Annotated in this window: 37 protein-coding genes (1 of these 37 running past the window's edge); 32 read left to right on the top strand and 5 right to left on the bottom strand. The window is 43.1% G+C overall.

Annotated features, from left to right (window positions below):
- The 19 genes from H8716_RS10125 to H8716_RS10215 form a co-directional block, all read left to right on the top strand.
- A protein-coding gene (locus tag H8716_RS10125) for a double-cubane-cluster-containing anaerobic reductase (RefSeq protein ID WP_249308628.1) crosses the window boundary here: on the top strand, window positions 1-442 show its end. It extends 707 nt beyond the left edge of the window; only the last 442 of its 1149 coding nucleotides appear in the window; its start codon lies off the left edge, out of view; it ends in the stop codon at window positions 440-442.
- 40 nt (window positions 443-482) lie between these two features.
- On the top strand, window positions 483-1109 hold the full coding sequence (yedF, locus tag H8716_RS10130) for a sulfurtransferase-like selenium metabolism protein YedF (RefSeq protein ID WP_249308629.1): 627 nt from the start codon (window positions 483-485) through the stop codon (window positions 1107-1109).
- Window positions 1106-2239, top strand: a complete 1134-nt coding sequence (locus H8716_RS10135) for an aminotransferase class V-fold PLP-dependent enzyme (RefSeq protein ID WP_249308630.1) — start codon at window positions 1106-1108, stop codon at window positions 2237-2239. Before yedF ends, H8716_RS10135 begins: the two co-directional genes overlap by 4 nt.
- 4 nt (window positions 2240-2243) lie before the next feature.
- On the top strand, window positions 2244-2480 hold the full coding sequence (locus H8716_RS10140) for a DUF3343 domain-containing protein (RefSeq protein ID WP_249308631.1): 237 nt from the start codon (window positions 2244-2246) through the stop codon (window positions 2478-2480).
- 97 nt (window positions 2481-2577) lie between these two features.
- On the top strand, window positions 2578-5283 hold the full coding sequence (gene fdhF, locus H8716_RS10145; RefSeq protein WP_249308632.1) for a formate dehydrogenase subunit alpha: 2706 nt from the start codon (window positions 2578-2580) through the stop codon (window positions 5281-5283).
- A gap of 223 nt (window positions 5284-5506) precedes the next feature.
- On the top strand, window positions 5507-6532 hold the full coding sequence (locus tag H8716_RS10150; protein ID WP_249308633.1) for a molybdopterin-binding protein: 1026 nt from the start codon (window positions 5507-5509) through the stop codon (window positions 6530-6532).
- A 2-nt stretch (window positions 6533-6534) separates the two neighbouring features.
- Window positions 6535-7740 carry a molybdopterin molybdotransferase MoeA gene (locus H8716_RS10155; protein WP_249308634.1) on the top strand — a complete coding sequence of 402 codons (1206 nt, stop codon included), beginning with the start codon at window positions 6535-6537 and terminating at the stop codon, window positions 7738-7740.
- A gap of 72 nt (window positions 7741-7812) precedes the next feature.
- Window positions 7813-8349 (top strand): molybdopterin-guanine dinucleotide biosynthesis protein B, encoded by a 537-nt coding sequence (gene mobB, locus H8716_RS10160; protein ID WP_249308635.1) that lies wholly within the window; start codon window positions 7813-7815, stop codon window positions 8347-8349.
- A gap of 95 nt (window positions 8350-8444) precedes the next feature.
- Window positions 8445-9413, top strand: coding sequence for a LysR family transcriptional regulator (locus H8716_RS10165; protein ID WP_249308637.1), 969 nt, complete (start codon window positions 8445-8447; stop codon window positions 9411-9413).
- Between the two features lie 115 nt (window positions 9414-9528).
- Entirely contained in the window at window positions 9529-10407 is an 879-nt protein-coding gene (gene modA / locus H8716_RS10170; protein ID WP_330606561.1) for a molybdate ABC transporter substrate-binding protein, read from the top strand.
- A gap of 24 nt (window positions 10408-10431) precedes the next feature.
- Window positions 10432-11109: a molybdate ABC transporter permease subunit gene (gene modB, locus H8716_RS10175; RefSeq protein ID WP_249308639.1), complete on the top strand. Its 678-nt coding sequence runs from the start codon at window positions 10432-10434 to the stop codon at window positions 11107-11109.
- 11 nt (window positions 11110-11120) lie between these two features.
- Window positions 11121-12185, top strand: a complete 1065-nt coding sequence (locus H8716_RS10180; protein WP_249308642.1) for a sulfate/molybdate ABC transporter ATP-binding protein — start codon at window positions 11121-11123, stop codon at window positions 12183-12185.
- Between the two features lie 121 nt (window positions 12186-12306).
- Complete coding sequence (locus H8716_RS10185) at window positions 12307-14175, top strand: sensor histidine kinase (RefSeq protein ID WP_249308644.1); 1869 nt, start codon at window positions 12307-12309, stop codon at window positions 14173-14175.
- Complete coding sequence (locus tag H8716_RS10190) at window positions 14172-15689, top strand: response regulator transcription factor (RefSeq protein WP_249308646.1); 1518 nt, start codon at window positions 14172-14174, stop codon at window positions 15687-15689. The genes H8716_RS10185 and H8716_RS10190 overlap by 4 nt, the downstream gene beginning before the upstream one ends.
- Window positions 15686-16927 (top strand): ABC transporter substrate-binding protein, encoded by a 1242-nt coding sequence (locus H8716_RS10195; protein ID WP_249308648.1) that lies wholly within the window; start codon window positions 15686-15688, stop codon window positions 16925-16927. Before H8716_RS10190 ends, H8716_RS10195 begins: the two co-directional genes overlap by 4 nt.
- A 111-nt stretch (window positions 16928-17038) precedes the next feature.
- A complete protein-coding gene (locus H8716_RS10200; protein ID WP_249308650.1) occupies window positions 17039-18391 on the top strand; it encodes an extracellular solute-binding protein in 1353 nt (450 codons plus the stop codon).
- 63 nt (window positions 18392-18454) lie between these two features.
- On the top strand, window positions 18455-19342 hold the full coding sequence (locus H8716_RS10205; protein ID WP_249308651.1) for a carbohydrate ABC transporter permease: 888 nt from the start codon (window positions 18455-18457) through the stop codon (window positions 19340-19342).
- Between the two features lie 16 nt (window positions 19343-19358).
- Window positions 19359-20180 (top strand): carbohydrate ABC transporter permease, encoded by an 822-nt coding sequence (locus tag H8716_RS10210; RefSeq protein WP_249308653.1) that lies wholly within the window; start codon window positions 19359-19361, stop codon window positions 20178-20180.
- 8 nt (window positions 20181-20188) lie between these two features.
- Window positions 20189-23341, top strand: a complete 3153-nt coding sequence (locus tag H8716_RS10215) for an alpha-mannosidase (protein ID WP_249308655.1) — start codon at window positions 20189-20191, stop codon at window positions 23339-23341.
- Window positions 23342-23399: 58 nt separating this feature from the next.
- Here the strand turns inward: H8716_RS10215 and H8716_RS10220 are convergent, their stop codons facing one another.
- From H8716_RS10220 to fdhD, 3 genes are all read right to left on the bottom strand, one after another.
- Window positions 23400-23609, bottom strand: coding sequence for a PTS ascorbate transporter subunit IIC (locus H8716_RS10220; protein ID WP_117447483.1), 210 nt, complete (start codon window positions 23607-23609; stop codon window positions 23400-23402).
- Window positions 23609-24652: an SPFH domain-containing protein gene (locus tag H8716_RS10225; RefSeq protein ID WP_249308656.1), complete on the bottom strand. Its 1044-nt coding sequence runs from the start codon at window positions 24650-24652 to the stop codon at window positions 23609-23611. The genes H8716_RS10220 and H8716_RS10225 overlap by 1 nt, the downstream gene beginning before the upstream one ends.
- A gap of 130 nt (window positions 24653-24782) precedes the next feature.
- Window positions 24783-25613, bottom strand: coding sequence for a formate dehydrogenase accessory sulfurtransferase FdhD (gene fdhD / locus H8716_RS10230; RefSeq protein ID WP_249308659.1), 831 nt, complete (start codon window positions 25611-25613; stop codon window positions 24783-24785).
- A 122-nt stretch (window positions 25614-25735) separates the two neighbouring features.
- Between fdhD and H8716_RS10235 the strand changes: the two genes are divergently transcribed.
- The 10 genes from H8716_RS10235 to H8716_RS10280 all read left to right on the top strand — a co-directional run bounded on the left by H8716_RS10235 (window position 25736) and on the right by H8716_RS10280 (window position 35312).
- Window positions 25736-26191 carry an MOSC domain-containing protein gene (locus H8716_RS10235; RefSeq protein WP_249308661.1) on the top strand — a complete coding sequence of 152 codons (456 nt, stop codon included), beginning with the start codon at window positions 25736-25738 and terminating at the stop codon, window positions 26189-26191.
- Window positions 26181-26666, top strand: a complete 486-nt coding sequence (gene moaC / locus H8716_RS10240) for a cyclic pyranopterin monophosphate synthase MoaC (RefSeq protein WP_249308664.1) — start codon at window positions 26181-26183, stop codon at window positions 26664-26666. The genes H8716_RS10235 and moaC overlap by 11 nt, the downstream gene beginning before the upstream one ends.
- Window position 26667: 1 nt before the next feature.
- Window positions 26668-27642, top strand: coding sequence for a GTP 3',8-cyclase MoaA (gene moaA, locus H8716_RS10245; protein ID WP_249308666.1), 975 nt, complete (start codon window positions 26668-26670; stop codon window positions 27640-27642).
- A 3-nt stretch (window positions 27643-27645) separates the two neighbouring features.
- Window positions 27646-28134 carry a MogA/MoaB family molybdenum cofactor biosynthesis protein gene (locus H8716_RS10250; RefSeq protein WP_249308668.1) on the top strand — a complete coding sequence of 163 codons (489 nt, stop codon included), beginning with the start codon at window positions 27646-27648 and terminating at the stop codon, window positions 28132-28134.
- Window positions 28121-28768, top strand: coding sequence for a molybdenum cofactor guanylyltransferase (mobA, locus tag H8716_RS10255; RefSeq protein WP_249308670.1), 648 nt, complete (start codon window positions 28121-28123; stop codon window positions 28766-28768). The genes H8716_RS10250 and mobA overlap by 14 nt, the downstream gene beginning before the upstream one ends.
- Window positions 28769-29199: 431 nt before the next feature.
- Entirely contained in the window at window positions 29200-30141 is a 942-nt protein-coding gene (locus tag H8716_RS10260) for an ABC transporter permease (RefSeq protein WP_249308671.1), read from the top strand.
- A 2-nt stretch (window positions 30142-30143) separates the two neighbouring features.
- The gene (locus tag H8716_RS10265) at window positions 30144-31499 is read left to right on the top strand and encodes an ABC transporter permease (RefSeq protein WP_249308672.1); all 1356 of its coding nucleotides are present in this window, start codon (window positions 30144-30146) and stop codon (window positions 31497-31499) included.
- A gap of 13 nt (window positions 31500-31512) precedes the next feature.
- Window positions 31513-32550 (top strand): ABC transporter ATP-binding protein, encoded by a 1038-nt coding sequence (locus tag H8716_RS10270; protein ID WP_249308673.1) that lies wholly within the window; start codon window positions 31513-31515, stop codon window positions 32548-32550.
- The gene (locus tag H8716_RS10275; protein ID WP_249308674.1) at window positions 32543-33577 is read left to right on the top strand and encodes an ABC transporter ATP-binding protein; all 1035 of its coding nucleotides are present in this window, start codon (window positions 32543-32545) and stop codon (window positions 33575-33577) included. Before H8716_RS10270 ends, H8716_RS10275 begins: the two co-directional genes overlap by 8 nt.
- Before the next feature lie 64 nt (window positions 33578-33641).
- Entirely contained in the window at window positions 33642-35312 is a 1671-nt protein-coding gene (locus H8716_RS10280) for a peptide ABC transporter substrate-binding protein (protein ID WP_249308675.1), read from the top strand.
- Window positions 35313-35386: 74 nt separating this feature from the next.
- On the opposite strand, the gene H8716_RS10285 is transcribed toward H8716_RS10280, so the two are convergent.
- Window positions 35387-36424: a M42 family metallopeptidase gene (locus H8716_RS10285; RefSeq protein ID WP_249308678.1), complete on the bottom strand. Its 1038-nt coding sequence runs from the start codon at window positions 36422-36424 to the stop codon at window positions 35387-35389.
- Between the two features lie 356 nt (window positions 36425-36780).
- On the opposite strand from H8716_RS10285, the gene H8716_RS10290 reads away from it, so the two are divergent.
- Entirely contained in the window at window positions 36781-37416 is a 636-nt protein-coding gene (locus tag H8716_RS10290; protein WP_249308680.1) for a DUF3786 domain-containing protein, read from the top strand.
- On the opposite strand, the gene H8716_RS10295 is transcribed toward H8716_RS10290, so the two are convergent.
- Entirely contained in the window at window positions 37409-37963 is a 555-nt protein-coding gene (locus H8716_RS10295) for a TetR/AcrR family transcriptional regulator (protein ID WP_249308683.1), read from the bottom strand. The two genes, H8716_RS10290 and H8716_RS10295, sit on opposite strands and share 8 nt — an antisense overlap.
- 124 nt (window positions 37964-38087) lie before the next feature.
- Between H8716_RS10295 and H8716_RS10300 the strand changes: the two genes are divergently transcribed.
- Both H8716_RS10300 and H8716_RS10305 read left to right on the top strand, forming a co-directional pair.
- Entirely contained in the window at window positions 38088-39512 is a 1425-nt protein-coding gene (locus H8716_RS10300) for a radical SAM protein (RefSeq protein WP_249308685.1), read from the top strand.
- 122 nt (window positions 39513-39634) lie between these two features.
- Window positions 39635-40978 (top strand): cysteine peptidase family C39 domain-containing protein, encoded by a 1344-nt coding sequence (locus tag H8716_RS10305; protein WP_249308688.1) that lies wholly within the window; start codon window positions 39635-39637, stop codon window positions 40976-40978.
- Window positions 40979-41103: the final 125 nt, after the last annotated feature.

Here is a 41103-nt window from a genome sequence, read left to right on the forward strand (position 1 = left end):
GAAGAAGCCACGAATCCTGGTAACCGGTTCTCCGTCCGGTGGAGCTGCACTGAAGGTTATCCGTGCCATTGAAGAAAATGGTGGTGTAGTAGTTTGTTTTGAAAACTGTACCGGTATGAAGCCGCTGGCAGAAGTAGATGAAGAAAATCCAGATGTGTACGATGCACTTTCCAGAAAATATTTAAGTATCGGATGTTCCTGTATGTCTCCGAATAAAGCAAGAATGGAACTTCTGGAGAAACTGATCAAAGATTTTAAGGTAGATGCAGTGGTAGATCTGGTACTGCAGGCCTGTCATACCTACAATGTAGAGACAGCCATGGTGAAGAAGCTGGTAAAAGATAAGATGGGAATTCCATATACCGTTGTTGAAACAGATTATTCCCAGGCAGATGTGGGACAGATTCAGACAAGAATGTCAGCATTTATTGAAATGCTATAAGTAATAGTCAGATTTCGAAATAAAAGGAGATGCAAGTATTATGGTAACAATTAACGCAATGGGTGATACCTGCCCGATCCCGGTCATCAAGACACAGAATGCCATTAAGGCACTGACAAAAGCAGAAGAAGTAGAGGTACTGGTAGACAATGAAGTGGCAGTACAGAATCTGACGAAACTGGCAGGAAGCCTTGGCTGTGAAGTGAAATCTGAGAAAAAAGCAGAAAAAGAATACCGTGTTGTGATCACAGTAACAGAAGATAAGTTACAGGGACAGGCAGATGAGAAGAAAGAAGAAACAGCAGAAGCGGCCTGCGTTCCAGATGCCAGAGATAACACAGTGGTTGTGATTTCATCTGACAAAATGGGTGAGGGAGAAGAAGAACTGGGTAAAGTCCTGATCAAAGGTTATATCTATGCACTGACTCAGCTGGAGACACTGCCAAAGACCATTTTATTCTATAACAAGGGTGCTTATTTGACCTGTGAAGGATCTGCATCACTGGAAGATCTGAAGTCTCTGGAAGCGCAGGGCGTGGAGATATTTACCTGTGGAACCTGCCTGAATTACTACGGACTGTCTGAGAAGCTTCAGGTAGGAAGTGTTACGAACATGTATGTAATCGCAGATACTATGGCAAAAGCCAGTAAGGTAGTGAAACCATGATTTATCTGGATAATGCAGCCACTACACTGCATAAGCCGGAAGGAGTGGCAGAGGCCATGACTATGGCGTTGACTTCCATGGGCAACTCTGGAAGGGGCGCCCATGAAGCTACTTTGGATGCATCCAGAATGATCTATGGTACCAGAGAAAAGCTGGCAGAGCTGTTTCATATTCCAGATCCCATGCGGATTGCCTTTACCTGTAATGCCACAGAAAGCCTGAACATAGCTATACAGGGAATATTGAATCCGGGAGATCATGTAATAACCAGTGTGTGTGAACATAATTCCGTACTGCGGCCGGTATATCGGATGGCAAAACAGGGAGTGACCTACAGTTTGCTTACGGCAGACGAAAAAGGCGTGATGCAGTATGATCAGCTTCCAAAGCTTTTAAAAAAAGAGACTAAGGTGATTGCTGTGACGCACGCATCCAATTTGACCGGTAATGTGACTGATTTGAAAAAAATATCGGATTTTGCAAAGGAAAATGGATTGCTTCTGATTGTGGATGCATCCCAGACAGCCGGATGCATTCCGATTGATGTACAGGATATGGGGATTGATGTTCTCTGTTTCACCGGACATAAGGGTCTGATGGGACCACAGGGAACCGGTGGTATCTATGTACGGGAAGGATTAAGAATTGCATCTCTGAAAGTAGGGGGAAGTGGTGTGAAGAGTTTTGATAAGGAGCATCCGGATACCATGCCGACGGCACTGGAAGCCGGAACCCTAAACGGACCGGGAATTGCAGGTCTTGGAGCTTCTCTATCCTGGATATTGAAGCAAGGCGTAGAGCAGATCCATGAAAAGGAATTATCGCTGGCCAGGCGCTTCTTAAAAGGCATCGCAGAGATCCCGGACATTACAGTATATGGAGATACAGATGCACAGATGCGAACAGCCATTGTATCCCTGAATCTGGGAGACGTGGATTCCGCAGAAGTCAGCGACTGGCTCTGGGAAGATTATGGAATTGCAGTACGTGCAGGTGCTCATTGTGCTCCCCTGATGCATCAGACTCTTGGCACAGAGCAGCAGGGTGCGGTACGGTTCAGCTTTTCCTGTTTTAATACAGAAGAAGAAGTGGACGCAGCAATTCAGGCATTAAAGGAATTACAGGAATAAATTTATGAGAACAAAGAAACTACAACTGGTGATTACATTTTCCAATACACCAGAAGCAATCAAAATGGAAAAATATTGTCAGGAGCATCAGCTTCCGGGAAGGCTAATTCCCATTCCATCTCAGATTACCGCAGGCTGCGGGTTGGCCTGGAAGACGGAACCGGATAGGAAAGAGCAGTTCGTGGAACAGCTGAAGCAGGCGGGACTGTCCTGGGAACAGATGCAGGTAATTGAGTTATAACTGCTGGCCAGAAAGAAAATGACCGCAGTAATGGGGAGGAAGAGATCTTTCTCGGATATAAAATAAAAAACGAAACAAAGTTTGGAAGGAGGATATTATGGTTCATGTAATGATTGACGGCATTCCGGTGGAAGTGGAAAAGGGGACGACCGTTCTTCATGCGGCAAAAAAAGCAGGAATTGAGATCCCAACTCTGTGTTATATTGAGGATCTGATTCCGGACGGATCTTGCCGTCTGTGCGTGGTAGAAGTAAAAAATAATGGCAGAACCAAGATCGACACATCCTGTACCCTGCAGGTATCAGAAGGGGATGAGATCTTTACCAGATCAGAAAAGGTAAGACAGTCCAGAAAACAGACACTGGATCTGCTGTTATCCGATCACAATGTACACTGCTTCTCCTGCGAAGCAAACGGAGACTGCAAACTGCAGGAATATGCATTTGAGTATGGTTTGGAGACCACCAGCTATGAAGGACAGAAGAGTGGTGGCGAGGTAGATGATACGAATAAATTCTTTACCTATGACCCAAGTCTTTGTATTCTGTGCCACAGATGCGTGAATACCTGTAATTATATTGTAGGACGCGGTGCCATTGAGACAATGGAACGTGGATTCCAGTCAGTAATCGGCAATGGAGAAGGTCAGTGGAAAGATGGTATCTGTGAATCCTGCGGTAACTGTGTACAGGCCTGTCCAACCGGTGCGCTGTCCATGAAGCGCAGAAAGAAATACCGTACATATCAGGTAGAAAAAAAGGTACTGACCACCTGTCCACATTGTGCAACCGGATGTCAGTATTACCTTCTGGTAAAAGATGGCAAGATTGTGGATACAGAAGCTTATAATGGACCATCCAACAAAGGTCTGCTTTGTGTAAAGGGACGAAGCGGAAGCTTTGACTTTGTACATCATCCATCCAGAATCACAGATCCATTGATTAAGAATAAAGAAACCGGTGAATTTGAGAAAGCTACCTGGGATGAAGCACTGGATCTGGTTGCATCTAAATTCATGGAGATTAAGAAAAAATACGGCAGTGAATCACTGGCAGGTTTTGCATGTTCCAGATCACCAAACGAAGATATCTACATGGTTCAGAAGATGGTTCGAACCTGTTTCGGCACAAATAATACCGATAACTGTGCCCGTGTATGTCACTCTGCATCGGTAGCAGGTCTGGCTATGACACTGGGATCCGGTGCCATGACCAATCCAATCGAAGATATCACAAAGAAACCAGATGTGATCATGCTGGTAGGTTCCAATCCGGAAGAAGCACATCCGGTAGTGGGCATGCAGATTCGTCAGGCGGTACAGCGTGGATGTAAGCTGATCGTGGTGGATCCGCGTGATATTGGCCTTGCAAAACATGCAGATATCCATCTGAAGTTAAAACCAGGTACCAACGTTGCATTTGCAAATGGTATCATGAATGTGATCATTTCCGAAGGGCTGCAGGATGAAAAGTTCATTGCAGAGAGAACGGAAGGATACGAGAAGATCAAAGAGATCGTAAAAGATTATACACCTGAAAAAGTAGCAGAGATCTGCCATATTGATGCAGAAGATCTGAAGAAAGCAGCTATCATGTATGCGAAAGCAGATATGGCTCCGATTATTTACTGTCTGGGTGTTACGGAACATTCCACCGGTACGGAAGGTGTTATGTCCATGTCAAATATAGCTCTTCTGGTTGGTAAACTGGGTAGAGAAGGTTGTGGTGTCAATCCACTTCGTGGCCAGAACAATGTACAGGGTGCCTGTGATATGGGTGCATCACCGACAGATTTCCCTGGATATCAGAAAGTAGCCAATCCAGAAGTAATTGCCAAATTTGAAAAAGCATGGAATACGAAGTTGAATCCAAATCCAGGACTGCATGCTACGGATGTATTCCCGGCAGCAATCAGGGGAGATGTGAAAGGTCTTTATATTTACGGTGAAGACCCGATTGTTACTGATCCGGATACCCATCATATCATCAAGGCACTGGAGAGCCTGGACTTCTTTGTTATTCAGGAACTGTTTATGACAGAGACTGCCCAGTATGCAGATGTGATTCTTCCGGGTGTCAGCTATGCAGAAAAAGAAGGTACCTTTACGAATACCGAGCGTCGCGTACAGCGTGTGCGCAAGGCAGTAACGATTCCTGGAAATGCAAGACTGGATACGGATATCATCATTGATCTGATGAATCGTATGGGATATCCACAGCCGCATCTTACATCTGCTCAGATTATGGATGAAATTGCATCTGTGACACCATCCTTTGGAGGCATCAGCCATGCACGTCTGGATAGTGAAGAAGTAGGTGGAAGAGGACTTCAGTGGCCATGTCCGACAAAGGACCATCCGGGTACACCGATCATGCATGTGGGCAAGTTCGCAAGAGGTCTGGGATGGTTCTATCCGGCAGAATATGTGCCTTCTGCAGAACTTCCGGATGAAGAATATCCAATCATCCTTATGACCGGACGTATCCTGTATCATTACACCACAAGAGCGATGACAGGAAAGACTCCGGAGCTGATGGAGATAGAAGGAAGTTCATTCATTGAAATGAATGAAGAAGATGCAGCAGAACTTGGAATCAAGAATGGTGACAGAGTTCGACTGACATCCAGAAGAGGACAGATTGAATCCACTGCTCGTGTGGGAAATAAAGTATCCAAGGGAGAATCCTGGATGCCGTTCCACTTCCCGGATGGAAATGCAAACTGGCTGACGAATGCAGCACTGGATAAATATGCAAGAATTCCGGAATATAAAGTTTGCGCAATCAGAATTGAGAAAGCATAAAATGAACACTTAGTTACCGAGAAATAGCCGTTCCTGACTGATATGTACCCCTTTTTACATGGTGCAGGGCGGCTATTTCTTATGCTTGCAGTTGTGTTTTTTTTGTCAATATGTTACAATGATCCCATGCAAATTGTACGGAAATTATGATAACTGTTCCAAAACACTGTGAAAGTGAAGAATATGTCTGATTTCGCAGATGAACGGTAGAAGGAGATCGAACATGAAGTGTATTAAGACAACGGATGCGGTAGGCCATGTGCTTTGCCATGATATTACAAGGATCGTGAAGGATGTGGTGAAGGATACTGCATTCCGTAAGGGACATATTGTGCAGGAAGAGGATATCCCGGTACTGTTATCTCTGGGAAAAGATAACCTGTATGTATGGGAGAAGGATGAGAACACCCTGCATGAGAACGAAGCAGCGCAGATTCTCTGTGATGTCTGTATGAATGAGAATATGCATCCGACCGCAGTAAAAGAGGGAAAGATTGAGCTGATTGCAGACTGTGACGGAGTATTTCAGGTGGATGTGCCAAGGCTGGATGCTATCAATGAGATTGATGAGATTATGATTGCCACCAGACATACGAATTTCCCGGTGAAAAAAGATGACCGTCTTCTGGGAACCCGTGTGATCCCGCTGGTGATTGCCAAAGAAAAAATGGATCTGGTGAAAAAGACAGCGGGAGATCAGCCTTTGGTTTCCCTGACTCCATATAAGAAGAGAAAAGTTGGTATTGTAACTACCGGAAACGAAGTATTTTACGGAAGAATCAAAGATACTTTCACTCCGGTTGTTATCAACAAGCTGGAATCCTACGGTGCAGAGATTCACGGACATATCCTCTGTAACGATGATATGGAAAAGATCACAAAGGCCATTCTGAAGTTAAAAGAAGAAGGGGCAGATATGATTGTATGTACCGGTGGCATGAGCGTAGATCCAGATGACAAGACTCCTGGAGCCATCAAGAATACAGGAGCAAGAATCGTATCTTATGGAGCTCCGGTTCTTCCGGGAGCCATGTTCCTGCTATCCTATCTGGAGGACGGCACACCGGTTATGGGGCTGCCGGGATGCGTCATGTATGCAAAAGCAACTGTTTTTGATCTGGTATTGCCACGAATCATTGCAGGAATCGAAGTGACAAAGAAAGATCTGGCACATATGGGAAATGGTGGATTCTGTCTGGGATGTAAGGAATGTCATTATCCGAATTGCAGCTTTGGAAAAGGGGTGTGATTATGGATAACCTTACTGTGGAGCAGGCACTGGAAGCATTGCTTGCTCATTCAAAGATGATAGAAGAGACAGAAAAAGTACCGGTACTTCAGGCATGGGGAAAGGTGCTTGCAGAAGATATGGTGGCAGAATTGGATAACCCGCCATTTGATAAATCACCGATCGATGGTTATGCCTGCAAATCGGAAGATCTTGTGGGAGCATCCGAGGAACATCCGATTACGTTAAAGGTTCTGGAAGAGATTGATGCAGGACAGTATTCTGAGATAACCGTGGAAAAAGGGCAGGCGGTACGTATTATGACCGGCGCAGCCATCCCAAAGGGCTGTGACTGCTGTGTCCGTCAGGAAGATACCGATTATGGGGAAGATACTGTAAAGATCTTCCATCCGACCAGACAGTGGCAGAATTATTGCTATCAGGGAGAAGATTTTAAAAGAGGAACCGTGCTTCTGAAAAAAGGAACCAGAATCGGATTCGTAGAAGCTGGCATTCTGGCAAGTATGGGAAAAACGGAGGCAAATGTTTACCGTAGAGCAAGAGTAGCTATTTTAACTACCGGAGATGAAGTGATGGCACCGGGACAAAAGCTGCTTCCTGGCAAGATCTATGACTGTAATCAGAGTCTTCTGGCAGCACGTATGGAAGATTTTGGCGTGGAACTGGTAAAATTGGACTCTATCGAAGACCGGCCACAGGCAATGACAAAAGCTATTCAGGATATTGCTCCATCTGTGGATCTGATTATTACCACAGGCGCTGTATCAGTTGGAAAAAAGGATATTATGCACGAAGCACTGGAACTGGCAGGTGCACAGCGCATTTTCTGGCATATTCAGATGAAGCCGGGTATGCCAACTCTTTTTTCTGTGTATCAGGATACCCCGGTAATCAGTCTGTCCGGTAATCCATTTGGTGTGGCGGTATCCGTGGATCTGCTGATTCGCCCAATGCTCCAGAAGATGATGCAGGATGAAGCATTAAAGACCAGAAGGGAAAAATGTGTGTTAAAGAATGAATTTGTAAAAGAAGTTCGTGGGCGCAGATATATCCGTGCCGTTACAGATGGAGAGTCTGTGACCATACCGACAGGATTACATTCCAATGGTGTGCTGGCTACCATGGCAGGCTGTAATTGCCTGATTGAGATGCAGGGTGGAAAGCCGGGAACCAAAGTGGGAGAACTTGCAGAAATAATATTGTTGTAAAAATTGCAGACAAATTCTGCGAAAGAAAACAGAAATGTTCAGGTTATTGACAGAAGAACAGGTAGTAATTATATGGAGAAAGAAAAAAACAAAAAGCAGTTTATTTTGGCGGTCAGCGGTGTGAAAAATTCAGGGAAGACGACATTGATTACAAAGCTCCTGCCGGAACTGAAAAAGCGCGGACTTCAGGTGGCTGTGATCAAGCATGACGGCCATGACTTTGAAGCTGATGTACCGGGTACTGACAGCTGGAAGTATGCGCAGGCCGGGGCTGACGGAACCTGTGTGTTTTCTGCGAAAAAGTATATGGTGGTCAAATATGCACCGGCGCCGTCTGTGGAAGAACTGGTTGGTGCATTTCCAGAAGTGGATGTGATTTTGCTGGAAGGGTTTAAGTATTCAGAATATCCCAAGATCGAAGTGATTCGAAAAGGCAATTCTTCAGAATCAGTATGTGATCCAAAGAACTTACTGGGAATAGTGACAGATCTGACGAAAGCAGAATTGGATGTGAACGGGGAAACGCTGGATATTCCGCTTTTTGGATCGGAAGAGACGGAGCGTCTTACAGACTATTTTCTCAGTAAAATGGTGATAGATAGTAAATAACAGAAAAACATTGAACTGCCGGAAAATAGCAGAAAATATGCAGGATAGTCCAGGCAGCTAAGACGACACAGGATAAGAAAGGAGCAACCGAAATCATGAATGTGGGGGCAGTGATTGTGGCAGCGCAGGATCTGGCACAGGACAAAACAGGAAATGAAGAACTGGAGACCTTTCTTCCCATGCTTTCGGTGGAAGGCACCACAGTAATCAAGCGGGAGATCTATACCTTACGAAAAGCCGGAATATCTCCAATCATAGTAGTGGGCGGTTATCAGGCAGCAGTGTTGAAAAATCATATCAGCCATAACGGAGTAATTTTTTTGGAAGATCCGGAATATGTCTGTCATGACTGGCTGACATCTGCCAGAATTGGGATGGAAGCATCTGCAGAACGATGTGATAAAGTGATACTGCTTCCGGTGGAATGCCCGGCATTTAAGGTAGAAACGCTGGAATTACTGACGGAATGTGAGAGTGATACCTGTCTGTATTATGATGGAGAGCCAGGGAAACTACAGCTTAGAATCAGCAGTCATCTCAAAAGAGATAAAATATCGGAAGAGATATATGAAGATTTGAAATCAGAAGATGGAAGAGATCTGATGCACAGAAAACGAAATATGAAAAATCTGGACACAGATGACTCCGGCATCTTATATGATATTTCCAGACCGGAGCATATCGAAAAGGTGCGAGCCTATATCCGCCAGATACGGGATGCAAAAGCCTTAAGCCTGAAGACCAAAATTGTATTATCCAAGGGTGAAGATTTCTTTGGACCTGGAATCTTTCATCTGCTTCAATACGTGGATGAGACAGGTTCCATACAGGCAGCAGCCAAGAAAATGGGAATGTCGTATTCTAAGTGCTGGAAGTTGTTGAACCGGGCAGAAGAACAGATGGGATTTCCTTTTTTGAACCGGTACAATGGAGGAAAGAACGGTGGAAATTCTACGATTACCGAAGAAGGAAGAGAATTCATGAATCGTTATCATGCCATGCTGGAAGACATGAAGCGGATCAGTCAGAATTTTTTTGACATCTATTTTCAGGATTATCAGTAAATGTATATAAAAAAACAGATCCCTGTTTGTCATAACATTGACAAAACTGACATACAGGGATATAATTTTGCTAGCGAGTGTTTTTTGAAAAAATAACGTGAAGGAGGAAGTTAACATGAATACTTGGAAAAAAGCAGGAGCTTTACTTTTAACAGGAGTAATGGCTTCCGGAATGTGTGTAGGAGTTTACGCAGAGGATCAGACAGATGTTGTTGTATTTGCAGCAGCATCTATGACAGAAACTCTGACAGAGATTCAGGAAATGTATAAAGAGGTAGAACCAAACGTAAATCTGGTATTTACTTTTGATTCTTCAGGAACATTAAAGACACAGATCGAAGAAGGTGCAGACTGTGACCTGTTCATCTCAGCAGCACAGAAACAGATGAACCAGCTGGATATCACAGCAGATCCGTCTGTTAATGAAGATGGGCTCGATTTCATCGATGACACAACCAGAATGGACCTTCTGGAGAATAAAGTCGTTCTGGCGGTACCAGAAAATAATCAGGCGGATATCCAGTCTTTTGAAGATCTGGGAACTGATAAGCTGAACCTGCTTTGCCTTGGCAACGAGGACGTACCAGTAGGTGCTTACTCAGAAGAGATCCTGACCAACCTGGGTATTCTGGATCAGCTGGAAGCAGACAAGAAGATTACCTATGGATCGAACGTAAAAGAAGTTACCACACAGGTCAGCGAAGGCAGCGTTGACGCAGGTATCATCTACGCTACAGATGCTTACTCGGCAGGACTGACAGTCGTAGATCAGGCAGACAGCACACTTTGCAAACAGGTTATCTACCCTGCAGCAGTATTAAAAAATGCAGCACATGCTGACGAAGCAAAAGCATTCCTGGATTACCTGACAACAGAGACCAGCGCTGAAGTATTCGAATCTGTTGGATTTACTATGGTAAAAGCAGATGATGAAGAAGAAACAGAAGCAGTATCTGAAGCAGAATCTGAGACAGCTGCAGAGACAGAATCTTAAGAAAAAGTATGGAGGGAAGAATAGATGGATTGGTTTCCACTGTATAATTCACTTCGTATTGCGGTGATTTCCAGTGTACTGGTATTTTTCTCTGGAATCTTTGCAGCTTACTATATCGCAAAGCTGCATCCGGTGGTGAAAGGTGTGCTGGATGTGATTCTTACCCTTCCAATGGTATTACCACCCACAGTAGTAGGATATTTCATCCTGCTGCTGCTGGGCTCTAAAAGACCGTTTGGAATATGGTTCTACAATACTTTTGGGACTAAGCTGGTTATGAACTGGTATTCAGGCATTTTTGCTGCCACCATCGTGGCATTTCCACTGATGTATCGTACCGCACGTGGTGCTTTTGAGAGTTTTGATGAGACCTTAAGCTATTCTGGTCAGACACTAGGTTTATCCAATACATATATTTTCTGGAAAGTACGCATGCCGGCATGCCGTCAGGGAATTATGGCAGGAACCGTTCTTGCCTTTGCAAGGGCACTGGGAGAGTATGGCGCAACCAGTATGGTGGCTGGATATACACCGGGAAAGACGGCAACCATTTCTACTACGGTATATCAGTTGTGGCGAACCAATGACGATTTGCTGGCATTTAAATGGGTTATGGTAAATATAGCTATCTCAGCAGTCGTGCTTCTGGCGGTAAATATGCTGGAAAAGAAAAATACTGCCGGGAAAAGATCGGCAGGATAGGAGCGGACGAAATGAGACTTTATGTAAAAATAAAAAAGGATTTCGGAAGCTTTATTCTGGATACGGAATTTGAAGCAGATAAGGAAGTGCTGGGAATCCTGGGAGAATCCGGCTGCGGAAAAAGTATGACCCTTCGTTGTATTGCCGGTGTGGTGACACCGGATGAAGGACACATTGAACTGGACGAAACCGTCTTTTTTGACAGCGAAAAAAAGATCAACTTGAAGCCACAGGAACGCCATGTGGGGCTATTGTTTCAGAACTACGCCTTATTCCCGAATATGAATGTGGTGCAAAATCTTCGGGCAGCCTTAAGGGGACAGAAGCTGGGAAAAGAAGAACAGCAGAAGCGCGTTGCAGAGATGATGGCCAAGTTCTATCTGCAGGGGCTGGAACATCACAAGCCGTCCCAGTTGTCCGGTGGACAGCAGCAGCGAGTGGCACTGGCCAGAATATTGCTTACCAGACCGAAAATGCTCATGCTGGATGAGCCTTTCGCTGCACTGGATGAATTCCTGCGATGGAAGCTGGAACTGGAACTGGAGGATGTACTGAAAGAATTCGGTGCAACTACATTGTTCGTATCCCACAATCGTGACGAGATCTATCGGATCTGCGACCGTGTATGTGTGATGAATCAGGGAAAATCCAGTGAACCGGTACCGGTAAAAGAATTGTTTACGACACCGATATCAAGAGAAGCAGCGTATCTCTCAGGATGTAAGAACTTTTCAGATGCAGCCGTAGCAGAAAAAGGAGAAGTTATGGCGCTGGACTGGGGTATTACACTGAAGTGTGATACGACAGGAAAAGAAGATTCCACCAGTGTAGGTATAAGAAGCCATTTCATCCGCCCGGTAACAGAAACCGAGGGACTTATGCGAAATGTATTCTCCTGCAGGATAGAACGTATCATCGAAGATGTTTTTTCTTATATCCTGATCGTGTCTCCCAAAGAAGGAGCACAGATTCGTGTGGATGTATCCAAAGAAGATTGGCTGGAATACCGGGAGCAGGTGCCCGGAGATGAGATCCTCATCGGAATCGAAGAGAAAGATATTATGTTATTGAAATAAATAAAAGACTGAATCGCAACAGACGGTTTGGTCTTTTTTTATGCAATAAATGGAGATGAAAATCCTGCCGCAACGTGGTAAAGTAGAGTGGAATGAATAAACTGGCAAGGCGGAGAAAAACGTGAAGAAAGAAAAAAGGACAAGAATTATATGGCGGGAACAGATCATTGGAAAATACCGGGCAATGGAACTGGCAAAGAAAATTATGGCGTTGTTGTTTGGAATATCTGCACTTCAGATCGTATTGATTCTGGTAATTTCCAGTCATTTGAGTACAACGATTATTACGGAGCAGGCAGGAGAACTGATTAATGAAAATATGAAGCAAAACGCGGTGAGTATTCGTTCGGCACTGGAACGGTATGACAGCATGATACAGGAAATTTATACAGATACTACTTATGTAGATAACATGAAGATTATCAATTCCTGGGATGGTGAGGAATATTATCTGTCTATGCATTTATTGAACAGTAAAATGCAGGATTTGATTTATCGGAATGATGAAATAGCCGGAATTGCATTGATTGGAAAATACGGAGATGAATGCTATTATGACAGGATTACAAAGTCTGATCAGGAAAGCATCTGTTTTGAAGAACATATGGGAAATAATATGCTGGTAAAACAAGCTCTGACGAAAAAAGACAGTGTATATTCAGCATTACTTGGAAAAGAGGATCCGGAATATGGCAGTCATTCATTTTTCTATATAGCTCACCAGCTGACAGATTTTAATAACTATGAGAAAGGTGCTGTCGGCTGTGTGGTAATCTGCATTGACGAAGAAAAATTCCGAAGTAATTACAGTCAGGGAACGGAAGAGAACAGTCTGTCATTTGTTATTGACGGATATGGAAATATTGTATCTATGCCGGAAGCGGGATTTGAAGGAAGTAATATTTATGGTGAGAGTCCGAAAGAGGCAATTGCTGTAACGCAAATAAATGAACTGGAAAAACAGATACGAAAGTTTGTTGAGGAAAAGAAAGTATTCCCAAGAAAAAATCCGGATATTCATACACTAAGCATCTGGAATGGACAGTTTTATATCATTAATCTGCAGGATCTGAATCATTCCATGACAAGGGTGAGATACCTGCTGATTATGATCTGTCTGGTAGCTGCGCTGGTTGGGGTGATTGGTTTTATGGTGATTTATTATATATCCATAGACATCGATCATTCTGTGAAGAAGATTCTGTATGCCATGAAAGAAGCCAATGAGGGGAATCTGGACAGTAAGATTGAAGTAACCGGAAGTGATGAATTTGCAAAAATTTCTCAGAACTTTAATATCATGCTGGGAGAGATAAAAAAAGCAAATGAACAGGAACGGGAATCTTTATTAAGGGAAAAGAATGCGGAAATACGTTCTCTGGAGGCACAGATTAATCCGCATTTTATTTATAATACGCTGGATGCGGTCAATTGGCTGGCCATCGAGGAGCAACAGTTTGCAATCAGTAAAATGGTGACAAAACTGGCACAAATTCTAAGATACACGATTCATAACAGCAATGAGATAGTGACACTGGAAACAGAACTGGATTATCTGAAAAAATATATTTATCTGCAGCAGGAGCGGTTTGAGTATTCTTTTGACTGCGATATCGAGGTAGAAGAACAGGCCAGAAAATGTCAGATTCATAAATTGCTGTTGCAGCCTTTTGTGGAAAATTCCATAATTCATGGATTTGCGGAACTGGACCGTAGAGGAGAAATAGGCATTCGAATCCAGCTGACAGAGGAACATAAAATATACATAGAAATCAGTGATAATGGTATTGGAATGCAGGAAGAAGAATTGAAAAAGCTCAATGACTATGATTATCGGAGTGCAAAACCGGAAACCAGCATTGGTATTCGAAATGTGATCACCAGAATCAAGCTATATTATGGTGGAAAAGGAAAAGTGCGTTTTCTTTCCAGAAAGGAAGGGACGACAGTAGAAATTACGATTCCGGCAGAGAGGAGAGACTTAAGATGAGAATTGTACTTGCAGAAGATGAAAAGATGACGCGGAATGGTATATTACATATTATTGAACATTATACAGAACATGAAGTGATCGGTGTGGCAGAAAATGGAAAACAGGGTTATATGCTGGTAAAAGAAAAACAGCCAGATCTGCTGATCAGTGATATCAAAATGCCGGTAATGGATGGTATGGAAATGTTACAGAAACTATATGATGAAAAATGTATGGTTCCGACGATATTACTGACAGGATATTCAGATTTTGAGTATGCAAGAAAAGCCATTAAATTTCAGGTAATGGATTATTTATTAAAGCCACTGGATACAGAAGAATTTTTGAAGAATTTAAATGATGCAGAGACAAAAATTTCCAACATACGTATATCGCAGGTATCCGCAAAACAGCTTTTGGCAAATTATCTGGAAGGACAATATGAAGATAACGGGACGCAGTATGATCTGCTCTGTGAGCTGCTGCATATGAATGAACGGACAGAGGTGTCCCTGTTTCTGATTTCTCCGGGGAAGTTCTTTTCCGAACATATGAAAGAGTATATGAAATGTGCCTCATCCGTAATGGAGGCACTTTGTATCGACAATGTACACGTTTTTCAGCTGCCCGGCGAAAAACAGGCGATTGTTCTCGTGGCTGGTACAGAAAAAAACAGAACATTGAAAAATCGTTTTGAGATGAAGATAATTCCAGAACTGGAAGAGATAGGCAAATGCACCTGTGCTTTTACAAGAACATGTGGACTTCAGCATTTGAAGACTGCTATAGAGGAGATGAAACAAATGGTAGAAGCTGCATTTTCAGTACCGAACCATAAGCTGATTGATGCAGAGACTGTGGAAGCACTGCAATATCAGGATATCAGATATCCACAGAACATAGAAGCAGGTATAATCCGGGAACTTCGGAACGGACATGGAGAAAAAGCTGTGGATTACGGAAAGAAATTTGCAGATCAGGTAGTGAATGGATCTGTAAAACCGGAAATGATCAAAGAATACACACTCCGGTTAATGGCTAATGTATTTCGGGTATATACGGAAATAAACGGATTGTCAGATGAAGAACAGAATATGAAATATTTTATGGAAAGCGTCATATCCGGTGAAACAATGGAAGAAGTAAGATATCAGCTGGAAAAATTTTTCCACGCCTTATACAGAGAGAATGAGGAAGAGATCAGCGTTGAAAATGGCATTGTAATGAATGCAATTTCCTACATCAGAGATCATTACAGGGAAGAAATTTCCCTGTCAGAAGTGGCGAGAATCTGCAGGGTGACACCGGAATATTTAAGTAAAATATTTTACAATGAGACAGGAATCAATTTCAGTCATTTCGTCCAGAATTTCAGAATCAGTGTGGCAAAACGAATGTTATTTGCAGAAAACTGTAAAGTATATGAAGTGGCAGAAGCAGTAGGTTTCCGGGATCAGAAATATTTTGTGAAAATATTCAAAAAGCTTTGTGGTGTAACACCTACAGAGTACCGAAAGGAGTTCAGGGAATGAAAGTGAAATATATGTTTGCAGCTTCTATTACGGTACTTCTGCTGGCATTGGTGATTGTGTACTGTTCTTTTCAGAAACAGGGAAATGCCAGGGACAGTTACACAGAGGAAAAGGAGAAAACGATACAGGTACTGGTATCAGATGAAGTGTGTACAGGGCAAAAAGAACTGGAGGACATTGCAGAAAAATTTTCAGAAGAAAAAGAAGGAACAGAAGTTCACATCGAATGGGCAGATCGGGAAGATATTAAGAAAAAAGTCTGTGTAGGTGCCAATGATGAAAAGCAGCCAGATCTGGTAATTTGCAGCAATAAAGAAATATCGGGATTCATGGAGATGGGACTGTTACAGGAAATTTCGTCAAAAGAACTGATAGAATCCCTATACAGTGAGACAATTTACAGTGGACTGTGGCAGTCTGCGATGTCAGACGGAAAACATTATGGAATACCATTTACAGTAGACCCTTACGTTTTGTACTATAATTCAGATTATTTTGAAAAGAAAAACTTACAGAAACCGGAATCCTGGGAAGAAATTATGGAGATATGTGCAAGTATACGGGAACCGGGATTTTATGGAATCAGTTTTGGAATACGAAGATCTGGAGATGCTTCAGACTTTTTTGACTGCCTGCTGTATTCCTGTGGGGGAAATTATTACAGCCTTGACAGTGAGCCTGGAAAGATGGCAATTAATTATCTGGATGAACTGAAACGTAGAGGATATTTCAGCAAAGATGCGATAAATAACAGCTCTAAAGATGCCGCTGCGAATTTTAAGGAAGGAAAAGCAGCAATGTTTCTGGCACCTCTTAGCATGGCAGCTTATCTGAATGAAGGCAGTGGCAGTGTGAAATTTGCAATCAGTCCGTCTCCGTCAGCAATTAAAGAAGGGTATGCACTGACCGGAAACAGCCTTGGCATTCTGGATGAAGAAGACGGACTGACGCAGGAGTTTATAACTTATCTTTATGAAACACAGCAGAGAAAACAGATACTTACCTGTACAGGAACACTGCCTGTTTTTGAATGTGAACAGAATATTTCTGTGACAGACCGGGAACTGTCAGATATTTTTTATAAAAACGGAGTTGTTTTGCCGAACTACAACAGCTGGTTTGAGACAAGCAGTATTCTTTCAGAATATGTATATAAAGTTCTGGCACTCAGAAACATCAATCTGGATAAAAATGCATCAGAGTTACAGGATAAAATCAGAGTGGCAATTATGGGATAAGATTAAAAAAGTCTCCTGTTCTTAAAATAGTAGAATATACAGGTGCGTGAAAGAAATGCTAGAATATGATCATCAAAAAGAGGTAACGACCGAAAGAAAAGGAGAAGGAAAATGATGAAACGTAAAGTAATGGGGGCTCTTTTAACAGCAGCAATGGTTGCAGGAATGCTGGCATCCGTAGCAGTTACTGCATCTGCAGAAGATGGAAAACAGAAGCTGACAGTTACATTTAAAGATGATGGACAGGGAGAAAATCACCCATGGTATGTATGGGTAAACAGTGCATATGAAAACTGGGACCTGAAAGATCAGTATGAGCTGGAAATTGCAACAATCACCGGATCTGAATCAGATTATTATACCAAAGTAGCACTGGAACTTGCAGATGCCAACACTTGCCCGGATGTGGTATTTGAAGATACTTTCCAGCTTCCAAATGACGTAAGTGCAGGATATCTGACAAATCTGGATGAATACCTTGCAGGCTACGATGCATGGAATGATGGAACGTATTACGACACTATGAAAGCCGGTTCTATTGCAGCAGACGGATCAGTATATGGTGTTCCATATTGTACAGATACGAGAGGAATCTGGTACAACAAAGAGATCTTCAAACAGGCTGGTCTTCCGGAAGACTGGCAGCCGGAAAGCTGGCAGGATATTTTGGATGCATGCGCAGCAATCAAAGAAAATGTACCGGATGTGATTCCATTCTGGTGTAACTCAGGTGTGGCAACTGGTGAAGCAACATCTATGCAGACCTATGAAATGCTTCTCTATGGAACAGGCGAAAAACTGTTAGATGATGACGGAAAATGGATCGTAAAGAGTCAGGCAATTCAGGATACTTTGCAGTTTATCAGTGATATTTATACAAACGGATATGGCCCTTCCTTATCGCTGGTATTAAATGGACAGGCAACCAACACAGCAAGAAGAGAATATCTGCCACAGCAGAAGCTTGCAATCCTGATGGATGGTGCATGGATCAGTGCAAACTGGAAAGACACCGGTGCAGCACCATGGGCCGAATATGAAGATATCATGGGATTTGCAGCAATGCCAAAACAGAATGGAGACGGAACCGTTACCATGTCAGGAGGATGGACACTGTCGGTTCCAGAAAATTCAGATGAAAAAGATGCAGCATTCTCATTTATCGAGCAGTTAATGGAGCCACCAGTCTATACACAGTCTGTCATTACACAGGGAAATATTGTAACAAGAACAGATGCTGCTGAAGATGAAGAATACAAATCACAGCCTTATAAGGAAGAAGCAACCGCACTTCTTGACAATGCATTTTTCAGACCACAGAATGAACAGTACTCTGTTGTAACTACCTACATTCAGTCTATGGTGGAGACTGTTGTATCAGGCGGATCACCGGAGGATGCCATGAATCAGTATGCATCTGACGTGACACGTACTGTTGGCGAAGAAAATGTAGTGGAAAAATAAGCTGATTTATGTATGCGAGGCAGTTCTCGGACTGCCTCATTTTTTTAGGAAAGGATCGAAACGATGTTCACAAAACAGAAGTATGGGATTGTAGAGGAATTAAAAAAATCGGTGTTATTGCTGCCGGCAGTGATTGTCTTACTTTGTTTTTTCATAGTACCGATTATTCTGACAATCTATTATTCATTTACGAATCTTGCACTCAGTGGCTCAAACGCTCAGAATCTGCAGTTTGTAGGATTGTCAAACTATAAAAGAATGCTTACAGATCCAACAACAATCACAAGTATTAAAAATACGCTGATCTTTCTGGTGGGAAGTCTGGCAGGGCAGACCATACTGGGATTTCTGATTGCGTATTTTATGAAACAGAAAGCAAGAGTATTTCGCAGTGTGGTAGGACCGTGTTTTTTGATTGGATGGGTAATGCCAGAGATCGTAGTAGCCCTGTGTTTTATGGCATTTTTTAAAGAAAACGGAACTTTAAATGCGATTCTTGGAATCGTTGGAGTGAGAAATATTTCCTGGCTTTATGAACATCCGATGATTTCCGTTATTATTGCCAATATATGGCATGGTACTGCATTTTCTATGTTGAATTTCCAGTCAGCACTGGATAATGTGTCAGGAGATATTGAGGAAGCAGCAAGGGTGGATGGTGCAAATCGTGTTCAGGTATTATGGAAAATCATTATTCCATGTATCAAAGATACCATTGCCACAAATATCATGTTAAATACGTTGTCTACCCTGGGAGTATATGGACTGATCTATGCCATGACCGGAGGCGGTCCTGCCAATAAGACAACTACACTGCCTATCTATATGTATAATCAGGGGTTAAAAGGTATGCAGCTTGGATTTGGCACTGCGATCGGTATGCTGATTTTATTTGTGGGTGTGATTTGCAGTATCCTTTATACAAGAATTTTAGGCACGAAGGAAAAATAGGAGGTTACATAGCATAATGAGTAATACCAGAGTAAATCGATTACATTATATTGTTTTAGCCTTTATGGCTCTTACATTTCTCACACCGCTGGTATGGATTGTAGTAGCTTCTCTTGATCCAAATGCCAGTGATGCATTGAAAGCACCGCTTTCTGTGACAATTGGAAATTATGTCAGTGTACTGACAAATGCAGATAATCTGAAAGCTTATGGAGTTGGTTTTGCAATCTCTTTTGTAGAATCTTTGTTGGTAGTGGTGTTGTCCTGCCTGGCGGCTTATCCATTATCCCGATACAGATTAAGTTATAAAAAAGCATTTATGAATATTATTCTTTTCATGACCGCATTGCCAATGATTGCAGTAATTGTACCGGTATATAAGATGTACCTGTCACTTGGTATGCTTGACAGCCTGTGGGGAGTCATCCTGTATCTGTCAGCAGCATCTTTGCCATACGGAATCTGGCTGATGAAGAATTTTATGGATGCTGTACCGGCAGAACTGGAAGAAGCAGCCTGGGTAGATGGCGCTACGACAATGACCTCCATCAGAAAAGTGGTACTTCCGTTGATGTTCCCTGGAATCTGTACCGTGTTTATCTATACGTTTTCCAAGAGCTGGGGTAATTTCTTCGTTCCGTTTATTTTACTGAGTTCAGCAGATAAACTGCCGGCATCTGTGAAATTGTATCAGTTCTTTGGGCAGTATGGACTGATTGACTATGGACCATTGGCAGCATATTCCATTATCTATACGCTGCCGTCTGTATTGTTGTATGTATTATCACAGAATTATATGTCAAAAGGCTTCAGCCTTTCTGGTGCAGCGAAAGGTTAGGTGAAAAGATGAATCAGGTAGATGCATTTGAACTGGAGAGAATCAGTCAGGCAATTACGGATATTCGATCCTGCATGATGACAGATGTTTTTATACCGGAGAAAATAAAGTATTGTGAAGGTCAGGAAAGACCGGAAGATCCGGAACAGATGGAAGATTTTTATCCGATGGATAAATGGGGAGGATTTGACCGGTATGGATGGTTTCGGTATGGCTTCACTGTGCCGGAAGTCATGGAAGGTAAAAAGCTATGGGTAGAGATTGCCCAGGATAAGAGAGACTGGTATGCACAGAATCCACAGTTTTTGCTATACTGTAACGGCGCACCACTGCAGGGTATGGATATCTATCATGAAGAATGTCTGTTAAGAGAAAAAGCTCATGCAGGAGAAACAGTAGATCTTGAAATTCAGGCATGGTCCGGAATGTCTATCCGTGACCGCAGCTGGAGTGACAAAGAGAACCGCCCTGGAATGTTTGCCATTCGTCTGTATTGTACGGAGCCAATAGTAGAAGAACTGTATTATGATCTGAAAACAGCCTATGAAGTTGTAAAATATGCAGATCAGGAAAGTGAAGCAGGACGGAAAATTATCAGGGTACTGAATCAGGCAATTAACGAGGTTGATTTGCGCTGCCCGGGGAGCACGGAGAATTTGGAATCCATGGCGAAAGCCAGAAAAATTATTCGGGAAGGGGTGTATGAGAAAGAAGAGTCGGGAGATGGTATGGCTTATTCCGTAGGACATACCCATATTGATGTGGCATGGATGTGGCAGTTTTCCCATACGAAAATGAAAACCCAGAGAAGCTTTCGTACGGTATTGAAACTGATGGAAGAGTATCCGGAATACCGTTTCATGTCATCTCAGCCACAGCTGTATGAATATATGGAAGAGGCACAGCCAGAACAGTTTGAGAAGATCCGCCGGTATATAGAGCAGGGACGCTGGGAAGCAGAAGGCGGCATGTGGATAGAAGCAGACTGCAACCTTACATCCGGTGAAAGTCTGATCAGACAGTTCCTGGAAGGAAAAGCATATTTCAGGGAAAAGTTTGGAAAAGAAAATGTCATTCTGTGGCTTCCGGATGTGTTTGGATATTCCGCAGCCTTACCGCAGATCTGTAAGAAAAGCGGCATACAGTATTTTATGACGACGAAAATAAGCTGGAATGAAGTGGACAAAATTCCATATGATACCTTTATGTGGAAAGGAATTGACGGAACGGAGATTCTGACACATTTTGCTCCGGCGAAACAGTATGATACGGTAAATTATAATCCATTTGGATTTGCAAGAAGTCCTCATATCACAACTTATAACGGTGTATTAGAACCGGATTATGTAATGGGAGGATGGAAAAGATACAGTCAGAAAAGTCTGAATCAGGAATTTCTGATTCCGTTCGGTTATGGAGATGGCGGCGGCGGTACCACAAGGGAAATGATTGAAAAAGGTATCCGGATGGAAAAGGGGATACCAGGCTGTCCAAGAGTGAAGTTTTCCACATCCCGTGAGTTTTTTGAAGATCTGGAAAAAAGTGTACAGGGTCAGAAACACCTTCCGGTATGGAATGGAGAATTGTATCTGGAATTCCATAGAGGAACTTATACATCAGTGGCAATGGTCAAACGCATGAATCGGCAGATGGAAAATCTTCTGCAGAGAGCTGAGTTTATGATGACGGCAGCACAGAGTATATGTGAGGACTATATATGGGATAAGGCAGAGTGGAAAAAAGCATTGCATCAATTCCTGACCAATCAGTTCCATGACATATTGCCTGGATCTGCGATTACGGCTGTTTACGATGATGTGAAGGAAATATACAGACAGGTAGAGAAGGTATTTCAGAATAATAAAGAAAATGCCGTGCAGATTCTTGCGGAGACGGTTCCGCAAAATCAACTGGCAGTTGTAAATACACTGGGCTTTGACAGAAACGGACAGGTTGAATTTGAATATGAGTCTCAGGCAGAAGTGATTCAGATGCAGAATGCATCAGGGGAGAAATGGTATGCACAGAAAACAGGTGAGAATCATTATCTGGCTCATGTCTATGCAAAAGCCGGAAGTATTTCAGCATATGATATAAAGGAGTCTTCAGTTTCAGAAAAAGAATGCTGGAACTGGGATGGAATCACTTTAGAAACATCCTGTCTGCGTGTAGTATTTGATCAGGATGGTACGATTGCATCCATCTATGATAAAGAGGAAGAACGGGAAGTTTTAAGAGGAAATGGAAATGTGCTGGAAACTTTTGAGGATCGTCCGTATCAGTACGATGCATGGGAGTTAAGTCCATATTACCGTGAAAAAGAATATGCATGCAGAGAACTGGAAGAAATGACAGTTACAGAAATGGGACCGGTAAGAATGTGTATCAGACAGGTTCGCAGGTATCTTTCTTCACGAATCTGCCAGGATATTTATTTTTATCCTGACAGTAAACGTATTGATTTCCATACGATGATTGACTGGAAAGAGGAACATGTACTTCTGAAAGTGTTATTTCCGGTGGATGTTCTGGCTGATCAGGCAGTGTATGAGATCCAGTTTGGAACAGTACAGCGTCCGACACATACGAACACTTCGTGGGATGCAGAGAGATTTGAAACCTGTGCGCAGCGCTTTGCCGATCTGGCTGAGCCAGACTATGGGGCAGCACTGATGAATGACTGCAAGTATGGATATGATATTCATGATGGGGAAATGAGACTTACACTGCTTAGGTCACCGTCTTTTCCAAATACAGTAGATCAGGGATATCATGAATTTACATATTCCTTCATGCCTCACAGGGGAGATTACAGGAAAGCGCAGATACAAAAAGAAGCATATAGTTTAAACCAGCCACTGATCAGTTTCATGGGAACTGGATTGGAAGATGCAGAGTGTGTATATCAGCCACTGCTTATATGCAATCATCCTGGAATCTTTACAGAGACTATAAAGCCGGCTGAAGATGGCAATGGTTTTATTGTAAGGTGCTATGAAGGATTTGGATGCCGACAGCGTGCACAGATGACAGCAGCAGCCGGATGGAATGTAAGAGAATGTTCTATGATGGAAGAAGAAATTGAGGTGGAAGAAAATCGAGATACCTTTGTCATGTCATTTATGCCATTTGAAATAAAAACATTGCGAATTACAAAATAAAAAGATCACCGTATTGGAGATATGAATTTCTCTGATACGGTGATTTTTACGAAAACCATTATTTGATATCCAACTCCGGTGGTTCATCCAGATGTTCGGATACGTATTTCCCATTTTTCTTCCGCTGTCGGACACATTCGGTCAGCAAGTACTCGATCTGTCCGTTGACGGAGCGGAAGTCATCTTCTGCCCAGGCAGCGATAGCATCATATAACTTGGCAGAGAGACGTAAGGGAACCTGTTTTTTCTTATTGTCTTTTTCAGCCATTAATACAGACTTCCTGAATTGACTACCGGCTGGGCGTCATGATTTCCGCAGAGAACGACCAAAAGATTTGATACCATGGCTGCCTTACGTTCTTCGTCCAGTTCTACCACGTCTTTTTCACTTAACTGTTCCAGTGCCATTTCAACCATGCCCACGGCACCGTCTACGATCATTTTTCTGGCATCGATAATAGCAGAAGCCTGTTGTCTCTGAAGCATCACGGCTGCGATCTCAGGCGCATAAGCCAGATAAGTAATACGGGCTTCGATGATCTCCAGACCTGCATCGGAGACCTTTTCCTGAATTTCATTACGGATTCGCTCTGCCACAATCTCGCTGGAGCCTCTCAGGCTTCCTTCGTCTGCAATGCCATCTCCCGTAGTGTCTACATCCGGTGCAGTATCATATGGATAGAGACGGACAATATTACGCAGAGCGCTGTCACACTGAAGCGACAGATATTCCTTGTAGTTATCTACATGGAAAACGGCCTTTGCAGTATCTACCACTCGCCAGGTAACGGCAATGCCGATTTCCACCGGATTTCCCAGACAGTCATTGATCTTCTGACGGGAATTATTCAGAGTCATAACCTTCAGAGAAATTTTCTTATTACTCAGTGAGGCGTCAGAAGAATTGCTCCCACTTAGAAGTAATGTGGAAAGAGAAAGATTTTTCTGTGCACTGGTATCCACATCGCCACTCTGACTAAGCTTTGTCTTAGAAGCTGGGTTCACACTGACACAGAAGGGATTCACAAAGTAGAATCCAGGATCTTTTAAGGTGCCAATATACTTTCCGAATAAAGTTAGTACCAGTGCTTCCTGCGGTTTTAAGATCCGAAGACCTAAAAACAGGATCCAGCCCAGCGCCATCCAGGCACAGCAGATAACCAGACCCACAACTGGAAGGACCGGAACGGCACCTTTTGCCAGTGCGATGCCACATCCGATACAGCCACCGATAGCAAGAGCATAAAGAAAGATGGTAAGAATCATTACCAACATGCCATTCTTTTTGGTTGATAAAATTTTTTCTGTCATTGTATGTTCCTCCTTTGGAATCACAAAACTATTTGATATCAGAATGATATCACTATAATATTTGCAAGTCAAGGAAAAGTTCAATTGATGAATGCGGCAGATCTGGGATAAAAAGAGTGTTTGCAGCAGATCAGACATCGGATGAAGTACTGCAAAGATCTGGGCTGGTAAAGACTTTCATGCGGTCTCTTCTGGCTGCGCAGATCAGAGTCAGATGATATTCTCTGGCCAGTTCAATGGCTTCGGAAGTAGGGGAAGCCTTGCTGGATAGAACCGGAATACCTGCCTGAATGGCTTTCATAGTCATATCGGTAGGTATTCGTCCGCTGGAATAGATCATGCACTGATGCAGATCAATGTTATGGCGAAGAGCATAACCGATGACCTTGTCCAGAGCATTGTGACGACCGATATCCTCGCAGGAAAAAAGAATCTGATCTTCTTTGGCCAGAAGGCAGCTATGGGTGGCAAAAGTGATACTGTGAAGAGGCGAGCCATCTGCGAAGGCATCTGCCATGTGAAAAATCCATTCCGGTTCCCAGTGAATCGGGGTGAGCACTTCCGGCTCTTTTGTCGAAACAAAATAATTATTTAAAATATGATTGCCGGTACAGCAGGTAGGGGTGACTTCCACAAAGGAATCTGTGAAAGGTGCATTCGTATCTGCTGTATTTTTTAAGTAAACTTTGGCGCGTTTTCCATATTCGCAGATATAAATATGCTCAACATCCTCTGCGGAAGTGATGATTTGCTCGGTCAGAAGCCGCCCCAGAACCAGCTCAGCCAGATGCTGTGGCAGGCAGATCAGCTTCATGGTCAGGCGGTCATTGACATAGACATCTATGACATGTTCGTTTAGCACCTGTTCTTCTTCAATACAGATTTTCCTGTCTCTTCCAATATATTGGTATTCTTTTTTTCCCAGTAAAGACAGATTCTGGTATTGTTCGTTAATATACATAATTTCTCCAATCAAAAAATCTATTCTTTTATTCATGTTTGCTATGTGGTATGATAGATACAGTATAACAGACATCTCATTGTTTCGGAAGAGAGAATCAGTGGATGAAGGAGGAAAATCAAATGGGAAAGATTATGGCGGTCAATATCAGTGAGAAAAAAGGTACTCAGAAGAAAAATATACACAGTGCCACGCTGATTGAAGACTTTGGAATTGAGAAGGACGCCCATGCCGGAAAATGGCATCGTCAGGTGAGCCTTCTTTCATATGAGAAAATAGAAGAATTTAAGGCAAAGGGTGCACCGATTGACGATGGAGCATTTGGAGAAAATCTGATCGTAAGCGGATACGATCTGAAGATGCTTCCGGTTGGCACCAGACTGCGAAGCGGGGATGTGCTTCTGGAAGTAACTCAGATCGGTAAGCAGTGCCACAGTGGATGTGAGATCTACAAAATTATGGGAGACTGCATCATGCCACGGGAAGGTATTTTTACCAGAGTCCTTCATGGAGGCGTGCTGACGGAAGGTGACGAGATCGTAATCGAAGGAAACACAGGTGAGATAGATGGAGAATAAGCTGAATCATTTTGACCAGAAGGGCAATGCAGTGATGGTGGACGTATCTGGAAAAGTACCTACTTCCAGAACCGCTGTTGCGAAGGGAAAGATCCGTGTCTGTCAGGCGGTGATGGATGCGGTAAAACAGGGAAGTGTCAAAAAAGGTGATGTACTTGGTGTGGCAAGGGTAGCTGGGATCATGGCGGTGAAGCAGACATCCCATCTGATTCCCATGTGCCATCCGCTGATGATCCAGAAATGTTCCGTGGACTTTGAACTGGATGAAGAACATCTGGAGATTACGGCGATCTGTACGGCAAAGACAGAAGGACAGACTGGTGTGGAGATGGAAGCACTCACCGGAGTAAATGTGGCGCTTCTGACGATCTATGATATGTGTAAGGCAATTGATAAGTCTATGGAACTGACTGGCATTCATCTGGTAGAAAAAAGTGGAGGAAAAAGCGGGCTTTACCGAAACCCGAACGATTAGTATGAAGGATAGGTTTGGAAGAGAGATAGATTACCTGCGAATATCCATTACGGATCGATGCAATCTAAGATGCGTGTACTGCATGCCGGAAAATGGAATTGCACAAATACCACATAAGGAGATTCTCACTTATGATGAGATTACCAGAATCTGCCGGTGTATGACAGGACTTGGCGTTCATAAGATTAAGCTGACCGGAGGAGAACCCCTGACCCGGAAAGGATGCGCCACCCTGGTAGCAATGTTGAAGAATCTGAATGGTATCGAGAAGGTAACACTAACGACTAACGGAATCTTGCTGGGTGAGCAAATGACCGATCTGGCGGCTGCAGGAATCGATGATATCAATATCAGCCTGGATACGTTAGATGCGGCTTCTTTTGCTAAAGTTACCAGACGGGAGAATCTGAATCAGGTATTGGAAGGCATCGAAGCAGTCCTTCAGTATCCGCAGATTGGACTGAAGATCAATTGTGTGCCGGTGCTGGAGGGTCCGGAAAATCTGGTATCGGTAGCGGGACTGGCGAAAAAGTATCCGCTTCATGTCCGGTTTATTGAGATGATGCCGATCGGATATGGAAGAGAATTTCAGTTCCGGGGAGAAGAAGAGATCTGTCAGATACTGGAAAAGGTTTATGGCACCATGACACCGGTGAAGGAGCGTTATGGAAATGGACCTTGCCATTATTATAGAATAGAAGGATTTCAGGGAAAAATTGGTTTTATCAGTGCCATGACTCATAAGTTCTGCGATCAGTGTAACCGTGTACGGATGACGGCGGAAGGATTTTTAAAAGCCTGCCTGCAGTATCAGACAGGAACAGATCTGAAAGGACTGATGCGCTCAGGCTGCACCGATGAAGAACTGACAGAAGCAATACGGAAAGTCATATGGGAGAAACCGGTCAGCCATCATTTTACTTCTAAGGAAGTGGATGAAGACGAAGCCAGACTGATGTCCCAGATTGGAGGGTAAAGTATGAAAGCGGCAATTATTACATCCAGTGATTCTGGATATGCAGGAGAAAGAGAAGATAAGAGCGGTCCGGTAATCCGGGAGATTCTGGAAGCCAATGGATATGAAGTGGTACACACCATCCTTTTGCCGGATGACAGAAAGATGCTGGCAGAGGAGATGGCGAGAATCGCAGATGCGAAAATGGCAGAACTGATTGTGACCACGGGTGGAACCGGATTTTCATCAAGGGACTGTATGCCAGAGGCAACAAAAGACATTGTGGAGCGGGAAGTACCGGGAATACCGGAAGCTATGCGGGCATACAGCATGACGATCACACCCAGAGCCATGCTCAGCCGTGCGGCAGCAGGGATCCGAAAGAGCACACTGATTGTGAATCTGCCGGGAAGCCCGAAAGCTGTCAGAGAAAGTCTGGAATATATCATTCCGGCACTGGAACACGGATTGCAGATTCTGACCGGGGAGGCTGCCAACTGTGCCAGAAAATAATCATAAGTTACAGGAAGAAGTACCGGCAGTAGCGAGTGACCGCCATTTACCAGAAGATTTTACATTGGTAGTTCTGGCTGGCGGTGCCAGCAGCCGTATGGGAAAAGAAAAGTCAGACCTGATTTTAGATGGACAGACTTTTCTGGAGACACAGATCAGAAAGGGACGGCAGCTGGGAGCAAAAAAGATCCTGATCTCCGGTTATCGTGGAGAACGGTGCAGTGAAGAAATCGTGCCAGACAGGATTCCGGGTCAGGGACCATTGGGAGGACTGGAGAGCTGTTTCCGAAAGGCAGAGACAGCAAAATGTCTGGTACTGGGGGTAGATACGCCACTGGTACCGGTGGAAGAACTTCGCAGTTTGCTAAAGTATACGATGGAAGAAGCAGACAAGCCTGTGACGATGCTGTGCCATAACGGAAAAGAAGAATCCCTGATGGCAGTATATGATGCCGGACTTTATAAAGAAATTACAGATTTTCTGGAGTCAGGAAGATCCTCTGTGTATCGATTTTTAAATACAGTGGGATATTCCCTGTATCATACCGGTGCACCGGAAAGCTATTTTCAGAACATCAATGATCCGGCAGCCTATGAGCAAATATGCATAGAATTTTATAATATTTCTTCATAAAATCATCATGAGGCAGCTGAGCAGGAAGAAGGAACGGAAGAAGAAACCCACAGAAGCTGCGACAGAGGCTACGACAGAAGAAACCCACAGAAGCTGCGACAGAGGCTACGACAGAAGCTTAGTCAATGAAGAACGAACATACTCCCAGAGAAAAAACTCTGGGAGTTATTTCGTTTTATGGATATCTTGTAAATTGTTGACAATTGACAATAACTGCAATTGATTATATAATAACTGTAATTCGTATGTAAAAGTTACGATTTAGGGATGATATGAGTACAATGGGGTACACAAAGAAGGAATTCAGGCAAATTGTGGAGCATGCCAGAACTTTTTAGGCATGCTTTTTCTAACATCTGAATTCTTTTTATGGTATTTTTGCGCTTCTGACTCTCTGGGTTGTAGCAAAAAGCAAGAGAGGAAGAAGAAAGATGAGAAAGTATACGATTAGAAGAATTTTCATGGCAGTCGTTACCCTGCTCGTTGTTGCCTGTCTTACATTCATACTGATGAATGCGATACCAGGTAATCCGTGGCTGTCTGAAAAAGCGCCATCTCAGGCGACAATTGATGCATTAAATGCAAAGTACGGACTGGATCAGCCAGTTCCGGTACAGATGGTCAAGTATCTTGGTAATATTCTTCATGGAGACTTTGGTACTTCGATTAAAATGCAGAAGAACAGAGCAGTATTATCCATTATTATGGAAATGTTTCCGGTATCTGCAAAGATTGGAAGTATCGCACTTTTATGGGCTGTTTTGGTAGGTGTGCCGCTTGGCTGTCTTGCCGCATTTAAGAGAGGTACTTGGGTAGACAGTCTCCTGCGTATTGTGTGTACATTGGGTATTTCCATGCCTGGTTTCGTAGTTGCTACGATTTTACTTCATACTTTATGCGGAGGGATTTCTGGAGTAAAAGTATTTCCGGCTTTATTTGATGGTTCAGCCAAGAGTTATGTACTGCCATGTCTTGCACTGGGATTTTATCCGATGTGTTATCTTTCCAGACAGACCAGAACAGCTATGCTGGATTCCATTAATCAGGAATATATCAAGACTGCAAAAGCAAAGGGTCTGAAGAACAATAAGATTATTTTCAAACATGCTCTTCGTAATGCATTGATTCCGGTTATCACCTATCTCGGACCGCAGATTGCATTTACACTTTGTGGTGGTCTGGTAGTAGAAAGAGTATTTTCAATTCCGGGACTTGGAAGATATTTTATTCAGTCAATACAGAACCGTGATTATCCGGTAATTATGGGAACAACGATCTTCCTGGCTACCTTTATTATTATTATGAACCTGGTAGTCGACCTCTGTTATAAACTGGTGGATCCGCGTATTAATTTGTCGAATGGAGGACACTAGAGATGGCAGAGAACAAGAGATATAAAAAGTTCGGTTCACTTCAGCCGAATGTAGATGATATTATGAAGTGGAATGCAGAATTGCCGGAGAATGCATTTGAACCGGCAACTTCCGAAGAAAAAGAGAATTTCATTCAGGATCGTAAGAGTGTGTCTTACTGGAAAGATGCATGGAGAAGACTTCGCAAAAATACGGTGGCTATGGTAGCCCTGGCTATTATTATTATTTTGACCTTATTCGCATTTGTCGGACCAATGGTAGTTCCTTATACTTATAAGCAGCAGATCCGTGGCTCTGAAGCCTTGGGACTTTCTCATTATACGTATGAAGATATACAGGCCATTCATGCGTACATTGAAGAACATACCGGTACCGGTGTACTTTCACCGGATGAAGCAGTAGAACAGGCAAGAGCAGAAGCGGAAGCAAACGGTAAGAAGCTTTCCAGAATTGAAGAGGCAAAGATTCGTGCACAGGCCTCAGTAAATGCAGAGAGTTCTGAGGCGGAAGAAGAAACCATTACCGAGAGTCAGGCAGCAAAAGAATTAGGTTTGAAGAAAAAACCATTCGGTTATTCAGAAAAAGAACTGGAGCGTAAAGCGTCAGGCGAAAAAGTTTTCCCACATGTGTTTGGAACCGATGATCAGGGACGTGATATCATGGTACGAGTTATGGTAGGTACCCGTGTTTCCATTACCGTTGGTATTTGTGCAGCACTTTTGGTATTGATCATTGGTGCTGTGTATGGATCCATATCCGGATACTGTGGTGGTGCAGTGGATGCAGTTATGCAGCGTATCGTAGAAATGATTTATTCCATTCCGGAGATGCTGATTATTCTGCTTTTATCCGCAACCTTGAAGCCGGCATTGGAACAGTTCCAGAATTCCGGTAATGGTATCTTACAGAAATTGGTTACCATTCTGGGACCAAACCTGATTTCTATGTTTATTGCATTCGGTTTATTATACTGGGTAACCATGAGCCGTATTATTCGTGGGCAGATTCTGCAGTTAAAACAGCAGGAATATGTAACAGCAGCCAGAGCACTGGGAGCAAAAGGTGGAAGAATTATTCGAAGACATCTGCTTCCAAACTGTATCGGACAGATCGTTACGACGACTTTCCTTCAGATTCCGTCTGCGATCTTCCTGGAGTCTTTCCTTTCTTTCGTAGGTGTAGGTGTATCTGCACCGCTGACCAGTCTGGGTTCCATGTGTTCAGAAGCATTAAGCGGTCTGAACACCTATCCATACAGACTGTTCATTCCGGCCGTAATACTGAGTCTGATGATTCTTTCACTGAACCTGTTTGGTGACGGACTTCGTGATGCGCTGGATCCAAGATTGAAGAAGTAGGAGAAGAGAGATTATGAGCGAAGATAAGAAACAGAAATTATTGGAAGTAAAGAATCTGCATGTCTCCTTCTTTACCCCGGCAGGAGAAGTAAAAGCTGTGAATGGTATCAGCTATGATGTAGATTATGATGAAGTAATGGGTATTGTAGGAGAGTCAGGATCAGGAAAGTCTGTAGAGGCATATTCCATTATCGGACTTTTACAGTCTCCTGGTAAAGTAATGGAAGGATCCATTACGCTGGAAGGGGAAGATATGCTGGCAAAGACATCTTCTGAGATGGTTGATTATCGAGGAAGCCAGGTTGCCATGATTTTTCAGAATCCAATGACATGTCTGAATCCGGTATATACGATCGGAAATCAGCTGACAGAAGCACTTCGGGCACATGATAAGAGTATTTCAAAAGAAGATGCAGACAAACGTGCTATGGAGATGCTGGAGCAAGTTGGTATTAATAATGTAGAAAAACGTATGAAGCAGTATCCACATGAACTTTCAGGTGGTATGAGACAGCGTGTTATGATTGCTATGGGACTGATCTGTCATCCGAAACTGCTGATCGCAGATGAACCGACTACAGCATTGGATGTAACAATCCAGGCACAGATTCTGGAACTGATGAAAGAACTTCAGAAGAAGAATCATATGGGTATTATTTTCATTACCCATAATCTTGGAGTAGTGGCAGAAGTATGTGACAAGGTATCCGTTATGTATGCAGGTAAGATGGTAGAACAGGGACCGGTAGATGAGATTTTCTACGAACCGGGTCATCCATATACCATGGGACTTCTTCGTTCCATGCCTCGTGTAGACGCAGAAAGCTATGAACGACTGATTCCGATTGAGGGATCTCCGGTTGATATGTTGAATCCACCTGAGGGATGTCCGTTTGCTCCGCGTTGTGAACATGCAATGAAAGTTTGTCTTCAGAAGATGCCGCCTTATGTGGAACTGGGAGACAATCACAGAGCAGCATGCTGGCTGAGAGTACAGGATGCCATTGAGGCACAGAAAAAAGAAGGAACGGAGGGAAAGAAAAATGAGTAATCAGAACGATATCCTCGTTTCCGTTGATCATTTAAAGAAATACTTTCCGGTGAAGGGATTAAAAGGACCGGGAGTACGTGCTGTGGAAGATATTTCTTTGTTTATCCGCAGGGGAGAAACACTTGGACTGGTTGGAGAATCAGGTTGTGGTAAGACTACTCTCGGACGTACGATTCTTCAGCTTCACGATCCGACTTCCGGAAAGATTGTATACGATGGAGAGACTATTTTTGAAGGAGAGAATCCATGGGTGACAGAAGCTGACGGTACATTGAAGCAGATCAAAGTACCAAAGCCAAAGCAGGTGAATATGCTTCCATATCGTCGTAAGATGCAGATTATCTTTCAGGATCCTTCAGCCAGTCTGGATCCGCGAATGACAGTTGGAGAAATCATTGGAGAAGCACTTGATATTCATAAATTATATTCTTCTAAAAACGACCGTAATGATCGAATCAAAGAGCTTTTGGGAAAGGTTGGATTAAATACAGAACACGCTAACCGTTATCCGCATGAGTTTTCCGGTGGTCAGCAGCAGCGAGTAGGTATCGCAAGAGCTCTGGCTGTAAATCCGGAGTTTATCGTCTGCGATGAACCAATTTCTGCACTGGATGTGTCTATTCAGTCACAGGTAGTAAACATGCTGGAAGATATGCAGGAAGAAATGGGACTGACCTATTTGTTTATTGCCCATGACTTGTCTGTAGTACGTCATATCTCTAATCGTATTGGAGTTATGTATCTGGGAAATATGATGGAGCTTGCTGAAAGTTATGAGTTGAACCGTAATCCGATTCATCCATATACCAAGACGCTTTTGTCAGCAGTACCGGTTCCGGATCCGCAGCTTAGCAGAACGAGACAGCGTATTATTTTGGAAGGAGATATTCCATCTCCGATGAATCCTCCGACAGGATGTAAGTTCCACACCAGATGTCCTTATGCGACAGATAAGTGCCGTAAAGAGGTACCAGAATTTAAAGAGCATGCACCGGAGCACTGGGCAGCATGCCACATGCTTGGATAATACAGCTAAGACGCTGTTTATCAATCATATATCATATTTCATAAGGGAAATGGAGGAAGAGACTATGAAAATGAGAAAACTGTTGCCATTTATTGCTACAACAGCAATCGCAACTTCCGTGTTTGGCTTCGCAGCAAGTGCTGATGATTTCAATATCACAGTAAACCTTGCTTCCGAACCTCAGACAATGGACCCACAGAAGAACACCACACTGGATGGTGGTACCATGATGCTGCACCTTTTCGAAGGTCTGATGACATGGGAAGATTCAGGAGAAGAACAGGTGGGATCTGACGGAACCTGTGATTCATCCACACTTACCTATGGACAGGCAGAAAGCTATGACAGAGAAGAAAATGAAGACGGTACTGTAAGCTATACCTTCCATCTTCGTGACGGTATCAAATGGTCTGACGGTGTACCTGTAACAGCAAATGATTTTGCATATGCATGGAGAAGACTGGTAGATCCTAACACAGCTGCAGATTACAGCTATATGATTGCAAATGTCGTAAATGCACAGGATATTATCGATGGCAAGAAAGATCCATCTGAACTGGGTGTAGAAGCAGTAGATGATAAGACATTTAAAGTAACCCTTTCAACAGATCTGGCATACTTCGAAGAACTTTGTGCATTCCCAGCACTGATGCCTGTTCGTGAAGACATCATCGAAGCAAACGGAGATCAGTGGACATATGATGTAGATACTTATGTTTCTAATGGTCCTTACAAGATGACAGATTGGACACATAACTCTGAAATCGTAGTAGCAAAGAACGATGAATACTATGGAGCAGAGGAACTTGGGCCTGATACCATTACATTCAAACTGATGGATGATCAGAACGCTATGCTGTCTGGATTTAATTCAGGAGAACTGAATTTCATCGAGGACGTTCCACAGGCAGAAATCACAAGTCTGGTAGCTTCTGGCGATCTGAAGATTCTGGATTACATTGGAACATACTTCGTATGCTTCAATAACGAACAGGAACCATTTGACAATCCACTTGTAAGAGAAGCATTTACACTGGCAATTGACCGTACTTACATTGTAGAAAAAGTTACACAGCAGGGTCAGGTAGAAGCTGGCGGATTCGTACCTTACGGTGTATATGACGCAGATGGTGCAACAGGCGATGACTTCCGTACAGTTGGAGGAGATTACTATGCACCAACAGATGCAGATTACGAAGCAAATTGTGAAAAAGCAAAAGAACTGCTTGCAGAAGCTGGATATCCGGACGGAGAAGGCTTCCCTGTAGTAGAATATCTGTATAATACAAGTGAAGCTCACAAAGCAGTTGCAGAAGCTCTGCAGTTTATGTGGGAAGATGTACTTGGTGTAACGGTTACTCTGAACAACCAGGAATGGGTATCCTTCATCGACAGCCGTAAGAAAGGTGATTACTCTATCGCACGTCACGGCTGGATTGCTGACTACAATGATCCTATGACTTTCATCGATATGTGGGAAACAGGCGGCGGAAACAACGATGCGAAATACAGCAACGCTGATTACGATGCACTGCTTGATCAGATCAGAGGAACAATGGATCAGGGAGAACGTATGAAACTGATGCACGAAGCAGAAGATCTGGTAATCGGACAGGATTATGGTGTTTGCCCACTGTACTTCTACACACAGAAATACATGCTGAGCGACGGTATCAAAGGTCTGCATTACACAACACTTGGATACTTCTTCTTTGGACATACATCTGCTGAATAAAAAAGAATAAGTAATGACAAAATCCCGGATGAACAGATAAAAGTTCATCCGGGATTTTTAAGATAAAAATAAAACTAAAGTTCAAGATATGCACTCATCAGCTTCAGAGTAGCCATCATGCCAGACAGATGTGTCCGTTCCATACCGTGAGATGCATGAACACCGGGACCAATCAGTGCTGCCCTGGTATCCTTTCCAGAACGCCACATCGGACCGGCATCGGAACCATAGTGAGGATAAATATCTACTGCGTAATCGATACCATGTTCAGCAGACAGATGAATCAGTCTGGAAGTCATTTCATAATCATATGGTCCAAGATTATCCTTGGCACAGATGCTTACCTGCTGTTCGGTGCAGTTCAGGTCATCACCCACACATCCCATATCTACAACTAACAATTCATCCAGATCAGATGGTAAAGTGGCACCTCCGTAACCAATTTCTTCATGAGTAGAAAAACAAATATACGTGGTATAAGCCGGAGTCAGAGACTGCTCTTTCATCAATGCGAGTAAAGTCAGTTCCAGTGCAGCACAGGCCTTATCGTCAATAAAGCGGGATTTCAGAAAGCCACTTTCTGTAATTATTGTTTTGGGATCATAACAGATAAAGTCGCCGGTTTGGATGCCAAGAGCCAGTACATCCTCTTTGGAATGAACTTCTTCATCCAGACGTACAGCCATATTTTTCTCATCTCTTGGTCTGGTATTGGCATCATCAAAGACATGAACAGCCGGAGAAAGAGAAAGGATGGTTCCGGTATAGACTCTTCCGGAACGGGTATAGATCTTGCAGTATTCCCCGTCCAGAGATGGAAGAACCGGACCGCCGATCTTGGTAAACATCAGTTGTCCATCTTTCGTAATGGAACGAACCATCAGACCAAGAGTGTCTACATGGGCACTTAATGCCACACTGTGTTCACTGTCTTTTCCCGGAACAGGAACAATGACATTTCCCAGGCGGTTATGGTAAGCATCATATCCCAGCTCCCTGGTATAGCGAATCAGGTAATCCGAAACACGGTCAGTAAATCCGGTAGGACTGTCAATGGAATAAAGCTTATAACAAAGTTCTTTTATCGTTTCTTCTGCATGTGAAAAATTCATAATAATTTGATCTCCTGTAAAAAATACTTCTGCATTACTGTAACGTAAATAAACAGAAACGTCAAGTACAGCAAAAACATCCATTATCATGGTATGAAATTGATTACAACAAGAAAAGTTTTATTTTCATAGAAATGAAGGAAAGACTATGGTATAGTTGAAATAAAGAACAAAAAGCAAATGGATACATGGAAACAGACTGGTAAAATGAATTATTTGTAAAAAGAATTTGGGTGAAGTCGATATGATTTCGCTCTTTTCATTTAATATGGATGATTTCCAAATTAGGTATGATTAGTATCATAGTTGGGAGCTTTTACCCCTAATATCTTTACAAAAGAAACGGAGAGAAGACAATGGAATCTAATTATGAAAAGCAGGTATACATAGGACGAGAATATTTTTTGAAATATGACCAGAATATGTTGATAAAAAAGTATGGACTGGAGCATGATAAGGACTATTTGTATTTGAAGTATATCGGAATGGATTATCGTATTCAGCGGGTTGACGGAGCAATAGAATATGAAGAGGGGCAAGGATGGAAGCTATGTAAAGAATATACGATTGTCATGACGATCTATGATCTGCTCTGCTATTCAAGGGAAAAAATATTACCGCCGTTTACCGGGCAGTGGCAGCCGGTGGCAGGATTTGCGGCAGCAGGCAGCAACCCATCTGCAGAAGTGTTTGCAAAAAAATATGAAAAAGCATTTTCTGGAAAAGTGGAAGCAGTAAAAAAAGCCTGTATAGAGCTGGGAGGCACCCTGCAGCCACGGCTTGCCGGAGCGGATCTGACTTTTGAGATGCCGGTGGTCCCATATTTTTCTGTATTGTTTCAGTACTGGGATGCAGATGAGGAATTCCCGTCCAAAATCTTGATCTTGTGGGACCAAGCATCCATGTCCTATCTGCATTTTGAGACCACCTATTATCTTCAGGGAGATCTGCTGGAGACAATTGCCCGGCAGGCCGGTTTGTTACTTAGCTGATCTTGGACAGAGTATGAAGGTATACCTGCAGCAGATGATATAGTTCTTCCGGGGTCTCGCGTTTATCATGACGGATCCATACAGAGATGATACCCACCACCAGAGAACTGAAGAGACTGCAGGCATAATCTTCTGTAATAGAAATAAAATTGTTGTTTCCGAATTCTTCCCGTATATAAACGGGAATATATTTGTTATGTATCTTTTGCATAGGCTGGATCAGACTGTTCTTGATCAATACTTCCAGAACCGCAGAATTGTGGTAGAGATCATTCAGGATGTATAAGGTAAAAGAAGGCCGTTTTTCTTCCGGTATCAGATGATAGCCATTGTATATTTCCTGGATACGCTGTTCGTACAGGTATTCCAGAACATCTTCGGTGCGGTCGAAGAGACGGTAAAAAGTGGAACGTCCTACCGTGGATTCTTTTTGCAGATCTACGATGGTGGTTTCAGAAAAAGATTTGGTTTCAAGACAACGCAGCATGGCGTCACAAATTAGTTTTGCTGAGGTCTGAGAACGTTTATCGGATTTAATATGGTACATTTGGGACTCCTTTGTTTTGTATTTCAAAAACTATTGTAACATATTTTTTTTGGTGATATAATCCCCAATAATGAAATATGATACATATGTATTACAAAAAGAATGGAATGGAAGGAAATTGATTATGAAGACTGCATTAGATAAAGCATCACATGCCATTCAGAGAAGGGCAGTAGGAGCAATTGTTGATGTTATGGTGAATAAGTTTGATAAGGATCGGGAGAAAGCTTACAAAGAGATTCTGGATATAATCAAACAGTTCTGGGGCAAGAACTTTACAGATGAAGCGTATGAGAAAGTATTAAGTGCAATGCAGGATCCGGATAATAAATGGATGCGTTACATCAATCGGATTCTGGATGAGACCGATAAGAACGTGGCGAAGGTTACTTTAATGAATCTGGGATTCGAGGCATTTATCCGTGGAACGAAGACCATTCGAAAAAACCGCGAGATCTACAACTGCAATATTCCGTGGCTGATTTTATTTGACCCGACCAGCGCCTGTAATATGCATTGTACAGGATGCTGGTCAGGTACTTACGGACACAAGTACAGTCTGAGCTTCGAAGATATGGATAAGATCGTAACAGAAGGAAAAGAACTGGGAACATATCTGTATATGTTGACCGGTGGAGAACCGACGGTTCGCATGAAGGACATTTTCCGTCTGGCAGAGAAGCATCATGATGCATACTTTGCTTTATATACCAACTCCACACTGATCAATGATGAGATGTGTCAGGAAGTGGTCAGACTTGGCAATATTACCTTTATGTTATCCATCGAAGGTACACCGGAGACTAACGATGCCAGAAGAGGAGAAGGTCATTATGCGACAGTTATGAACGCCATGGATCTTCTGAAAAAATACGGCATTGTATTTGGTACCTCGATCTGCTATACCAGAAATAACATAGAAGCGGTTACCAGTGATGAATTCTTCAAGATGATTTCTGAAAAGGGAGCCCGTTTTGGATTCTATTTCCATTATATGCCGGTTGGTAACAATGCCGTTCCGGAACTGATGCCGACAGTAGAGCAGAGAAAATACATGATTGAACGTATCCGTTATGTGCGTTCCATGGAATCTGATATTGAATTTTATCCGATGGATTTCCAGAATGATGGAGAATACGTAGGAGGATGTATTGCAGGTGGAAGGAACTATTTCCATATTAATTCAGCGGGAGATGCAGAGCCATGTGTATTCATTCATTTCTCCAATGCGAATATTCATGATTCTTCTATTCTGGAGATTCTGCAGAGTCCGCTGTTCATGGCATACCACAAGGGACAGCCGTTTAACCGTAATCATTTAAGACCGTGCCCGATGCTGGAGAATCCGGAATTGCTGCAGAAGATGGTACATGAGACCGGCGCTCACGGAACCAATCTTGAGTCACCGGAGAGCGTAGAGCATCTTTGCGAGAAATGCAAGGCTTACGCAGATACCTGGAAACCGGAAGCAGAAGCAGTCTGGGCCATCCAGACACATAAAGTTCCAAAATACGAGAACTATGCACCGGAAAATAAAACGGTACAATAAGATATCATTAAAAGAATCCCGCAGGTGGGATTCTTTTTCTGTCAGGAAACATTGTAATTAAAAGAAGAGTATGTTATCATTTCTTGGAGTGAATGGATATCAGTTACGGGAAGAGAAGAAATATGAGGAATAAAAAACGAATGCAGGCAGCGTGGGTAGCCGCGCTGACTGTTTCTTTCATGCTGTCAGGAAACAGAATGGATGCGTCCGCACAGAATGTCGCAGAGACAGTACAGGAGCGTAATGGTGAGAAAGTGGAAGATCAGAAGCCACAGCAGCCGGAGGAAGAACAGGAAAATACATGGGAGAACCATGCAGATTCAGAAGAGATCTCTGAGGAGATCATGGAAGAAACTGCAGAGGAGAATAGTCAGGAGATTACAGAGGAGTTTCTGGAAGAAACCGAAATAGAGGTTGTTGCAGAGACTGAAACAGAAGCAGAAGTTATCGCAGAGACTAAGACAGAAGAAGTAACAGAAGAAATTCATGATCAGGATACAGAAGAAAGTGAGCAGGAACTGATTCTGGAACCGGAGTATCAGCCGGAGAAGGATCCGAATCCTCTGGCCAATAATATATTACAGTATCTTGGCGAAAAAGAACTGGAACAGATTCGTAATATAGAGTTGCCGGATCCGGATTGGGTTGCCATCAATGGAGAAAAGGCAACCTGTACATCATATGCCAGACTGCAGTATGGTTATACACCGGAAGTACAGGTGGGAACCATCCGCTATATTTCTCAGATTGCAGGAAGTGGTCTGTTTGACTGGAATTACTGGGGAAGCTGGGGCAATCAGGCAGGCATCGAATGTGGAACCGCCAGTATCTCTATGGCGATGTCTTATATCGGAGTGAACCTGACACCACAGCAGATGCTGGATGCGTATGGTGGATTGACCTGTTTCACCGGATGGGGTGTTGTGGATCTGTCACCGGATGTGGCAGGCGGAGTGGAACAGTATATCAATGGACAGGGACAGTACAGTCCGGTGATTGTGCACCTGCCAACTTACTCTCAGCTGGGACATTATGTAGTGTTGATCGGAAAATTATCTGATTCAGAATATCTGGTGCTGGACTGTGCACAGAATTCAACCTGGGTGATGACTGCGGGAGACAGCTTTTATAATTCTATTGATCAGGTGTATCAGTATTATAATCCGGATGCACCGGTATTGGATCATACCGTAGTGGCAGATAAACCAGTGATGTCAACCTGTGTGAGCCTGGGACTGACAGCAGGATCTCATTGTGAGGTATGCGGAGAAGTACTGACAGAACAGCAGGTAGTGCCATGCAATGGACATGTCTGGTCTGACTGGGTAACCAGAACAGAGCCGACGACACAGCAGCAGGGAGAAAAGGTAAGATTTTGCCAGGTATGTGGCACGATGGATGTTCGCAGCATAGATTGCCTGCCGGAAGAAATGGTGCTTGAAATGCCACAGATCATCTGGGAATAGAAGATAATATCAGATGTGAGATGACTCCCACCTCTTTAGGGACGCCACTGAAAAAGTGGTAAGTTTAGTACCACAGGGCGTCAAATATGTGCAAAAATGTTCCTTGATAATAAAATATTGCTAAA

Source organism: Jingyaoa shaoxingensis, from assembly GCF_014385005.1.
Taxonomy (GTDB): domain Bacteria; phylum Bacillota; class Clostridia; order Lachnospirales; family Lachnospiraceae; genus Marvinbryantia; species Marvinbryantia shaoxingensis.

Bases quoted from the DNA above. Each gene is read 5' to 3' on its own strand.
- H8716_RS10275 (WP_249308674.1), top strand. From the start codon at position 32,543: ATGAGTAATCAGAACGATATCCTCGTTTCCGTTGATCATTTAAAGAAA.
- H8716_RS10200 (WP_249308650.1), top strand. From the start codon at position 17,039: ATGATGAAACGTAAAGTAATGGGGGCTCTTTTAACAGCAGCAATGGTT.
- H8716_RS10220 (WP_117447483.1), bottom strand. From the start codon at position 23,609: ATGGCTGAAAAAGACAATAAGAAAAAACAGGTTCCCTTACGTCTCTCT.
- H8716_RS10165 (WP_249308637.1), top strand. From the start codon at position 8,445: ATGAATGTGGGGGCAGTGATTGTGGCAGCGCAGGATCTGGCACAGGAC.
- H8716_RS10215 (WP_249308655.1), top strand. From the start codon at position 20,189: ATGAATCAGGTAGATGCATTTGAACTGGAGAGAATCAGTCAGGCAATT.
- yedF (WP_249308629.1), top strand. From the start codon at position 483: ATGGTAACAATTAACGCAATGGGTGATACCTGCCCGATCCCGGTCATC.
- H8716_RS10265 (WP_249308672.1), top strand. From the start codon at position 30,144: ATGGCAGAGAACAAGAGATATAAAAAGTTCGGTTCACTTCAGCCGAAT.
- H8716_RS10300 (WP_249308685.1), top strand. From the start codon at position 38,088: ATGAAGACTGCATTAGATAAAGCATCACATGCCATTCAGAGAAGGGCA.
- fdhF (WP_249308632.1), top strand. From the start codon at position 2,578: ATGGTTCATGTAATGATTGACGGCATTCCGGTGGAAGTGGAAAAGGGG.
- H8716_RS10155 (WP_249308634.1), top strand. From the start codon at position 6,535: ATGGATAACCTTACTGTGGAGCAGGCACTGGAAGCATTGCTTGCTCAT.
- H8716_RS10285 (WP_249308678.1), bottom strand. From the start codon at position 36,424: ATGAATTTTTCACATGCAGAAGAAACGATAAAAGAACTTTGTTATAAG.
- moaA (WP_249308666.1), top strand. From the start codon at position 26,668: ATGAAGGATAGGTTTGGAAGAGAGATAGATTACCTGCGAATATCCATT.
- H8716_RS10190 (WP_249308646.1), top strand. From the start codon at position 14,172: ATGAGAATTGTACTTGCAGAAGATGAAAAGATGACGCGGAATGGTATA.
- H8716_RS10270 (WP_249308673.1), top strand. From the start codon at position 31,513: ATGAGCGAAGATAAGAAACAGAAATTATTGGAAGTAAAGAATCTGCAT.
- H8716_RS10290 (WP_249308680.1), top strand. From the start codon at position 36,781: ATGGAATCTAATTATGAAAAGCAGGTATACATAGGACGAGAATATTTT.
- H8716_RS10140 (WP_249308631.1), top strand. From the start codon at position 2,244: ATGAGAACAAAGAAACTACAACTGGTGATTACATTTTCCAATACACCA.
- H8716_RS10235 (WP_249308661.1), top strand. From the start codon at position 25,736: ATGGGAAAGATTATGGCGGTCAATATCAGTGAGAAAAAAGGTACTCAG.
- H8716_RS10305 (WP_249308688.1), top strand. From the start codon at position 39,635: ATGAGGAATAAAAAACGAATGCAGGCAGCGTGGGTAGCCGCGCTGACT.
- H8716_RS10195 (WP_249308648.1), top strand. From the start codon at position 15,686: ATGAAAGTGAAATATATGTTTGCAGCTTCTATTACGGTACTTCTGCTG.
- H8716_RS10280 (WP_249308675.1), top strand. From the start codon at position 33,642: ATGAAAATGAGAAAACTGTTGCCATTTATTGCTACAACAGCAATCGCA.
- modB (WP_249308639.1), top strand. From the start codon at position 10,432: ATGGATTGGTTTCCACTGTATAATTCACTTCGTATTGCGGTGATTTCC.
- H8716_RS10210 (WP_249308653.1), top strand. From the start codon at position 19,359: ATGAGTAATACCAGAGTAAATCGATTACATTATATTGTTTTAGCCTTT.
- H8716_RS10135 (WP_249308630.1), top strand. From the start codon at position 1,106: ATGATTTATCTGGATAATGCAGCCACTACACTGCATAAGCCGGAAGGA.
- modA (WP_330606561.1), top strand. From the start codon at position 9,529: ATGAATACTTGGAAAAAAGCAGGAGCTTTACTTTTAACAGGAGTAATG.
- H8716_RS10205 (WP_249308651.1), top strand. From the start codon at position 18,455: ATGTTCACAAAACAGAAGTATGGGATTGTAGAGGAATTAAAAAAATCG.
- moaC (WP_249308664.1), top strand. From the start codon at position 26,181: ATGGAGAATAAGCTGAATCATTTTGACCAGAAGGGCAATGCAGTGATG.
- H8716_RS10225 (WP_249308656.1), bottom strand. From the start codon at position 24,652: ATGACAGAAAAAATTTTATCAACCAAAAAGAATGGCATGTTGGTAATG.
- fdhD (WP_249308659.1), bottom strand. From the start codon at position 25,613: ATGTATATTAACGAACAATACCAGAATCTGTCTTTACTGGGAAAAAAA.
- H8716_RS10180 (WP_249308642.1), top strand. From the start codon at position 11,121: ATGAGACTTTATGTAAAAATAAAAAAGGATTTCGGAAGCTTTATTCTG.
- H8716_RS10150 (WP_249308633.1), top strand. From the start codon at position 5,507: ATGAAGTGTATTAAGACAACGGATGCGGTAGGCCATGTGCTTTGCCAT.
- H8716_RS10250 (WP_249308668.1), top strand. From the start codon at position 27,646: ATGAAAGCGGCAATTATTACATCCAGTGATTCTGGATATGCAGGAGAA.
- mobB (WP_249308635.1), top strand. From the start codon at position 7,813: ATGGAGAAAGAAAAAAACAAAAAGCAGTTTATTTTGGCGGTCAGCGGT.
- H8716_RS10295 (WP_249308683.1), bottom strand. From the start codon at position 37,963: ATGTACCATATTAAATCCGATAAACGTTCTCAGACCTCAGCAAAACTA.
- H8716_RS10260 (WP_249308671.1), top strand. From the start codon at position 29,200: ATGAGAAAGTATACGATTAGAAGAATTTTCATGGCAGTCGTTACCCTG.